This is a genomic window from Streptomyces sp. NBC_01214 (assembly GCF_026340975.1).
In the GTDB taxonomy this organism is placed as follows: Bacteria; Actinomycetota; Actinomycetes; order Streptomycetales; family Streptomycetaceae; genus Streptomyces.
In genome coordinates this window covers 2505300-2561436 of record NZ_JAPEOS010000001.1, presented here as the reverse complement: position 1 = coordinate 2561436, position 56137 = coordinate 2505300, and the positions used below count along the sequence as shown (strand labels likewise).

The window sequence follows — 56137 nt, the reverse complement described above, 5'->3', positions numbered from 1 at the left end:
GGGCCCGCCGGGGCGGTGCTGGAGCTGCCGGGCGGGCACCGCCTCACCCTGGAGGAGCCCCTGGCGGCGGGCGCGGACCGGCTGTGGTGGGCGCGCCCCTCCCCCGCGCCGGACGGGGTGCCGGGGCTGCTGCGGACGTACGGGCGGCCGATCCGGTACGCGTACACGGAGCGGGACCAGCCGATCTCGGCCTATCAGACGGTGTTCGCGGTGCCGGCCGCCGACGGGGCGGGCTCGGCAGAGATGCCGAGCGCGGGCCGGCCCTTCACGGCGGAGCTGGTGGCGCGGCTGGTGAGCCGGGGGGTGCAGTTCGCCCCGCTGGTCCTGCACACGGGGGTGGCCTCGCAGGAGGCGCACGAGCCCCCGTATCCGGAGCGGTACGAGGTGTCCGCCACGACGGCGGGGCTGGTGAACGCCGCCGGGGCCGCAGGAGGGAGGGTCATCGCGGTGGGGACCACGGCGGTACGGGCCCTGGAATCGGCCGCGGACGCATCGGGGCGGGTGCGCCCGGCCGCCGGGTGGACCGATCTGGTGGTGACTCCTGAGCGCGGGGTACGGGTCGTGGACGGGCTGCTGACCGGGCTGCACGAGCCCGAGGCGTCCCATCTGCTGATGCTGGAGGCGGTCGCGGGGCGGGCCGCCGTACGGCTCGGGTATGCCGAGGCACTGGCCCGGCTCTGCCTCTGGCACGAGTTCGGGGACGTCCATCTGCTACTCAAGGACGAGAACCGTGACCATATGCATTGCGACAGCAACGTACGGTGAAATCGCCACGCACCCCATGTGACCCCGCACATAGGACCCACATCACTTACGAAGCCGCCTAGTGGACGAATAAAGACCCTGTCAGTGCTGTCCCACCTAGCGCCGAGGCCCGGGATCGGGCCTCGGCGCCCGCGCGTGATCCACTAAGCGGGATCGTACGTCACACCTTTGCCACAGGATTTTGCCGCCGCTAAGAATTGCTCCCGTCGCACAGCACCGCGGATCCCCGGATCCACAAAGCGCCTTCCTGCGACTCCCGCTATTCGAAGAGGTTGCCCCGCCATGTCTGCTTCCCGCACCCCCGGTCACAGTCGTCTGACGAAGGCACACAAGCTGTCCATCGCCGGTGTCGCCACGCTGAGCGCCGCCGCCGTCGCCTTCTCCCTCATCCCGGCCGACGCCGCCGAGGCCGAGACCATCAACGCCGCCCCCGTCGCCTGGACCCAGGCCGTCAACGGCGCGCAGACGAAGGCGCTGCACGGAAACCTCTCCGCCCAGCAGGTCATCGCCCAGGCGAACGCGAAGGCCGCGGCCAAGATCAAGGCCGACGCCGACGCCAAGGCCAAGGCCGAGGCCGCCGCGAAGAAGGCGCGCGAGGCGAAGACGGCCGCGAGCCGTTCCGCCGCCCGCACCCCGGTCTTCGCGAACAACCTCGACGGCTGGATCAAGGAAGCCCTCTTCATCATGAAGAAGGAGGGCATTCCGGGTACCTACGCCGGCATCCACAAGAACATCATGCGCGAGTCCAGCGGTAACCCGATGGCGATCAACAACTGGGACATCAACGCCCAGAACGGCATCCCCAGCAAGGGTCTGCTCCAGGTCATCCTCCCGACCTTCAAGGCGTACCACGTCAAGGGCACCAAGTTCGACCAGTACGACCCGGTCGCCAACATCGTCGCCGCCTGCAACTACGCGGCCGACCGCTACGGCTCCATGGACAACGTCAACAGCGCCTACTAGGCCTCGACGCACCCAAGCCCCATGCGCCTCAGGGCGGCACCCGGACTTCCGGATGCCGCCCTGAGGCGTTTGTCGTGCGCGCGCACGTGCGTGCGCGATACGTGCGTGCGGTCGTCCCGCCCGCGTCCTACTTGCCCGCGCGCATGACCTCGGGCTCGTGGCGGCGCAGCAGGCGCTGCACCGCGAAGCCGCAGGCGACGCCGATGAGCAGCAGGATGGTGATGTTCAGGCTCCACTGGCCGACCGTGGCGTCCCAGAGCGGGTCGGTGTTGGTCGGGTTCTCCGCGTCCCACGGCGGCATGAGCTTGCCGAGGTTCAGCGTGGTGCCGGCGGCGGCGATGGCCCAGCGGGACGGCATCAGCCAGGCGAACTGCTCCAGGCCCGGGGAGTCGTAGACCTGGAAGAGGATGCCGGTGAAGACGACCTGGACGATCGCGAACATGACCAGCAGGGGCATGGTCTTCTCGGCGGTCTTCACCAGCGAGGAGATCACCAGGCCGAACATCATCGAGGTGAAGCCGAGCGCGATGACCGACAGGCAGATCTCGACGGCCGGCGGCATGATCAGGCCCTCGGCGGGCAAGTCGCGCGGGAAGAAGCCGATCGCGCAGATGATCACGCCCTGGATGGCCGTGATGACGCCGAGGACGATCACCTTCGACATGAGGTACGCGGACCGGTACAGGCCGGTCGCGCGTTCCCGCTCGTAGATGACCCGTTCCTTGATCAGCTCACGGACCGAGTTGGCGGCACCCGAGAAGCACATGCCGACCGCGAGGATCAGCATGATCGTGCCGGCGTCGCCGTTGAAGCGGGACGGCGCGACGGGGGGCGCGAGGCCGAACTTCGCGGGGATCACCGTGGAGACCACGCCCAGGACGGCGGGCAGGAGCACCATCAGGGCCAGGAAGCCCACGTCCGAGGCGATCACCGAGACGTAGCGGCGGATCAGCGTCCACAGCTGCGAGCCCCAGCCCTGCGGCTTGGTCGGGTGCATCTGCTGGACCGGGGGCATCGCGACGGACTGCGGGGCGACCGCGTCGATGTCGGCGGCGTAGAGCTGGTAGTGCTGGGAGCCCTTCCATCGGCCGGCCCAGTCGTAGTCGCGGTAGTTCTCGAAGGCCGAGAACACGTCCGCCCACGTGGTGTAGCCGAAGAAGTTCAGCGCCTCGTCCGGCGGACCGAAGTACGCGACCGACCCGCCCGGGGCCATGACCAGCAGCTTGTCGCAGATGGCCAGCTCGGCGACCGAGTGGGTGACGACGAGGACCGTGCGGCCGTCGTCGGCGAGGCCGCGCAGCAGCTGCATGACGTCGCGGTCCATGCCCGGGTCGAGGCCGGAGGTCGGCTCGTCCAGGAAGATCAGCGAGGGCTTGGTGAGCAGCTCCAGGGCCACGGACACGCGCTTGCGCTGACCGCCCGAGAGCGCGGTGATCTTCTTGTCCTTGTGGATGTCGAGCTTGAGCTCGCGCAGCACCTCGTCGATGCGGGCGGCGCGCTCGGACTCGGCGGTGTCGCCCGGGAAGCGGAGCTTGGCCGCGTACTTCAGGGCGGTGCGGACGGTCAGTTCCTTGTGCAGGATGTCGTCCTGCGGGACCAGGCCGATGCGCTGGCGGAGCTCCGCGAACTGCTTGTACAGGTTGCGGTTGTCGTAGAGGACGTCGCCCTGGTCGGCGGGCCGGTAGCCGGTCAGCGCCTTGAGCAGGGTGGACTTGCCGGAGCCCGAGGGTCCGATGACGCCGATCAGCGACTTCTCCGGGACGCCGAAGGTGACGTCCTTGAGGATCTGCTTGCCGCCGTCGACCGTGACCGTGAGGTGGCGGGCCGAGAAGGAGACCTCGCCGGTGTCGACGAACTCCTCGAGGCGGTCACCGACGATCCGGAACGTCGAGTGGCCGACGCCGACGATGTCGTTCGGGCCCAGCAGAGCGGTGCCGGACTTCGCCAGCGGCTGACCGTTGACGTAGGTGCCGTTGTGGCTGCCGAGGTCGCGGATCTCGAAGCGGCCGCCGGGCATCGAGCGGAACTCGGCGTGGTGGCGGGATACCTGGAGGTCGGAGACCACGAGCTCGTTCTCCAGCGCACGGCCGATCCGCATGACGTGGCCCAGCGAGAGCTGGTGGAACGTCGTCGGGCTGCGGTCTCCGTAGGCCGGGGCCCCGCCCTGCGCCGGGCGGGGAGCGGAGGCGCCCTGCTGGTGCGGGAGGTGGGCCTGCGGCTGCTGCGCGTGCTGCTGTGGTGCGTGCTGCTGTTGCTGTTCCCAGGCCTGGTGCTGGGGCTGCTGCTGCGGGGCCTGGTAGGCCGGGGCCTGCGGCTGGGCGTACGCCTGGGCCGGGGCCTGCTGTGCCACGGCCGGCTGCGGCGCGGCGGCGGCGCTCAGATTCAGCCGCGGGCCGTCCGTCGCGTTGCCCAGGTGGACCGGCGTGCCGGGCACGAGCTCGGTCTGCTGGACCCTGGCCCCGTGCACGTAGGTGCCGTTGGTGCTGCCGTGGTCCTCGATGCCCCAACCCCGGCCGTTCCAGGTGATGGTGGCGTGCCGCCACGACACCCGGGCATCGTCGATCACCACGTCTCCCTGGGGGTCACGCCCCAACGAGTACGACCTGGACGGATCGAGCGTCCAGGTCCTTCCATTCAATTCCAGTACGAGTTCCGGCACTCCAGCCCCACTTAAGTCCCCCGAGAATCCCCCATGACGTCAGGGAGTCTAGGGATGGCGAACATCCGGGGGAACTATTTCAGGCCTACAGCCGTATGTGGAATCCGGGCCTTGCCGGGGCGTCTACGCCTGCCCGTTGACGGGGGCGAAAGTCACCCGGAGAGTGAGATACGGGACTTCTCGCCCGGTGGTCCCGTCGCGTACCGCTCGGTAGGCATCGGGGGTTCACCGTATGCGCCGCATTCATTGGGGGGACGTGCTGCTGTCCGCCGTCGCCACCGTGGGCTGGTCCCTGATCGCGATGGCGGGGGTGGCCGGACTCGGGCTGCACCTGCTGGGCGCCGACGCCTCCGACGCCTCGGGGGGCTCGCTCGGCCCGATGACGGCGGCCACGGTGGTCCTCGCGGTCGGTGGAACCGTGACCCCCTCGGGTGACGTCTCGGTCTTCGGCGTCACCGGTGCGGGCGCCGAAACCTCCCTGGACGGCATGCCCTTGGGGGTGTCGCTGGCCGGGGCGCTGGTCCTGTCGGCGTTGTTCCTGCGTTCCCTCCGGGCCGGGGCGGGGCACGGGGAGACGGCGGCCAGGGTGGCGGTCCTCGGGGCGCTGTTCGTCGCGACGGCGGGCGCTCTGGCGTGGGCCGGGCACGACGTGGTCACCCTCGACGGGACGCTGCCGCTGCCGAAGACCCCCGCGAAGGTCGAGATCCCGGGGATCGGGGACATCGGCGGGCTGCTCCCGGACCGCATCGGGGACCTGATCGAGACCCGGACCCGGGTGGGGTTCTCGGTGGAGCCCGGGCCGACCCTGCTGGGTGCGGGGGTGTGGGTGCTCGCCGTACTGGCGCTCGCGCTGCTGGTCTCGCGGCGCGGGCCGGCCGCGCTGGCCCGGCTGCGCCCGGCCGCCTCGGCGGTGGTGGCGATGACGCTGGTCGCGGTGGCGGCCGGATGGGCCGCGGCCGTGTGGGCGGCGCTGGACGACGACCAGCCGCGGCGGGTGCTGGGCGGAGCGCTGCTGGCGGCGCCGAACGGGAGCTGGCTGGGGGTGCTGCTGGGGCTGTTCGTACCGGTGCGCGGCCGGGTCACGGGGGCTCCGGCCCGGCTGCTGCCCGATCCGTTGGACGACCTGCTGGCGGTGTCCGCACGGGAGCCGGTGACGGTGGCTCGTCTCGGGGAGTACGACGAGCGGGTCTGGCTGCTGGTCGCAGGGGCGGCCCTGCTGCTGCTCTACGCGGGCGTGCTGGCGGCCGTACGGACGCCGGGGCGCGGGATCCTGGGGTGCGCGGCGCGACTGTCGGCCTCCACCGGGGTGGCCCTGGCGGTGCTGGTGCGGTTGACGGGGTTCTCGGCGGACGCATCCCTCGCGGTACTGGGTGTGAACGCGGTGGACGCGGGGGTGGAGCTGCGGGGGGACGTGCCGTACGCGCTGCTGCTGGGCGCGCTCTGGGGGGCGGTGGCCGGTGCGGCGGGTGCCCTGCTGACCCGTCGGCGTCGGGCGGCCCTGCCGGACCGGGCCGGCGCGGCGGGGCCCGCGCCGGGGTGGCCCGACCCCCGGGCAGCGACGGCCGCGTACCCCGGCGCCGTACCGTACGGCGGACCCGCGCGCGGTCCGCGGCCCGGAGCGGGCGGGGAGGTGGACGGCTCCTGGGACGTGACCGTGACGGGCGTCCCGCCCTGGTCACCCATGCCGCCGAAGCCGCCCCGCCGGGCGCCCTTCACTCCCCCGCCCCCGCCGGGAGCCCCGCCCCCGCCGAAGCCGCCGGGGCCGCCGGGGCCGCCGGGGCCGCCGCGGTGAGGCGGGCTGGGGGCCGCTGCGCGGAGCCGTCCCCCACCCGCCCTTCCACCGTTCCCCGGGGCTCCGCCTCAAACCCCGCGCCGGGGTCGCCGGCGAGGCCGAATTCCTCGCCGCCTTCTGGGGCGCGACCGTTCAAGACGTGGGACGGGGGTCCTGGGGCCCCGGTCGGGAAGATACGGTGAGGGCACCATGAGCGCATCGCAGACCTCCGACGTCCCCACCCTCCTCGTCAAGATCTTCGGCAAGGACCGTCCCGGGATCACCGCCGGGCTGTTCGACACCCTCGCCGCCTACTCCGTCGACGTCGTCGACATCGAGCAGGTCGTCACCCGTGGCCGCATCGTCCTGTGCGCCCTCGTCACCAAGCCCGCCGGCGGAGCCGAGGGTGACCTGCGGGCCACCGTCCACGGCTGGGCCGAATCCCTCAAGATGCAGGCCGAGATCCTCTCCGGTACCGGTGACAACAGGCCGCGCGGCAGCGGCCGCTCGCACGTCACCGTGCTCGGGCACCCGCTCACCGCCGAGTCCACGGCCGCGATCGCCGCCCGGATCACCGAGACCGGCGGCAACATCGACCGCATCTTCCGGCTCGCCAAGTACCCGGTGACGGCGGTGGAATTCGCCGTCTCCGGTGTCGAGACGGAGCCGCTGCGCACCGCCCTGGCCACCGCCTCCGCGCACATCGGCGTGGACGTGGCCGTCGTCTCGGCCGGACTGCACCGCCGGGCCCAGCGCCTGGTCGTCATGGACGTGGACTCGACCCTCATCCAGGACGAGGTCATCGAGCTGTTCGCGGCGCACGCCGGGTGCGAGGCCGAGGTCGCCGAGGTCACCGAGCGGGCCATGCGCGGTGAGCTGGACTTCGAGCAGTCGCTGCACGCCCGGGTGGCGCTGCTCGCGGGGCTGGACGCGTCCGTCGTGGACAAGGTCCGCGCCGAGGTGCAGCTGACCCCGGGCGCGCGGACCCTGATCCGCACCCTCAAGCGGCTCGGCTACCAGGTGGGCGTGGTCTCCGGCGGCTTCACCCAGGTGACGGACGATCTGCGGGAGCGGCTGGGGCTGGACTTCGCCTCCGCCAACACCCTGGAGATCGTCGACGGGAAGCTGACGGGCAAGGTCACCGGCGAGATCGTGGACCGGGCGGGCAAGGCCCGGCTCTTGCGCCGCTTCGCCGCGGAGGCCGACGTACCGCTGTCCCAGACGGTGGCCATCGGCGACGGCGCCAACGACCTGGACATGCTGAACGCGGCCGGGCTGGGCGTGGCCTTCAACGCCAAGCCGGTGGTCCGCGAGGCGGCGCACACCGCGGTGAACGTGCCCTTCCTCGACGCGGTGCTGTACCTGCTCGGGATCACCCGTGAGGAGATCGAGGCCGCCGACCTGGCCTGACCCCGACGCACGCGAACGGGCCCCGGCAGCCGATGTGGTTGCCGGGGCCTTCGCCGTCCTGGGGCCGCAGGTCAGAGGCCCTTGGGGGTCCAGTAGTCGAGCAGTGTGCCCACGCCGTGTTCCACGGACTTCCACGATCCGGTGAAGGAGACCACGGCCAGGGCCGCGGTCGGGAAGCCCGTACGGGTCATGCGCGTCAGGGTTTCGCCCTCCGCGCGCCCCGAGAGGGCGTCGGCGAGGGCGTGCATGCCGGGGTTGTGCCCGATGACGAGGAGGTCGGAGACCTCGTCGGAGGTCTCGTTGAGCAGGGCGATGAGCTCGCCCAGCGAGGCGTCGTAGAGCCGCTCCTCGTAGTGGGTCTTCGGCCGGTGCGGCATCTCCTGGACGGCGAGCTTCCAAGTCTCACGCGTGCGGGCGGCGGTGGAGCACAGGGCCAGGTCGAAGACGATGCCGGTTTCGGCGAGCTTCAGACCGACGGCCGGCGCGTCCTTGCGGCCTCGTTCCGCGAGCGGGCGATCGTGGTCGGACACCTCGGGCCAGTCGGCCTTGGCGTGCCGGAGGAGGGCGATCCTGCGGGGTGTGTCGGCGCTCATGACTCCCAGCTTCGCATGAAACGGGGCGCGGGGCGCAGGGCGTTGGGGGGGCTCACGCCCGGGTGAGGGGCGCGCGGGAGGTCAGGCGACGCCGCGCAGCAGCTGCTCGACGATCTGGACGAGGCCCGAGACCTCGCCGGTGGCCGCGTGGGCCTCGCCGGACCCGGCGAGGAGCAGCAGCAGGAGCCCGAAGGCGAGGGTGGGCAGGGCCAGTGCCCACCAGTGCAGCCGGGTGCTCGCGGCCGTGGCGCGGCCCCGGGGCCGGGTGGGGCCCGGCGGGAGGGGGCTGATGTGCGTGGGGGCCGACATGGCCGCCTCCGTGGGTGTGGACCGGACTGACTCGCTGCCTACGAATCTATGGATCCGGGGCGCCGGTTCCCATCGGGGGCACACCCCACTTCACCCTGAGCCTGACCCCCTAGGGGTAGTGGGGTTAGCCCCACCCTCCCCCTGGGGGAGAGGCTCACGGGGAGGCGATCGTGGCGATGACGGAGATGATCACGGTGACGGCGAGGAACGCGCCGAGCACGAGGCCGAGCTTCTTGCGGCCGTTCTGCGGGTTCGGTTCAAGTACGGGCGTCATGCCGGTCAGTCTCCCATGCCGCATTCGTCCTCGATCGTGCGGTCCCGTCCGGCGAGGACGCCCAGCGCGATCTGCGGTACGAGGAGTCCGGCCATCAGGGCGAGCGGCAGGTCCCAGCCTCCGCTGTGCTGGTAGAGCGCGCCGATGAGGAGGGGGCCGGGGATGGAGATGAGGTAGCCGGTGCTCTGGGCGAAGGCGGAGAGCTTGACCACGCCGGCCGGGGACTTGGCGCGCAGCCCGATGAGGGTGATGACGAGGGGGAAGGCGCAGTTGGAGATGCCGAGCAGGAGCGCCCAGGCCCAGGCTCCGGCGGCGGGGGCGAAGTAGAGGCCGAGGTAGCCGGTGAGGCCGAAGGCGCCGAGGGTGACGGCGATGGCGCCCTGGTTCTTCATCCGGGCGGCGAGGCCGGGGATGACGAAGGCGAGGGGGACGCCCATGACCATGGTGACGGCGAGGAGCACTCCGGCCGTGGAGGCGGAGACCCCGGCGTCGCGGAAGATCTGCGGGAGCCAGCCCATGGTGATGTAGGCGCCGGTGGCTTGGAGGCCGAAGTAGCAGGCCAGGGCCCAGGCGGTGCGGCTGCGGGCGACCCGCGGGCCGGCCCCGGAGCCGACGGTCCCGGCGGTGGCCCCGGCCCGGTCGGCGCGCCGGGAGGCGCGGGCGACGGGCAGCCAGGGCAGTACGGCGAGCAGGGCGAGCACGGCCCAGACCAGTAGGCCGGTGCGCCAGCTGCCGCCGAGGGCGTCGGTCAGCGGGACGGTCGCGGCGGCGGCGAGCGAGGTGCCGGCGGCCAGGGACATGGAGTACAGGCCGATCATGGTGCCGACCTTGTCCGGGAAGTAGCGCTTGACGATCACCGGGAGCAGCACGTTGGTGAGGGCTATGCCGGCCAGCGACAGGGCGCTGGCGGCGAGGAAGCCGACGGCGCCGGTCGCGAACGGGCGGATGAGCAGGCCGGTGGCGACCGCGGCCATGCCGGCGCAGACGACGGCGGCCGGGCCGAAGCGGCGGGAGAGCCGGGGCGCGGTGACGCCGAAGACGGCGAAGCAGAGGGCGGGGACGGAGGTGATCAGTCCGGCGACGGTGCCGCTCATGCCGAGACCGGTGCGGGTCTCCTCGAACAGGGCGCCGAGGCTGGTGATGGCGGGCCGCAGGTTGAGGGCGGCCAGCACGATTCCGACGATGAGCACCGGGCCGAGCCAGGTCGGGGCGGCCTGGGCGGGGGCGGGGAGGTGCTGTTCAGGGGCGGTGCGCACGACCGGCGGGCGGTTCATGGTCCGGATTTCTTCGTCGGGCATTCAACCATCATAGAATCATGGGATGATTGGTTGTCCAGTCGCTCGTGAAGTCGCCCCCGAGAGGAACCCATGCCGCTGACCTCGCCCCGGCGCTCCGCGCTCGTCGATCAGGTGATCGCCCAGCTGCGGAACCAGATCACCTCCGGCGAGTGGCCGGTCGGCGCCCGTATCCCGACCGAGCCGGAGCTCGTCGAGCTGCTGGGCGTCGCGCGCAACACGGTGCGCGAGGCCGTGCGGGCGCTGGCGCACAACGGCCTCCTCGACATCCGGCAGGGCTCGGGGACGTACGTCATCGCCACCAGCGAGCTGGCCGGCGTGATGCACCGCCGCTTCGCCGGGGCCGAGCCGCGGCACATCGCCGAGCTGCGTTCGACGCTGGAGTCCTCGGCGGCCCGGCTGGCGGCGGAGCGGCGCACCGAGCGGGACCTCGTACAGCTGGACGCCTTGCTGGCGCGCCGCGAGGAGGCCTGGGCGGGCGGCGATGCGGAGGTCTTCGTGGCGGCGGACGTGAGTCTGCACATGGCGGTGGTGACCGCCTCGCACAACGACGTGCTGATCGAGCTGTACGCGGACCTCGGCGACCTGGTGGCCGACTGGCTGCGGGCGGACGTGGGGACCGAACTGCTCCCTTCCGCCCACCTGGACCACGCCCGGCTGATCGAGGCGATCCGGCGGGGCGACGGGGACGCGGCGGCCTCGGAGGCTGCGGGTTACCCCTTCGCCTGCCTCGGCAAGAACGCGCAGGACGCCCCGGGCGAGAACGCGCAGGACGCCCCGCTCACGGGCGCCGGTGGCTGACCCAGGCCGAGCGGACCTCTTTCCAGCAGCGGCCGACGAGCTCGGTCCGGCCGGCCGGGCCGACGGCCACGGCGACGCCGTCGCCGTCCACGTCCCACCAGCGGTCGCACTCGACGTGCAGCCGTACGAGGTCGGTCTCCGGATAGGCGTTGTGGCAGTACGCCGACACCTGCGAGCCGTGGATCACGGTGTCGCAGTCGGCGCCGAAGAGCTCGCCCCCGGCGGGCCGTGCGGGCTGTGCGGGGGGTTCGGCGGGGATGTCGGCGAGCTCCACGACGGCCGAGCTCACCACTTCGGGGCCGGGTACGGGCTCCTCCCCCACGGGCTGCGCGGCGGCTCCGGGGACCAGGAGTCCGGTCAGGATCACTGTGGTGACCAGCACGGAAACAGCTCGGCTCGGCCTCGCGCGCACTCCTACCTCCTCCCCGCAGGAGCCGAGAAGATCCCGGCTCGGTCAGTTTGCAGGCATTCGTCCCGGTTTTCGACTCGGGAAGATCCGGTCGGCCGGTGAACATCCGATCGAACGCACCCCCCACGGAGTGCGCGAACGGCGACGGCCGCGCCTCCCGGAAGGGAAGCGCGGCCGTCGCCGTACGGACGGGGAGAGCCGATCGAGGATCAGGCGCCCATCGCGTGCAGGCCGCCGTCCACGTGGACGATCTCGCCGGTGGTCTTCGGGAACCAGTCCGACAGCAGGGCCACGACGCCCTTGCCGGTCGGCTCCGGGTCGCTCATGTCCCACTCCAGCATGGAACGGGAGTTCCAGACCTCGGCCAGCTCGCCGAACCCCGGGATGGACTTCGCGGCCATGGAGCCGATCGGACCGGCCGAGACCAGGTTGCAGCGGATGTTCTCCTTGCCCAGGTCGCGGGCGAGGTAACGGCTGGTGGCCTCCAGGGCGGCCTTGGCCGGGCCCATCCAGTCGTACTGCGGCCAGGCGAACTGCGCGTCGAAGGTGAGGCCGACGACGGCCGCGCCCTCCGCCGGGAAGAGCGGCTTGCAGGCCATGGTCAGCGACTTCAGCGAGAACGCCGAGACGTGCATGGCGGTGGCAACCGACTCGAACGGGGTGTTCAGGAAGTTGCCGCCGAGGGCGTCCTGCGGCGCGAAGCCGATGGAGTGGACGACGCCGTCGAGGCCGCCGAGCTCGTCGCGGACGAGGCCCTCCAGGCGGGCCAGGTGCTCGTCGTTGGTGACGTCGAGCTCGATCACCTTGACCGGCTTCGGCAGCTTCTTCGCGATGCGCTCGGTCAGCGACGGGCGCGGCCACGCGGTGAGGATGACCTCGGCGCCCTGCTCCTGAGCCAGCCGGGCCGTGTGGAAGGCGATGGACGACTCCATCAGCACACCCGTGATGAGGATGCGCTTGCCCTCGAGAATTCCGCTCATGGTGATCAGTGACCCATGCCCAATCCGCCGTCAACGGGAATGACGGCTCCGGTGATGTACGCGGCGTCATCGGACGCCAGGAAGCGAACGGCTGCCGCGATCTCCTCGGGCTGCGCGTAACGGCCGAGCGGCACCTGGCCCACGATGCCCGCGCGCTGCTCGTCGGTGAGCACCTTCGTCATGTCGGTGTCCACGAAACCGGGGGCGACGACGTTGAAGGTGATGTTGCGGGAACCCAGCTCGCGGGCCAGGGAGCGGGCGAAGCCCACCAGCGCGGCCTTGGAGGCCGCGTAGTTGGCCTGGCCGGCCGAGCCCAGGAGCCCGACGACCGAGGAGATCAGGACGACGCGGCCCTTCTTGGCCCGGAGCATGCCCCGGTTCGCGCGCTTGACCACCCGGAACGTGCCGGTGAGGTTGGTGTCGAGGACGGACGTGAAGTCCTCCTCGGACATGCGCATCAGCAGCGTGTCCTTGGTGATGCCGGCATTGGCCACGAGGACCTCGACCGCGCCGTGCGCGTCCTCGATCTCCTTGTAGGCCTGCTCCACCTGCTCGGAGTCGGTGATGTCGCACCGCACCGCCAGGACACCGAGGGAGGTGAGCGCCTCCGGCGGCTCACCCGACCGGTACGTGATCGCGACCTTGTCGCCGGCCTCCGCGAAGGCTTGGGCGATGGCGAGGCCGATGCCCCGGTTTCCTCCGGTGACGAGAACCGAGCGGCTCAACGGATCACCCTTTCGCTAGCGGTCTGAATACCAAAAACCTATAGGTCGCGCCGCTCGTACGGAGAATCGACCCCCGACAGGGCCTTGCGACCGGCTCTGTCGAATCCCTACAGAAAGATGTAGGCACGAAGGCCCCGATCGCGACATGATCGGGGCGACCGGCCCCGACCACGGGAGGACTTCCGTGCCCCATTCCATCGACGCGGCCTTCACCGCGCTGCCCCTGCGGGCGCTCGCCGACGCGGCGCTCGCCCGGGCCCGCGCGCTGGGCGCCGAGCATGCCGACTTCCGGCTGGAGCGGATCCGCAGCGCCTCCTGGCGCCTGCGGGACGCCAAGCCCTCCGGCGGCTCCGACAGCACCGATCTCGGGTACGCGGTCCGGGTCGTGCACGGGGGCAGCTGGGGATTCGCCTCCGGTGTGGACCTGACCATGGACGCCGCCGCCAAGGTGGCCTCGCAGGCCGTGGCCATGGCGAAGCTGTCCGCCCAGGTGATCAAGGCCGCCGGTTCGGACGAACGGGTGGAGCTCGCCGACGAGCCGGTGCACACCGACCGGACGTGGATCTCCGCGTACGACGTGGACCCCTTCGAGGTGCCGGACGCCGAGAAGGCCGCGCTGCTGGCCGACTGGAGCTCGCGCCTGCTGGCGGCCGACGGGGTGGCCCACGTGGACGCCTCGCTGCTCGCCGTCCACGAGAACAAGTTCTACGCCGACACCGCGGGCACCTCGACCACGCAGCAGCGGGTCCGGATCCACCCGCAGCTCACCGCGGTCGCCGTGAACGGCGCGACCGGCGAGTTCGACTCGATGCGCACCATCGCCCCGCCCGCCGGCCGCGGCTGGGAGTACCTCACCGGCACCGGCTGGGACTGGAACTCCGAACTGGAGCAGATCCCCGGCCTGCTCGCCGAGAAGATGCGGGCGCCGAGCGTCGAGGCCGGCCGGTACGACCTGGTGGTCGACCCGTCCAACCTGTGGCTCACCATCCACGAGTCCATCGGCCACGCCACCGAGCTGGACCGGGCGCTGGGCTACGAGGCGGCGTACGCGGGGACCTCCTTCGCCACCTTCGACCAGCTGGGCAAGCTCAAGTACGGCTCCTCGATCATGAACGTGACGGGTGACCGCACCGCCGAGCACGGTCTGGCCACCGTCGGCTTCGACGACGAGGGCGTCCAGGCGCAGAGCTGGGACCTGGTCAAGGACGGCACCCTGGTCGGCTACCAGCTGGACCGGCGGATCGCGAAGCTGACCGGGCTCGGGCGCTCCAACGGCTGCGCCTTCGCCGATTCCCCCGGGCACGTGCCCGTCCAGCGGATGGCGAACGTCTCCCTCCAGCCGGATCCGGGCGGGCTCTCGACCGAGGACCTGATCGGCGGGGTGGAGCGCGGGATCTACGTGGTCGGCGACCGCTCGTGGTCGATCGACATGCAGCGCTACAACTTCCAGTTCACCGGGCAGCGGTTCTTCCGGATCGAGAACGGCAAGCTGGCGGGGCAGCTGCGCGACGTCGCGTACCAGGCCACCACCACCGATTTCTGGGGCTCGATGGAGAAGGTCGGCGGCCCGCAGACCTATGTCCTGGGCGGCGCCTTCAACTGCGGCAAGGCCCAGCCGGGCCAGGTGGCGGCGGTCTCGCACGGCTGCCCGTCCGCGCTGTTCCGCGACGTGAACATCCTGAACACCACGCAGGAGGCCGGGCGATGAGCTCGTCGATTCGCATCACCAAGCCCCACGAGGTCGTCGAGCGGGCCCTGGAGCTGTCCACCGCCGACGGCTGCGTCGTCATCGCGGACGAGGGGTCGAGCGCCAATCTGCGCTGGGCGGGCAACGCCCTGACGACGAACGGCGTGACCCGCGGCCGGACCCTGACGGTCATCGCCACGGTCGACGGCAAGGAGGGGACGGCCTCGGGGGTCGTCTCGCGCTCCGCCGTGACCGCGGACGACCTGGAGCCGCTGGTCCGGGCCGCCGAGGCGGCCGCCCGCGGGGCGGGCCCGGCCGAGGACGCCCAGCAGCTGGTCACCGGGATCCCGGCCTCGCCGGACTTCACCGACGCCCCGGCCGAGACGAGCTCGGCGGTCTTCGCGGACTTCGCCCCGGCCCTCGGCGAGGCCTTCGCCCGGGCCCGCGAGGGCGGTCGGGAGCTGTACGGCTTCGCCCACCACGAGCTGGTCTCCACGTACGTCGGCACCTCGACGGGCCTGCGGCTGCGCCACGACCAGCCGAAGGGCACCCTGGAGCTCAACGCGAAGTCCCCGGACCGGCAGCGCTCCGCCTGGGCGGGCCGCTCCACTCGGGACTTCAAGGACGTGGACCCGACCGTGCTGGACGCGGAGCTCGCCGTGCGCCTCGGCTGGGCGGAGCGGAAGATCGACCTGCCCGCGGGCCGGTACGAGACGCTGCTGCCGCCGACCGCCGTGGCCGACCTGCTGATCTACCAGATGTGGTCGGCGGCGGCCCGGGACGCGGTGGAGGGCCGTACGGTCTTCTCCAAGCCCGGTGGCGGCACCCGGCTCGGCGAGAAGCTGTCCGGGCTGCCGCTCTCCCTGCGCAGCGACCCGAACGCGCCGGGACTGGAGTCCGCGCCGTTCGTGATCGCGCACAGCTCCGGCGACGACGCCTCGGTGTTCGACAACGGCCTGCCGGTCCCGGCGACCGAGTGGATCGCGGACGGTCACCTGAACCGGCTGAGCACGACCCGGCACACGGCGGGCCTGACCGGGATGCAGCTGTCCCCCGGCTTCGGGAACCTGATCCTGGACGCGGGCGGCGAGAAGTCGCTGGAGGAGATGGTCGCGGCCACCGAGCGGGGTCTGCTGCTGACCTGCCTCTGGTACATCCGCGAGGTGGACCCGGCGACGCTGCTGCTCACGGGCCTGACCCGGGACGGCGTCTACCTGGTGGAGAACGGGCAGGTGGTCGGCGAGGTCAACAACTTCCGGTTCAACGAGTCACCGGTGGACCTGCTGTCGCGGGCCTCGGAGGCCGGCCGGACCGAGAAGACCCTGCCGCGCGAGTGGAGCGACTGGTTCACCCGTGCCGCGATGCCGGCGCTGCGCATCCCGGACTTCAACATGAGTTCGGTGAGCAAGGGCGTCTGACCACCTAGAATGTGCGGGTAGACCCCTCATCCACGTCCCTACTCACTCCATCTCTCAAGGAGAGTCACGACCGTGACTGACATCGTCGACGAACTGAAGTGGCGCGGGCTCTTCGCCCAGTCCACCGACGAAGAAGCGCTGCGCAAGGCCTTCGCGGACGGTCCGGTCACCTTCTATTGCGGCTTCGACCCGACCGCGGCCTCGCTGCACGTGGGGCACCTGGTCCAGGTGCTCACCGTGCGCCGGCTCCAGCAGGCCGGTAACCGGCCGCTGGCGCTGGTCGGCGGGGCCACGGGGCAGATCGGCGACCCGCGACCGACGGCCGAGCGGACCCTGAACGACCCGGAGACCGTGGCGAACTGGGTGACGCGGCTGCGCACCCAGATCGAACCGTTCCTGTCCTTCGAGGGCGAGAACGCGGCGCTCATGGTGAACAACCTGGACTGGACGGCGGGCATGTCCGCCATCGAGTTCCTGCGGGACATCGGCAAGCACTTCCGCGTCAACAAGATGCTGACGAAGGACTCGGTCGCCAAGCGGCTCGACTCCGACCAGGGCATCAGCTACACGGAGTTCAGCTACCAGCTGCTCCAGGGCATGGACTTCCTGGAGCTGTACCGGCGCTACGGCTGCGTGCTCCAGCAGGGCGGCTCCGACCAGTGGGGCAACCTGACGGCCGGTCTCGACCTGATCCACCGGGTCGAGCCGGGCGCGGTCGTGCACGCACTGGCGACCCCGCTGATGGTCAAGGCGGACGGCACCAAGTTCGGCAAGTCCGAGAGCGGCGCCGTGTGGCTCGACCCGGAGATGACCACGCCGTACGCGTTCTACCAGTTCTGGTTGAACGTGGACGACCGGGACATCTCCACCTACATGCGGATCCTCTCCTTCAAGTCCCGCGAGGAGCTGGAGGAGCTGGAGGCACAGACCGCCGAGCGGCCGCAGGCGCGCGCCGCCCAGCGGGCGCTGGCCGAGGAGCTGACCACGCTCGTGCACGGGGCCGAGCAGTGCGCCGCCGTGATCGCCGCGTCGAAGGCACTGTTCGGCCAGGGCGACCTGGCGGAGCTGGACGAGGCCACGCTGGCCGCGGCCCTGTCCGAGCTGCCGCACGTCCAGGTGGCGGAGCCCGGCCTCGTGGTGGACATGCTCGCGGAGACCGGCCTGGTCGCGAGCAAGTCGGCCGGCCGCCGGACCGTGAAGGAGGGCGGCGCCTACGTGAACAACGCGAAGGTCACCGCCGAGGACGCGGTCCCCGCCAAGGAGGACCTGCTCCACGGACGCTGGCTGGTGCTGCGCCGCGGCAAGAAGAACCTGGCCGCGGTGGAGGTCACCGGCGCCTGACGCGTCCGGCGCGCCGCAGGGCGCGCGTGCGGAGTGAGCACGTCAGAGCACCGCGGAGGGGCCGGTTCGGACCACTGGGTCCGGCCGGCCCCTTCGTCATGCCCCGCGATGGCTCACGTCGTCTGCCGCTTGCCCTTGATCGCTCCGTACATCATCTCGCCGAGCGCGACCACGAGGACCGCTCCGGCGATCTGTAGCAGGTGCCGGGTCCAGTCGATGCCCGCGGTCTCACCCACACCGATCCACGTGGCCACCGCATTGCCGAGGACGGCACCGATGATGCCGAAGAGGGTGGTCAGCCACAGGGGCTGGTGCTGCTTGCCCGGCAGGATGGCCTTGGCTATCAGCCCCAGCACGAAACCGACGATGATCGCCCACAACCACATGTCGAGCCTCCTCCCGGCGCGTTGTGCGCACGTGCGCCCAGTGTCGACCCATCCGGCGTACGGCGCATTTCGGACGGTGCCGCACGGGGGGTCCCCCTCACCTCCCGGCCCGGGGGCGGGCGTACCGTGGGAGGGACCGGGCCGCGAGCGAGTGCCCGGAGGGCGATCGGGTGGTGGAGCGTGGAGCGGACGAAGCGGCAGAAGCGGAACGGGGCCGAGGTCTTCCGGATCACTGGCGCGCGGATGGGTCTCGCCGAGGACGTGCGGGGCCGCCAGCGGCGATACGTGATCTCTATGGCGATCAGGACCCTGTCGGTCATCGCGACCGTGCTGTTGTGGAACGTGCAGCGCCCGGTGGCCATCGTGACGCTCGTGGCCGGAGCCCTGCTCCCCTACGTGGCCGTGGTCATCGCCAACGCCGGGCGCGAATCGACGCCCTCGCTGCCCTCGCACTTCGTCCCGGCCCCCGTGCGACCGGCGCTCGACGCGGGAAACCTCAAGAAAAGCTCAGATCAATCGTGAAGTTCCGGTGCACTCCAGCGGGTCCTGCGTGACATACTGCTCACGCGCTCCGCATCCCCCGTCGGAGCGACGGACCGACGCCGGGCAGCTCCCCCCGTGGCTGCTCGGCGTCGCCATTCCGTTCTAATGTGGGCCTGTGACTTCCTCCAGCGCCTTCGGCCCCGACGAGAACCCCACCTGCTCCGCCAAGGGCTGTCGCGACGCGGCCGTCTGGGTCCTGGCGTGGAACAATCCGACGCTGCACACGCCGGAGCGGCGCAAGACCTGGCTGGCGTGCGAGGAGCACCGCGAACACCTCTCCCAGTTCCTGGGGGTCCGCGGTTTCCTCAAGGACGTCGTGAAGCTGGACGAGTGGGTTCAGCCGGAGGGCTCGGAACGCCCGCGCTGACCCGTCCCGTCCCGGCCTGGCCTGACCTGACCTGACCGACGTGACCTGACGTGCTCTGACCCGGGGCCCGGGTCAGCCGCCGATCGCGGACATCGGGCGGTCGGGCTGTAGGAAGGACGGGTCGTCGAGACCGGACCCGGCCTTCTTGCCCCACATCGCGACCTTCCACAGCCGGGCGATCTCCTCGTCCGGGGCGCCCGAGCGCAGGGCCGCGCGCAGGTCCGACTCCTCGGTCGCGAACAGGCACGTACGCACCTGGCCGTCGGCCGTGAGCCGCGTACGGTCGCAGGCGCTGCAGAACGGGCGGGTGACCGAGGCGATGACGCCGACGGTGGCCGGGCCCCCGTCGACCACCCAGCGCTCGGCCGGGGCGGAACCGCGCTCGGCGGCGCCTTCCTCGGTGAGCGTGAAGCGGGTGCGCAGGGACTCCAGGATGTCGCCGGCGGTGATCATGCCGTCGCGCTTCCAGCCGTGCTGGGCGTCGAGCGGCATCTGCTCGATGAAGCGGAGCTCGTACGCGTTCTCCACGGCCCAGGCCAGCAGGTCGGGGGCCTCGTCGTCGTTGAGGCCGGGCATGAGCACGGCGTTGACCTTGACGGGGGTGAGGCCGGCCTCGCGGGCCGCGGCCATGCCCTCGATGACGTCCTTGTGCCGGTCGCGGCGGGTGAGGGTCTTGAAGACGTCGGGCCGCAGGGTGTCCAGCGAAACGTTCACCCGGTCCAGGCCTGCGGCCTTCAGGGCCTGCGCGGTGCGCTTCAGACCGATGCCGTTGGTGGTCAGGGACATCTTGGGGCGGGGTTCCAGGGCGGCGCACCGTTCGACGATGCCGACCAGGCCGGGCCGCAGCAGCGGCTCGCCGCCGGTGAACCGGACCTCGGTGATCCCCAGCTGCGTGACCGCGATGCGGATCAACCGGACGATCTCGTCATCACTGAGCAGGTCCGACTTGTCGAGCCACTGCAGCCCCTCTTCGGGCATGCAGTAGGTGCAGCGCAGATTGCACCGGTCCGTCAGTGAGACGCGCAGGTCAGTGGCCACGCGGCCGTAGGTATCGAGAAGCACTGTGGGCCCCCTCCCCTGTCCGGAAGTAGAGGTACGCGCGGACATTGGATCTACTTCACGCGTTCTATTTCGAGACTACGTGACGCCTGTGTCATCCAGAGGTGCCCGAACGAACGAGACGTGACGTGGCCGCGTCGTAGGGTTCTACGACGCGGCCACGCTGGGTGTTCGGACGATGTCAGTGCGCCCCTGTTCCGGTGAGGGAGCGCACCTCCAGCTCGGCGAACTTCTGGGGGTCGGCCTCCTCCTTGGAGAGGACGGTTCCCAGCCAGCCCAGCAGGAAGCCGAGGGGGATCGAGATGATCCCCGGGTTCTCCAGCGGGAACCAGAAGAAGTCCGCGTCCTTGAACATGGAGGTGGGCTTTCCGGACACCACCGGGGAGAACAGCACCAGGCCGACTGCCGAGATGAGTCCGCCGTAGATGGACCAGAGCGCGCCCCGGGTGGTGAAGCGCTTCCAGAAGAGGCTGTAGAGGATGGTCGGCAGGTTCGCGGAGGCGGCGACCGCGAAGGCGAGCGCGACCAGGCCGGCCACGTTCAGGTCGCGGGCCAGTGCGCCGAGGCCGATGGCGACGGCTCCGATGACGACGGTGGACCAGCGGGCCGCGCGCATCTCCTCCTTCTCGGTGGCCTTGCCCTTGCGGATCACGTTCACGTACAGGTCGTGCGCGAAGGACGAGGAGGAGGCGAGGGTGAGGCCCGCGACGACGGCCAGGATGGTGGCGAAGGCGACCGCGGAGATCACGGCGAGCAGGATGGCGCCGCCGGTGGAGTCGGGGCCGCCGCCGACGGCCTGGGCGAGCAGGGGTGCGGCGGTGTTGCCGGCCTTGTTCGAGGCCAGGATGTCGGCCCTCTCCAGCAGGGCCGCGGCCCCGAAGCCGAGGGCGATGGTCATCAGGTAGAACGCGCCGATGATGCCGATGGCCCAGTTCACGGACTTGCGGGCGGCTTTGGCGGTGGGCACGGTGTAGAAGCGGATCAGGATGTGCGGGAGCCCCGCGGTGCCGAGGACGAGGGCGAGGCCGAGCGAGAGGAAGTCCAGCTTCGAGGTCGAGTCCTTGCCGTACTTGAGACCGGGTTCGAGGAACTTCACCCCCTGTCCGCTGTTCTCGGCGGCCTTGCCCAGCAGGTCGGAGACGTTGAAGTTGAACTTCAGCAGCACCAGGAAGGTGATCAGCAGGGCGCCCGCGATCAGCAGCACCGCCTTGATCATCTGGACCCAGGTGGTGCCCTTCATTCCGCCGATGGTCACGTAGACGATCATCAGTACGCCGACCAGCGCGACGACGGCCACCTTGCCGCCGTCGCTGGTGATGCCCAGGAGCAGCGAGACGAGCACGCCGGCGCCGGCCATCTGGGCGAGCAGGTAGAAGATCGAAACCACGATGGTGGAGGTGCCGGCGGCGGTACGGACGGGTCGCTGGCGCATCCGGTACGCGAGGACGTCGCCCATCGTGTAGCGGCCGGAGTTGCGCAGCGGCTCGGCGACGAGCAGCAGGGCGACCAGCCAGGCGACGAGGAAGCCGATCGAGTAGAGGAAGCCGTCGTAGCCGAAGAGGGCGATGGCTCCGGCGATGCCGAGGAAGGACGCGGCGGACATGTAGTCGCCGGAGATGGCGAGGCCGTTCTGGAAGCCGGTGAACTGGCGGCCGCCCGCGTAGAAGTCGGCGGCGCCCCGGGTCTGGCGGCCGGCCCAGACGGTGATGATCAGGGTGGCGACGACGAACAGCCCGAACAGGGTGATGATCAGCGGGCGGTGCTCGGAGGCTCCCGCGGCGAGCGTCGTCAGGTGGTGCGCGCCGCTCATTCGGCGGCCTCCATCCGCGCCTTGATGGCCTCGGCCTTGGGGTCGAGCTTCGCGGCGGCGTGCCGTGCGTAGAGCCAGGCGATCAGGAAGGTCGTCGCGAACTGGGCGAGGCCGAGCACGAGGGCGACGTTGATGTTGCCGAAGAGCTTGGTCCCCATGAAGCCGCCCGCGTAGTTGGACAGCAGGACGTAGAGCAGGTACCAGGCGATGAAGGCCACGGTGAGCGGGAAGGCGAAGGAGCGGTAGGAGCTCCGCAGTTCGGCGAACTCCGCGCTCTGCTGGACGCTCGCGTAGTCAGCTGCCGTGGGGGCCGCCGTGGGCGTTCCCGCGCTGCCGGGCGGCGGCGCTGCTTCGGTGGTCACGGGGGGATCTCCTTGTGACGCGGGTGCGGTGGGGACGACGGACAAAACAACCTCCGTGTGGGGGGACGGTGGTGCCGAGCCCCCCTGTCAACGGCACGGACGGCGCGTCGGGACGGTTCAACACCGGTTGATTCTTGGGGAACTGATTTCTCGAACTGATGGCGGAGAGGGGAACGGCGACGCTAGGTTCGCTTGTCATGAACCCGTCCGACGTGACCGCGTCCGGGCGGCTTTTTCGAAGATGACCTGGAGAACCCATGGATCAGCTGGGGTCGCGTGCGCCCAAGAAGCGCAGCCGTGCTCTCGCCGTACCCGTCGGCCTGGCGCTCACCGCCTCGCTCGCCTTCCTGCCCGCGATCTCGGCCTCGGCCGCCCCGCTGGGCGCTGCGGCCGACACGGCGACGACCTCGAAGGCCGATGCCTCCGGCCCCAAGCTGTCGTACGTGGCCAACCTGAACGCGTACGCCACGGTGAAGGCGGCGAAGAAGGCCGTTGAGCGGGCCGGCGGAACGGTGGTGACGGCCTACGAGCAGATCGGGGTCGTGGTCGCACACTCCCAGAACCCGGACTTCGCCCAGCAGCTGCGCGCCCAGCGCGGCCTGTTCGTCTCGGTCGGCGCCACCCGGACGGCCCCGATGTCGGCGGCGCGGACCACCGAGGAGGGAGCGACCCAGCAGCTCGGCCCGGCGGACGCCGCCAAGGCGGCGGCAGCGGCCCAGGAGGGTCAGGAGCCGCTGGAGCCCAACCAGTGGGACCTGCGGACGATCAAGGCCGACAAGGCTCACGAGATCAACGATGGCAGTCGGAACGTCACGGTGGGCATCATCGACACGGGAGTGGACGACACCCACCCCGATCTCGCCCCGAACTTCTCCAAGGGCCAGTCGGCCAACTGCGTGGGCGGCGTCGCCGACACCACCGAGGGCGCCTGGCGCCCGTACCCCGACGGCAGCGACCACGGCACGCACGTGGCCGGCACCATCGGAGCCGCGCGCAACGGCATCGGCATCAGCGGTGTCGCGCCGGGCGTGAAGATCGCCGCGATCAAGGTGAGCGAGCCCGGGACCAGCCTCTTCTACACCGAGGCGGTCGTCTGCGGCTTCATGTTCGCCGCCGAGAAGGGGATCGAGGTGACCAACAACAGCTACTACGTCGACCCGTGGCTCTTCAACTGCAAGTCCGACGACGACCAGAAGGCGCTGGTGGAGGCCATCGGCCGGGCCACCAAGTACGCCGAGCGCAAGGGCACGCTCCACATCGCGTCGGCCGGCAACTCCAACCAGGACCTGGCCGCGGCCTCCCTGGAGGACACGACCAGCCCGAACGACACCACCCCGGTGCCGCGCACCATCGACCCGAAGGTCTGCCTGGACCTGCCCACGCAGCTGCCGGGCGTGGTCACGGTCTCCGCGACCGGCGACAAGGGCCTGCGTTCGTACTACTCCAGCTACGGCCTCGGGGTCGTGGACGTCGCCGCCCCCGGCGGCGACAAGTGGCAGGTCCCGGACACCCCGGACGCCAACGGACGCGTACTGTCGACCGTCCCGGGCGGGGGCTACGGCTACAAGCAGGGCACCTCGATGGCCGCCCCGCACGTCGCGGGCGTCGCGGCGCTCCTCAAGAGCGCCCACCCGTCGGCCACGCCCTCGCAGCTCCAGGCGATGCTGAAGGCCCAGGCCACGAAGGCGGCCTGCCCGACGCAGATATACGACGCCGCGGGCACCCTGATCGACGCCACCACGTGCACGAGCAAGTGGGGCCAGACGGGCTACTACGGTTACGGCGTGATCGACGCCCTCAAGGCCGTGAAGTAACTCCCGTCGGGGCGGGGCGGACGGGCCGGGCGGGGATCACCCACCCGGCCCGTCCTCCCGTCCGTCCGTCTGTCCGGCCGGCCGTCCGGCAGGTCAGGGCTTGATCATCACCTTGAGCGCACTGCGGTCGTCCATCGCCCGGTAGCCGTCCGGGACCTCGTCCAGGGACACGGCCCGGTCGAAGACGGGCGCCGGGTCGATCGCGCCGCTGAGCACGTCCTCCAGCAGCTCCGGAATGTACGCGCGGACCGGGGCCACACCGCCGCGCAGGGTGATGTTGCGGTCGAACATGACGCCGAGGTCGAGGCCGGTGCCGCTGCCGTGCGGGACGCCGACGTAGCCGATGGCCCCGCCGTCGCGGGTGATGTTCACGGCGGTGCGCATCGACTGCTCGGTGCCGACCGCCTCGATGACCGCGTGCGCGCCCCGGCCGCCGAGGAGCTCGCGCACGGCCGCCTCGGCGGCCTCGCCGCGCTCGGCGACGACGTCGGTGGCCCCGAAGAGCTTGGCGATGTCCGTACGTACGGTGTGGCGGCCCAGGGCGATGATCCGCTCGGCGCCCAGGCGCTTGGCGGCGAGGACGCCGCACAGGCCGACCGCGCCGTCGCCGACGACGGCGACCGTGGAGCCCTCGCGCACGCCCGCGCCCAGCGCGGCGTGGTGGCCGGTGCCCATGACGTCGGACAGCGCGAGCAGCCCGGTCAGCAGGTGGTCGTCGGAAACGGCCTCGGCGGGCAGCTTCACCAGGGTGCCGTCGGCGTGCGGGACGCGGACGGCCTCGCCCTGGCCCCCGTCGTGGCCGACCGAGCCCCAGAAGCCGCCGTGCTCGCAGGAGGTGAAGAGGCCCTCGGAGCAGTACTCACAGGTGCCGTCCGACCACATGAAGGGCGCGACGACGAGGTCGCCGGCCCGCAGGCCGGACACGGCGGAGCCGGTCTCCTCGACGACGCCCAGGAACTCGTGGCCGATGCGCTGACCGGGCTGACGCGCGGCCTCGCCGCGGTAGGCCCACAGGTCGCTGCCGCAGATACAGGCACGCAGGACGCGGACGACGGCGTCCTCGGGGCGCTGGATCGCAGCGTCGGGCACCTCCTCCACGCGTATGTCGTGCGGGGCGTGGATGACGGTGGCGCGCATGGTGGTGCAGTCCTCCGGTTCGGAATCGTTCAGTCTTGTACGACTGTGGAACCGTCCTACCGTACGCCTGCTTCCCGGGAGGTCGTGCCAGTGGCCAACAGGTACTGGGCGGCCAGGTACGTGGCCATGATCCAGAAGTCCGGGCGGGGCAGCTGGGGCCATGCGGCGACGCCGGTGGCGATGAGCGTGTCGGAGAGCAGGAACAGCCCGCCGCCGATCCCCGCCCGCAGGCCGAGGGCGCTGGAGCGGAACGCCATGGCGGTGAGCAGCAGGCTGTAGCCGGCCACGGGGATCCGCAGGTCGGTCGGCAGATCGGACCACAGCAGGGCGACGGCGCCGAGGAGGGCGAGCGCGTACGCGCCCCCGAGGAGCGCGTTCGCGGGCCGCTTGCCGAAGAGGACGAGGTAGCAGACGTGCCCGACGGCGAAGGAGCCCATGCCGACGAGGAAGGCGGGCTCGGCGTCGAAGAGCAGCGCCAGGTCCCCGCCCCAGCCGAACAGCAGGGCGGCCAGCAGCAGTCGGGGCGCGCCCCGGGTGGCCATGTGGGTCACGAGCAGCGGCATCAGCAGGGGCTTGGCGATGACGTGCCCGAGGTGCCAGCCGGCGAGCAGCGAGCCGAGGTCGACGGCGGCGGCCACGGCGAAGGCCAGGAGGGCGATGCGGCCGAGGCGCGACCGGCCGGCGGGCGCCTGGTCCGCCGCCCAGGCGGGGGCGGGTCGGCCCGGGTACTCGGCGGTGCTCACGCGGTGGTCTCCTGTACGGCCGGGGCGGCGGGGTCGGCTGCGGCACCGGTGGCCGGAGCGGGCGCGGATGCGGGTGCGGGTACGACTGCGGGCGCGGGTACGACGGCGGGCGCGGGCTGCCAGCCGGGGCCGCGGAAGACGTGTCCGGCCCGCTGGCGCCAACTCCCAGCGGCGCGCACGTCCCGGGCGATGGCCGCGTACTCGTGGGTGGCCACGCGCAGCGGGTTGTGGGTGCCGATGTTCTTGGTGAGCCCGTAGACGGGCTTGTCCGTCTCCCCCACCCAGGATCCGAACATCCGGTCCCAGACGATCAGGATGCCGCCGAAGTTGCGGTCCAGGTAGCCGCCCTGCGAGGCGTGGTGGACCCGGTGGTGGGAGGGGGTGTTGAAGACGTACTCGTAGGGCCGCGGCAGCTTTCCGATGCGCTCGGTGTGGACCCAGAACTGGTAGAGCAGGTTGATCCCGTAGCAGAAGGGGATCGCCGCCGGGTGCACTCCGAGGGCCACCATCGGCAGGTAGAACCACCAAGTGGTGGCGCTGGTCCAGGGCTGGCGCAGGGCGGTGGTGAGGTTGAACCGCCGGCTGCTGTGGTGGACCACGTGGCAGGCCCACAGGATGCGGATGACGTGGTGGAGCCGGTGCTGCCAGTAGTAGAGGAAGTCCTGTGCGAGCAGCATCAGCAGGGCGGTCCACCACAGGAACGGCACGCGCAGCGGGGTCAGTTCGTAGACCGCGGTGAAGACGGCGACGACCGGGATCTTCCAGAGCAGGTCGAAGCCGATGCTGCCGAGCCCCATGGTGATGCTCGTGGCGGCGTCCTTGGTGTCGTAGCCGGCGGCGTCCTCGTCGGGATGGAGCCGGTAGCTCACCACCTCGATGACGGTGAGCAGCACGAAGGCAGGTATGGACCACAGCACGACATCGGGCAGGTTCGGCATGTCCCGCACGATAGAGGCGCTCTCGGGGGTGCCGCTAGGGGTTGTTACCGATCGGTATCCATCGGTGTTACCGGCGGTTCACGGGATGATGTAAGAGCCAGGGGGAGGGCGGGGCACGACGGGCTTGGAGACGGTTCTCTTACGGGTGGCGGGGACGGCGGCGGGGGCGCTGGTGAAGTCCCTCCTGGCCCGGGCTCCGGGGGCGGGCCTGGCGGCCGACCCGGCACGGCCGGCCCCGCGGTGGCGCAAGCCTCCGGCGGAACTCGGCGACGGCGAGATGCGCCGCCTGGCCGAAGCCCTGGCGGAGCGCCTCGGCCCGGAGTGAGTGCGCGGCGCTGCCGGAGCACGAGCGCCTGGCGGCACTGGACGCGGCCGGGGGACGCCTTCGCGGCGGACCTCGACCCGTCGGCCCTGGCGGCGGCCCTCCCCGGACCCCCGACGGGCCTGAGCCCGGCCGCGGAGACCCTGTACGGACGGCTGGTCCGGCTGTGCTGCGCGCACGAGGCGGAGTACGTGACGACCCTGCCGGGCTTCGGGGCCCGGGCGGATGTGGAACCGGTCCGGCGGACGGGCGAACTGGCGCGAGCGGTGGACCGTCTGGGCGCCACCGGGGCCGGGACGGCATACGCCTTCGAGGAGCGCTACGCGCAGGAGCAGGTCTTCACCCACCTGCTGATCCGCAGCGGTGTGCTCCTGGAACCGGTGCCGGGCTCGGTGGTCTTCGTCCCCCGCACCTTCCAGGACTACCTGGGCGCCAAGGCGGCGGTGGAGTCGCGGGACTTCGGCATGCTGGTGAAGAACGCGCAGGACGATTCCCGGGACGACGTGATCCGCATGGCGGTGGGCCACGCCCGACCTGCCCGACCTGCGCATCGTCACGTCGGGACGCACCCGGTTGACCGGCACGGAGGGGTTCCCGCCGGAGCGGCTCACGATGTACGGCACCTGAGCCGCCCGGGCGGGGACGGGGTCACCAGACGCGGACCGAGCTTCCCCGGGCGAACGCCGGGCTGGTGGCACCCGGCGGGATCTCCGTCAGGGGCTGCGCGATCTCAGAGACCAGGGGGCCGTGCTTGGCGGCGACCGCGTCCAGCAGGGCGAGGTCGAAGCCGTACACGCGGGCCGCGTTGCCGCCGACCATCGCGGCGACCTCCTCGCGCGGGAGGCCCGCGTAGGCGATGCGGAGGCCTTCGCGGGAGAAGGGGGTGGTGCCCTCGTCGTGGGGGTAGTCACTGCCCCACATGATCTTGTCGAGCCCGATCCGCTCCCGCAGCGGGACCTCGTGGGGACGCATGAAGCTCGCTCCCACGAAGCAGTTGTCCCGCCAGACCTCGCTCGGGCCCCGGCCCATCGACTCCGCGAGGCCCGCCCCGAACTTGGACTCGGCCGTGGCCGATGCCGCGACCAAGCGGCCGTGGTAGTAGTCCAGCATCTCCAGCACCCCGGGGATCCACCCGGAGCCCTGCTCCGTCAGGACCAGCTTGAGGCCCGGGTGGCGGCGGAAGGCCCCGCCGAAGACGAGGTGCCACAGCGCGCGGTGCGAGAACCAGGTCGTCTCGACCATGAAGACGGCCCGGGCCGCCGGTTCGTCGCCGAGCGGCGGTGAGGCCGAGCCGCCGTGGTGGTTGACGGGGACGTCCAGCTCGTCGCACACCGCCCAGATCGGGTCGTACGCGGCGGAGTACAGCTCGGGGACGGTGGAGCCGGGCGGGACGCCCGGCAGCAGGATGCCGCCCGTCAGACCGGCCGCCTTCGTGCGGCGGATCTCCTGCACCGCCGCGTCGACGTCGTTCAGCAGGATCTGCGCGACGCCCGCCCGCCGGCCCGGGGCGTCCGCGCAGAAGTCCGCCAGCCAGCGGTTGTGGGCCTGCAGCCCCGCCCAGCGCAGCTCGTACTCGGCGGCGGTCGGGGGCTGGGCCATCAGGGAGGCCTTGGGGAAGAACGGCGGGACGGTGTTCGGGAAGAGGACTTCCGCGACGATGCCGTCCGCCTCCAGCTCCGCCAGGCGCCGCGCCGAGTTCCAGTTGCGGTCGGCGGTGTCGGCGAGGAGGTCCTCGTACGGGTTCACGTACGTGGCGGCCCAGGCGTCGAAGTCCTCGCGGTGGCGCTTGGCCAGGTACGGCTTGTAGTCCAGCAGGTCGGCGCCCGCGTGGCAGTCCGCCGAGATCACCGTGTAGCGGTCCTCGGACGTCACGGGTTCACCCCCAGGACCGGGAAGTCGTGGTCGGTGAGCCAATGGCGGCCCACCTCGCGGGAGCGGGCCCAGGAGGACTCCACCGCCGCCTGGTCCGGGGACTGCCCCAGTTCCGCCGGGGTGGGGCCGATCCGGCGGGCGATCGGGGCCAGCTTCGCGGTGTCGAAGCCGAAGACCTCGGCCGCCGCGAGCCCGAGCATCCGGCGGGTCTCGGCGACCGGGATGTCGTGGAAGGTGTTCTTCAACCAGGCCCGGGTGTTCGGCCAGGTGCCCTCGGGGTGCGGGAAGTCCGAGCCCCACAGGATGTTGTCCACGCCGATCTCGTAGCGCTGCGCGAGCTCCCGGCGCTTGGTGTTCGTCGCGCAGATGAACACCTGGCGGTCCAGGTACTCGCTGGGCGGCCGCTTCAGCTCCTCGAACGGCGAGAGCTTCTTGCCGCCGTGCGCGCCGAGGTAGAGCCGGTCCATGAACCACAGTTGGTTCGGCAGCCACCAGCAGCCCGCCTCGGCGACGCCGAACTTCAGGCCCGGGTGGCGTTCGAAGACCCCCGACCAGAGCAGGAACCACAGCGGGCGGGCCGGCCACCAGGTGACCTCGGAGACGAAGATGCCCAGGTGGTCGCCGTACTCGTGGCGCGGCGAGGACCCTGAGTGGGTGACGATCGGCATCTGCGCCTCGGCGGCCGCCGCCCATACGGGGTCGTAGCGGCGGTCGTGGTAGGGCGCCTTGTCCACCCACATCGCGGGGATCATCAGCGCGCCCAGCCCGGACTCCTTGGCGCGGTGGATCTCGGCGACGACCTTCTTCGGCTCGCCCGTGACGGGGAGCAGGGCGACTCCGCAGTGCCGCTCCGGGTGCTGCCCGACGAACTCCGCGAGCCAGCGGTTGTGCGCCTGCGCGCCCGCCATGCCGAGCTCGGGGTCCTGGTCCCCGGAGAGGCCGAGGCCGACGCCGAAGGGGGCGGCGGTCTGGCTGTCGACGGCGTCCGCGTCGGGGAAGACGACTTCGGCGGCCACGCCGTCGCCGTCGAGTTCCTTCAGCCGCTGCCCGGTGTCCCAGCCGCCCTTGAGGCCTTCCTCGTGGTCGTGGAACCACTTCTCGGCGAAGGCCTCGTTGCGGACGCCGAGGCGGGTGGCCTCCGCCCGGCGGGCGTCGCGTTCGCCGAGGAACTCGTCGAACTGGGGGTGGAAGCGGGAGTCGAGGTAGGGCCGGTACTGCTCGGTGGGCAGGCCCGCGTGGCAGTCGGAGGAGATGATCAGGTACGGGTCTTCGGTCCGGTCTTCGATCCGGTCTTCGGTCGGGTTTCCGGGCCGGTCTTCGTTCGTACTCACCACAGACGCCCCTCAGTCGAGGATGAAGCTTTCCAGGTAGCCGGGGTTGGTCCGGTCGAGCATCGACTGCGACCGGGCACGGATCTGCCGGTCGCTGTGCTCGCCGGCCGGGAGCATCCAGAAGCGGTCGGCTCGGATGCCGTCGACGACGTGCTCGGCGACCTCCTCGACCGGGGTGAACCGCACCTCGTGGCCGGCCTTCCGCATCGCCGCTTCGTACTGGTCGAGGCTGCGGTACGGAGCCTTGCGCGGGCGTTCCTTCGCGTACCGCTCGGGCCGGTTGCGGTGCGACTCCCACAACCCGGTGCGCAGCATGTGCGGTCCGGGGAAGAGGACGGAGGCCCCGACGGGGGCGCCCTCCGCCTTGAGGTGGGCGTAGAGCGACTCGGTCATGGTGACCACGGCCGCCTTGGTGACGGCGTACACGGACGCGGTGGGCAGCGGGGCGATGCCGCCGTCGCCGGAGGAGGTGTTGACGACGTGTCCGGGGCCGCCGGCGGCGATCATGCGGGGGACGAAGGCCTGGATGCCGTGGAAGACTCCCCACACGTTGACGGAGAAGGCCCATTTCCAGTCGTTGGGCTCGTGCTCCCACATCCGGCCCTCGGCGCCGGAGCCGACGCCCGCGTTGTTGCAGAGCACGTGCACGGCGCCGAAGGCCTCGTAGGCGGCGTCGGCCAGCGCGATCACGGAGTCGCGGTCGCTGACGTCGACCACCCGGGCGAGCACCTGGGCCCCGTCCGCGACGAGTTCGTCGGCGGCCTTGCGCAGGGCGCCCTCCTCGACGTCGGCGAGGACCACCTTCAGTCCCTCGGCGGCGAAGCGGCGGGCCATGGCGAGGCCGATGCCGCTGGCGGCTCCGGTGACCACGGCCACCTGTCCTGGTTCGAGTCGCATGTCAGCCCCTCCCCCCTGACGATCCCTCCGGGGGCGCGTCGAGGATCTGCATGGGGTCGTCGTAGCGCTGGTGGACGTACGGGAGCAGGGCCTGGGCGCTGACCCGCTCGACGACCCGGCCCTTCTGGTCGGTGGTCTTCTCGCCGATGGTGATCTCCACGAGCCGGCGGACGGGAAGGTCGGCGACCGGATCGAACATCGACTCGCGCAGCACGACGTCTCCGGTGATGTGCTCCAGCTTGCGGACCTTCTCGTTGCGCGTGCAGTGCACGAGCACCGGGTCCACGTCGAATCCCGAACCGTCCACGGCGGGCAGGAACTTGAAGTAGAAGTCGGTCTTCTGGGAGGGCTCGGGCAGCGGCAGCGCGCGGTCCACCGCCCCGCGCACCTCGACGAAGGCGATCCCGTGCCGGGCGAGAGCGGCCCGTACGACGAGGCCGTCGCGCTCCACGGTGACCTCGCCGAGCTTCTTCGGCTCGCCGAAGACCTCGCGGCCGCCGGTCAGGGCGCGCTCCAGGGTCATCGGCATGACCAGCGGGTACCAGCCCTCGACCCCGCCGTGCTGGGCGGCGACGGCCACCGAGCCGGCGCCGAGCGGGTAGCCGGGCAGGTCGACCTTGCTGATGTTGGCCCGTACCAGGGGTCGGTCGGCCGGTTTGAGCGGCGGCGGCAGGACCGCCGCGACCACGTCGGGGTCGCTCTCCCAGACGGCCACGACGCCGGTGGACCAGATGTCGGGGAGCTTGGAACTCTTCTCGCGCGACGCCGCGATCTCGGCCTCGGTCCGCGCTCCGTACCGTACGCGTGCCATGTCTCGCACCATCCCTCGGCTCGGGGGGAGTCGGTTCTGTAACACAGTTACACCGCCACCGATGAAGGGTAAAGACCCCTGCACGGACCAGAATTGACGATCCGACAGATTGGTGGTGGACGCCGTGGCCAGAACCACGCTCACCCGCGACGAGGTGCTGGACGCCGCCGCGTCCCTGGTCATGCAGCACGGTCCGGCCGCGCTCACCATGCGGGGGCTCGCCGCCGAGCTGGGCACCGCCGTGACGTCCATCTACTGGCACGTCGGCAACCGCGAATCGCTGCTCGACGCCCTCGTCGAGCGGACCGTGGAGGAGATGGGCGCGATCCGGCCCACCGGCCGCACCCCCGCCGACCGGATCCTGGCCGTGGCCCGGATCCTGCGCCGCGAACTGCGGATCCGTCCCCACCTGATCGCGATGGTCCACGAACGCGGGCTCACCGAGCGGATGTTCCTGCCCGCCCAGCAGGCGCTCGTCCACGAGGTGCACGCCGCCGGGCTGCGCGGCGCCCGGGCGGCGGACGCGGTCCGAGCCGTGCAGTTCCAGGTGGTCGGGTACCTGCTCGTCGAGCGCAACCGCGAACGCTCCCCCGCGCAGTCCCCGGCCGAGAGCGAGCTCTGGGACCCGGCCGCGGCCCCCCACGACCCGGCCCTCGCCCGCGCCCTGGCCCGTCCGGCGGACCCGGACCGGCTGTTCCTGCTGTCCGTACGGGCCCTGGTGCACGCCCTGCTCCCGCCGGACCCGGCGGCCGGCGCGGCCCCGCCGGGATGAATCGCCCCGCGCGCTCCCGGGCCCGTCCGCCGGGGCTCGGGCGAGGACACCGAAGTCTTCGCGGCCCGGCTGGTCGGCCCGCGCGATCCGGACGGACGTGCTGGCCTCCACGGCGGTCGGCGCCCCGGGTTGGCGGCCGGGAAGCGCCGGCGCGGCCACGGGTGTCAGTCGGGGCCGATATCCTCTGTGACCATGCTCGACGACCGTACGACCGCAGACACGATGTGGCCGACCGCGTACCCACAGGGGTACGCGGTCGTCGACGTGGAGACCACCGGGCTCGCGCGCGACGACCGGATAGTCTCCGCCGCCGTCTACCGGCTCGACGCCCAGGGCAACGTGGAGGACCACTGGTACACGCTGGTCAATCCGCGGCGGGACCCGGGACCGGTGTGGATCCACGGGCTGACGAGCGCGATGCTCGCCGACGCCCCGCTCTTCGAGGACATCGCGGGCGAGTTCGCGGACCGGCTCGCGGACCGGGTACTGGTCGCGCACAACGCGATCTTCGACTGGCAGATGATCGCCCGGGAGTACGCGCGGGCCGCCGCGACCGCTCCGGTCCGTCAGCGGCTGTGCACCATCGCCCTGTCGAAGGAACTGGACCTTCCGCTGCCCAACCACAAGCTGGAGTCGCTCGCCGCGCACTTCGGCGTGGTCCAGCAGCGCGCCCACCACGCGCTCGACGACGCCCGGGTGCTCGCGGAGGCGTTCCGCCCCTCGCTGCACGCGGCCGCGCAGGGCGGCGTACGGCTGCCCCTGCTGGAATGCCGGCCGCTGACGGAGTGGTCGGACTCCGCCGTCACCCCTCGGGTCGGGTACCAGGCCTCCTACCGGGGCGGCAGCTGGCGGCCCTCGCGCAAGCGGCCGCCGTGCCCGCACCCCAATCCGGGGCGCTTCGAGGACGGCAAGCCGCTGAAGCAGGGCATGCGGATCGCCTTCTCCGGTGACACCTCGGTGGAGCGGGAGCTGCTGGAGGACCGCGCGGTCGAGGCGGGCCTGCACATCGCGACGAGCGTGTCGCGGCTCACCAGCCTGCTGGTGACCAACGACCCCGATTCGGCGACCTCCAAGACGGTCAAGGCGAAGAGCTTCGGCACGCCGGTCGTCGACGAGGCGGCCTTCACCCAGCTGCTGCGGGACGTGGCCCCGGCCGCGTCCTGAACCGGGAGGCCGGCCGTTGCGCCGGCCGGGTGCAGGCGCGGCGACTCACCCCGCTGGATCTTGTTCCGCTCCTTCCCCGTGCGCAGCATTCGGCCCATGGCACGTTGTGAGGTCTGCGGAAACGATTACGGCATGTCCTTCGAGGTGCACGCGCAGGGCGCCGTGCACGTCTTCGACTGCTTCTCCTGCGCCATCCACCGCATGGCGCCCGTCTGTGAGCACTGCCGGGTCTCGATCATCGGCCAGGGCGTCGAGGTCGCGGGCCAGTGGTTCTGCGGGGCGCACTGCGCCCGGGCCGAGGGGAAGGTGGGCATCGTCGACCGCGTCTGACTCCCCCGCGTCGCGACCCCGTCCCGACAACCCCGTCCCGACAACCCCGTCCCGACGCCCCGTCCCGACCGCCCGTCCCGACCGCCCGTCGCGACGCCCCGTCCCGACACCCCGTTCCGTACGCCATGACCCCGGACGGCCACCCGGCCGCCGGGGTCCTCCGCGCTGCGGGTACCGTCGTGGGCGTGTACCGCTTTGTGCTGACCCGGCAGTGGGTGTTCCTCACCCTGATGGCCCTCGCCCTCATCCCCGCGATGATCAAGCTGGGCTTCTGGCAGTACCACCGCCACGAGCACCGGGTCACGCAGAACCAGCTGATCGAGGCGAACCTGCGGGCGGAGCCGGTCCCCGTGACCGAGCTCACCTCCCCCGGACACCGGGTCCCCCGCGCGGACTTCTGGCGCAGCGTCACCGCGACCGGTACGTACGACTCCGCGCACGAGGTCGTCGTCCGGATGCGCACCGACAGCGACGACAAGGTCGGCTTCCACGTCCTGACCCCGCTGGTCCTCTCCGACGGCCGGGTGGTCCTGGTCAACCGGGGCTGGGTGCCGGGCGGCGACGACCCGCGCGCGTACCCGCCGGTGCCGGCCGCGCCCACGAGCGAGGTCACGGTCACCGGCCGGCTGAAGGCCGACGAGACCAGCGGCGGGAGCGGCATCAAGGACCGCAAGGGCCTGCCGGACCGCCAGGTGATGCTGATCAACAGCGCGCAGCAGGCGGAGTACCTGGGCCGGACGGTCCTCGGCGGATACCTGGAGCTCACCGGTCCCGCCCCGGCGGACGGCACCCCGGAGACCATCCCCGACCCCGACCACGACTCGATCGGCCCCCACATGGCGTACGCCGTCCAGTGGTGGCTGTTCACCGGCGCGGTTCCGGTGGGCTGGGTGGTCCTCGTACGGCGGGAGAAGCGCGAGCGCGAGGAAGAGGCCGCCCGGGCGGAAGCCTCCCGGCAGGAGCCGGCGACGGCGTAGCGTGTCGGCATGGATCTTGGACTGAAAGACCGTGTCTACATCGTCACCGGGGCCACGCGCGGCCTGGGCCTCGCCTCGGCCCGGGAACTGGTCGCCGACGGCGCGAAGGTGCTCCTGACGGGCCGGGACGAGAAGCGGGCGGCCGACGCCGCCGCCGGGCTCGGGCCGAACGCGGCCGGTGCGGCGGCCGACAACTCCGACCCGGAGGCGGCCGCGCGGCTCGTCGCCACCGCGCGGGAGCGCTTCGGCCGCCTCGACGGCATCCTCATCAGCGTGGGCGGCCCGGCGCCGGGCTTCGCGGCGGACAACACCGACGCGCAGTGGGCGGCGGCCTTCGAGTCGGTCTTCCTGGGCGCGGTCCGCCTCGCCCGGGCGGCCGCCGCCGAACTGGGCGAGGGCGGGGTCATCGGCTTCGTCCTGTCGGGCTCGGTCCACGAGCCGATCCCCGGCCTGACCATCTCCAACGGCCTGCGCCCCGGCCTCGCCGGCTTCGCGAAGTCCCTCTCGCTGGAGCTCGGCCCGCGCGGGATCCGGGTGGTCGGCCTGCTTCCGGCCCGCATCGACACCGACCGCGTGCGCGAGCTCGATGCGCTGTCCGGTGACGCGGAGGCCGCGCGGGCCGGGCACGAGTCCCGCATCCCACTGCGCCGGTACGGCGCCCCGGAGGAGTTCGGCCGCACGGCGGCCTTCCTCCTCTCCCCGGCGGCGTCGTACCTGACGGGTGTCATGCTCCCGGTCGACGGCGGCTCCCGGCACGGCTTCTGACCCGCGGCGAGCCCCGCCGCGATCGGCAGGACGTCCGCTACGTCACGCGCTGGGCCCGGTGGGACGTGACCTTGAGGCGGGCTTCCGCGGGGAGTTCCGGGAGGCCCGCCGAGGTCCGGGCGTGGGTCAGGACCGGGCCGGCCACGGCGGCCAGGGCGTCGGCGGGGACCGCGTGGGGTTCCAGTTCCAGCGCGACCCGCAGCGCGGGCGACCCGCGCCGCCCGCGCAGGGCGACCCGGCAGCCGGCAACCCCTTCCAGGGCGCCGGCCTCCGCGGCCACCGCCTCCTCCAGCGCGCGCCCGCGCAGCATGGCGAAGGCCCCGTCCCCGGTGTCCACCACCACCGCCTGTAGTCGCGGGCGCCTGAGCTGGCACAACAGCCACCACAGCGCGAGCAGGACGCCCACCGCGAGGGCGGCGAGCACCACCCACCACCACCAGCCGTCGGCGTGCCAGTACCGGTTCCTGGTCTGCTCGCTCAGCAGCGGAGCCTGCCGGCCGTGCAGCGGCCACCAGCCCGTCAGCACCACGGTGCCGGCCGCCACCAGGACCGCTCCGACCACCGCCAGCAGGATCCGGTTCACCGTTGGGAGCATGGCTTCACCTCCTGACCCGTACGCGCGGCTGCGGCGGGCGCGCGAGGCCCAGTTCCTCGATGCCGACGGCGAGCACCGCGTCGAGGTCGGCCCGTACGTCGTCCAGTTCGCGGAAGTGCGAGGTGGCCCGCACCCCGACGTGGGACCGGCGCACCTTGACCCGGACGGACCGCACTCCGGACACCTCCATGGCCCGGTCCCGCAGGATCTGCGCGGCGGCCTTGCGGCCGAGCCCGGCCCGGACGCCCGGCCGCTGGTCCGGGGTGCGCATCGGCAGGATCCCGCGCAGGCCGGGGGTCAGTGCCAGCACCAGGAGCACCAGCCCGACCAGGACCAGGGCCCCTGCGATCAGCTGCACCTCCAGGTCCGCGGGGGTGTGCGTCGCCAGCTGGTCGGCGAGGTCGCGGCGCCAGCTCATCCCGGGCCGGTCGGCCCGTACGGCGGCCAGGTCGTACAGGAACAGGGCCGCCACCCCGAGCACGACCAGGGCGGTGAGCGCGGCGGGCACCCGCCGGGCGGAGCGGAACCGGCGGGCCCGGCCGGAGCCGGAGCCGTTGGCCGTCACCGCAGCCGCCGGTCCCGCCCGGAGGCGGTCCGGGAGTGGCCGGAGTGCAGGTGTTCGATGTCGATGTCCACCTCGGGCACCGACATCGACGCGCACTCCTCGACCCGGAGGGCCACCTGACGGCGTACGGCCGCGCACTGGGCGGCCAGGTCGGACGGGTAGTCCAGCTCCAGGCTGACCCGGACCCGGGCGATGTCGTGGTGCACGGTGACGGTGGCGTGCGGGGGCGTGCCCGGGGGCGTGGCGAGCGCCTCCCGGGCGGCCTGGGCCGCGATCTTCGCGACGACCCGGTCGGCGATGCGGGTGGAACCGCGCTCGGCGGCGGCCACCCGGGGCGGGGCGGAGCGCGGCGGGCTGCTCATCGGCGCCTCACCCGCGCCGGTCGTCACGGCGGCGGAACAGGTCACCCGGTTCCAGGTCCCCGTCGAGGAACCGACCGGCGACGAAACCGATGGCGCCGAGGGCGGCCACCAGCAGGAAGGCCCCGAAACCGCCGAAATAGCCGGCGAACGCCAGGGCCATGCCGGCGAACAGTCCGGCGATCGCCATGCTCATGCGGACTCCTCTCGGCTACTGGAGACGGGATTCCGGCTCCTCGTCGGGCTCATCGGGCAACTTGACGTCGCTCACCGCGATGTTGACCTCGACGACCTCCAGGCCGGTCATCCGTTCGACCGCCGAGATGACGTTCTCCCGGACCGCCCGTGCCACGTCGCGGATCGAGACGCCGTAGTCCACGACGATCTCCAGGTCGAGGGCCGTCTGGGTCTCGCCGACCTCTGCCTTGACCCCGCGGCTGACGGAGGCCTTGCCGCCACCGGGCACCCGGTCGCGGACGGCGCCGAAGGTGCGGGAGAGGCCGCTGCCGCTGCCCATGGCGTGCACGCCGACCACCTCGCGGGCGGCCAGCCCGGCGATCTTCTCGACCACGCCGTCGGCGATGCTCGTGCGTCCCCGGTCTCCGGGTTCCTTGCCCTTGCCGGAGCCCACTGCTGCGGATTCGGTCATCGCGTGTCCCTTCGCGTGCGTGACGGACTCACTCCGCACCACGTTAGGCGCCCGGACGCGCGGGCGCCCCGGGAGTACGCCGGTCGGCTGGCCGGCTTTCCCCGGGGCTCCGGTGTCGCGGCGGCCCTCAGTCGGAGAGACCGGCCAGGTCGCGCAGGCGGCGGGCCTGGGCCGCACGCTCGGCGGCGCGCTGCTCGTCGTAGGGGCGGGCCTGGGCGGAGCGCAGCAGTGTCTTCGTCTCGATCACGGCGTCCCGCGGCGGGGCGAGCAGGGCCGTGGTGAGGTCCTGGACGGCGGCGTCGAGCTCGTCCGCGGGGACGACGAGGTTGGCGAGGCCGACCCGCTCCGCCTCCTCGGCGTGCACGAAGCGGCCCGTCGCGCAGATCTCCAGCGCGCGGGCGTAGCCGACCAGGGAGGTCAGGGGCTGGGTACCGGCCAGGTCGGGGACCAGGCCCAGGCTGGTCTCGCGCATGGCGAACTGCACGTCGTCCGCGACCACGCGCAGGTCGCACGCGAGTGCGAGCTGGAAGCCGGCGCCGATCGCGTGCCCCTGCACGGCGGCGACGGAAATGATGTCGTTACGCCTCCACCAGGTGAATGCCTCCTGGTACTCGGCGATCGTGGAGTCGAGCAGTTCGTCCGAACCGCGCGCCAGATCGAGGAAGGACGGCTCGCCCTCGAAACCTTCGGGGGTGAACGCCTGCCGGTCGAGCCCTGCGGAGAAGGACCGGCCCTCACCGCGCAGCACGACGATCCGGACGGTGCCCGGCAACAGCCTCCCGGCCTCGGCCAAAGCCCGCCAGAGCGCGGGGGATTGGGCATTTCGCTTGGCCGGATTGGTCAGTGTCACCGTGGCGACCGTGTCGTCGACGGTAAGTCGTACGCCGTCCTTGTCGAGCAGAGCCATCTCTCGTGCCTCCGGTGTGCAGTCGGCCGCAAGCTCGGCCTAAGTGACTGCACAGTAACCACCCGGCCGACCGGAAGCCGACCGGGGGTCACCGAAGGAACCGTCGGATCATGATGGACCTTGAAGCCGTTGGAGCGTTGGAACCGATGGGACCGGGGTCAGGCCGTAGCGGCCTTCTTGCCGCGCGTCGCGCCTCCGCGACCACGCAGCGACACCCCGGACTCACTGAGCATCCGATGGACGAATCCGTAGGACCGGCCGGTCTCTTCGGCCAGCGCCCGGATACTCGCACCGGAGTCGTACTTCTTCTTCAGGTCTGCCGCGAGCTTGTCGCGCGCGGCGCCGGTTACCCGGCTGCCCTTCTTCAGAGTCTCGGCCACCCGTGCCTCCTCGTGGGAAGTGCGCTCTGGACTTCTCATGATCACCCCTCCCACGCTTCCTGGCCACCCATTCAGCAAGGTCGGTACGACGGCATTTCCCGACCGGTGGACACACGAGCAGAACGGAATCTCCTCTTCCGCTGCATGACTTCCGTCACACCCCGCCGCCCCCGCCGGGAATCGCCAGGTCAGGGGCGCGGAAGCGGAAAACGAACGGCCCCGGTCGCACACCTTGGGGGGTGCGACCGGGGCCGTGTCACGACGCGCAACGGTACGAGACCGTCTCACTCAGATGATGGATCACCCGTGAGCCGAATGATCCATAAGGAATTGGATCAGAAGCGGAACCGGAACCGGAACCCGATCAGGCGAGGGCCACCAGGTCCCGGTAGTCCGGTCCCCACAGGTCCTCGACGCCGTCCGGGAGCAGGATGATCCGCTCCGGCTCCAGCGCCTCGACGGCGCCCTCGTCGTGCGTGACGAGGATGACCGCGCCCTTGTACGTGCGCAGCGCGCCCAGGATCTCCTCGCGGCTGGCCGGGTCGAGGTTGTTCGTGGGCTCGTCGAGGAGCAGCACGTTCGCCGAGGAGACGACCAGCGTGGCCAGGGCCAGCCGGGTCTTCTCGCCACCGGAGAGCACCCCGGCGGGCTTGTCCACGTCGTCCCCGGAGAAGAGGAAGGAGCCGAGGGTCTTGCGCACCGCGACCAGGTCCAGGTCGGGGGCCGAGGAGCGCATGTTCTCCAGGACCGTGCGCTCCGGGTCCAGGGTCTCGTGCTCCTGGGCGTAGTAGCCGAGCTTGAGGCCGTGGCCGGGGACGACCGTGCCGGTGTCCGGCTTCTCGGTACCGGAGAGCAGGCGCAGCAGGGTGGTCTTGCCGGCGCCGTTGAGGCCGAGGATGACGACGCGGGAGCCCTTGTCGATGGCCAGGTCGACGTCGGTGAAGATCTCCAGGGAGCCGTACGACTTCGAGAGGCCCTCGGCCGTCAGCGGGGTCTTGCCGCAGGGCGCCGGGTCCGGGAAGCGGAGCTTGGCGACCTTGTCGTTGACGCGGACGGCCTCCAGGCCTGCGAGCAGCCGGTCGGCGCGCTTGGCCATGTTCTGCGCGGCGACGGTCTTGGTGGCCTTGGCGCGCATCTTGTCGGCCTGCGAGTTCAGGGCCGCGGCCTTCTTCTCGGCGTTCTGGCGCTCGCGCTTGCGGCGCTTCTCGTCGGCCTCGCGCTGCTGCTGGTAGAGCTTCCAGCCCATGTTGTAGACGTCGATCTGGGAGCGGTTGGCGTCCAGGTAGAAGACCTTGTTGACGACGGTCTCGACGAGGTCGACGTCGTGGGAGATGACGATGAAGCCACCGCGGTAGGTCTTCAGGTAGTCGCGCAGCCAGACGATGGAGTCGGCGTCGAGGTGGTTGGTGGGCTCGTCGAGGAGCAGGGTGTCGGCGTCCGAGAAGAGGATTCGGGCCAGCTCGACGCGGCGGCGCTGGCCACCGGAGAGGGTGTGCAGCGGCTGGCCGAGCACCCGGTCGGGCAGGCCCAGGGCGGCCGAGATGGTCGCGGCTTCCGCCTCGGCGGCGTACCCGCCCTTGGTCAGGAACTCCGTCTCCTGGCGCTCGTACTGCTTCATCGCCTTGTCGCGGGTGCCGCCGGTGCCGGTGGCGATGCGCTCCTCGTTGGCGCGCATCTTCTTGATCAGCACGTCGAGGCCGCGTGCGGACAGGATCCGGTCGCGGGCCAGTACGTCGAGGTCGCCGGTGCGCGGGTCCTGCGGGAGGTAGCCGACCTCGCCCGAGCGGGCGATGGAGCCGGCGGCGGGCTGGCCCTCGCCCGCGAGGCACTTGGTGAGGGTGGTCTTGCCCGCTCCGTTGCGGCCGACCAGGCCGATGCGGTCGCCCTTGGCGACGCGGAAGGAGGCGGACTCGATAAGGACGCGGGCGCCGGCGCGCAGCTCGATGCCGGTGGCGGTGATCACGGAAATACTCCAGGGCGGGTCGGGACGGCGGAAGGGGGGCAGGACGCGAAGCTTCGACGCCGCTAATCCGCGAGGAGATTTGCCATGAGAGACATTCTACCGGGGGTGTGCAACTGGTTTCCGGGCGCGGGCCCGGCCGTCCGGCCTGCGGGATCCGCTCCCCCGTGCCCCCCGTCCGGCCCTGTGGCCCCACGGGGCGGCCGAGGCGCAGATCAGGACGATTGGGTTGATACTCGCCGCATGGGCGGAGACGCGACCGCACCTGTTCGACGCATGGAGGGCGGTGCGGGATGCAGTTCGACGACGACGCCAGGCTCGACGGCTCCGAAGTCGAGGACAGGCGCGGCGGCGGCCGCATCCCGGGCGGGAAGGCCACCGTCGGCGGCGGCATCGTCGGTCTCATCGCGCTGGTCATCGGCCTGCTGTTCGGGGTGGGGCCGGAGCAGCTGGGGCTCTCCACCGGGGAGCAGGAGCCGGCGCCGGCCTCCTCGTCGCTCACCGAGGTGCAGCAGGCCTGTAAGTCCGGGCGGGACGCGAACACGCGGGAGGACTGCCGGCTGCTGGCGGTCACCCGCAGCACCCAGGCCTTCTGGAAGCAGGAGTTCGCCGGGCGCGGCGGCCAGTACAGCCCGGCGACGACCGTGTTCTTCGAGGACCGGGTGAACACCGCGTGCGGGACCGCCAGCTCGGCGGTGGGCCCCTTCTACTGCCCTGCGGACCGGAAGGTCTATCTGGACCTGGGCTTCTTCGACGAACTGCGGACGAAGTTCGGCGCGACCGGCGGCCCCTTCGCCCAGGCCTACGTCGTCGCCCACGAGTACGGGCACCACGTCCAGAACCTGACCGGAACCCTCCAGCGGGCCCAGGACGGACGGCAGGGGCCGAACAGCAACGCGGTCAAGGTCGAGCTGCAGGCCGACTGCTACGCCGGGGTGTGGGCGCACAACGCGACGAACGTCGCGGACGCCTCCACCGGGCGGCCGCTGATCAAGATCCTGACCGAGGCGGACATCAAGGACGGGCTGGACGCGGCGGCCGCGGTCGGCGACGACCGGATCCAGGAGAAGTTCCAGGGCCGGGTGTCCCCGGAGTCCTGGACCCACGGCTCGGCCCAGCAGCGGCAGCAGTGGTTCTACCAGGGCTACCGGACCGGCGACATGGCCCAGTGCAACACCTTCCGCTGACTGTCGGTGACGCCTGCCATGCTGGTGTGACGCGGGTCACCGTCACGAGAGGGAGTGATCGTCATGGCAGGCGTTCCGTCCATCTGTCCCACGCTGGTCTACCGCGACGCGAAGGCGGCCATCAGGCTGCTGACCGAGGCCTTCGGCTTCAGCCAGGTCGCCGTCTACGAGGGTGAGGACGGCTCGGTGACGCACGCCGAGCTGGCGTACGGCAACGGCATGGTGATGCTGGGCAGTTCGGGCAAGGGCGGGGTCTTCGACAAGGCCATGGAGGGCGCCGGCCCCTCGGGGGTCTACGTCGTGGTCGACGACGTGGACGCCCACCACCGGCGGGCGGTGGAGCACGGCGCGGAGATCGTGATGGAGCCCACCGACCAGGACTACGGCTCCCGCGACTACATGGCACGCGACGCCGAGGGCAACGTCTGGAGCTTCGGGACGTACGCGCCGCAGGTCTGACCCCGCCGACACGCCCGCCCCAGCCCGCGTTCTCCTACGGAGCCACTCCGCTACGGGGTCACTCGCCGCCGGTGTGGACCTGGAAGGCGGCCCGGCGGACCGCCTTGGCCAGCGTCGGGTCGGGGTGCGCCGCGGCGAGCGCGACCAGCACCTGCACCGTGCGCGGATGGCCGACCGCACGGACCTCGTCCAGCAGCCGGGGAACGGTGGTCCGGACGGCGGAGTCGAGGTGGCGGGCCAGCAGCTCGGCCTCGCCGTGGTCGGCGATGGCGGCGGCGGTGTCCACCCAGAGCCAGGTCGACTCCTCGGCGGTGAGGACGTCCTGCGCCTCGTCGGGGTCGATCCCGTCGTGCTCGGCGAGCCAGAGCAGGGCGTAGGGGCGCAGGGCGGGCTCGCGCGCGGTGGCGCGCACCTCGGGCTCGGCCGGGGCGCCGACCACGCGCAGCGCCTCGAAGGCGAGGCCGCGCAGCAGGGCGTCCTCGCCCCGGGCGGCCTGCAGCAGCTCGGTCACGGCGTGGCCGACGGGCCGGGCGGCGAGCCAGGCCTGGTACTCGGCGCGGGCGGGACCGGGGGTGAGCCGCGCGCAGCCGTGCAGCATGGCTGCGGCGGACTGCTCGATGTTCCCGGCGGGGCTCTGCGCCGCGACGCAGATCTGTTCCAGCTTGACCCAGACGGCCCAGCTGCCGAGCGGGGTGAGCGTGGCCCGGGCGGGGCCGAGGGTGACTGCGTCCACGGCGGCGAGGCCGCCGAGTGCCCAGCGCAGCAGCCGGGCGAGCGGGACGGGGCGGGTCTCGGTGGAGCCGGCGGACGTCAGCGCCACCGCGGGCTCGGCCTCGTACGGGATCTCGCACCGTTCGTCGCGCAGTTCGGTGACGCGCTGCCCGAGCAGATCGAGCAGGTCCGGGACGGTCACCGGGCCGGCGGACAGCTGGAGCAGGGAGAGGAGTTGGGGCATCGCCTCGACGACCTCGGCGACGGCCGAGGGGGCGATGTCGGCGGGTGCGGGATGGACCAGCGACCAGGCGTCGAAGAGGGCGACCCAGCCGCGCAGTACGGCGGTGTCGTCGCGGTCCCAGGCGCGCAGCCGCCAGCCGGGCCGGGCGTGGCCGCCGTGCACCTCGACCAGTCCGGCGAGCCGGGCGCGGTCCCAGCCGACCTGGATCTGGCCGTGCGTCAGGCCCAGTTCCACGGCGGCGCGTTCGACGTCGGCCGCGGGCAGGGCGCCCGTGGGGGCGGGCCGGCCGCCGTCTCCGGCGCCGAGGTTGCGCTCGGCCCAGCGGGTCAGGCGTACGGCGTCGGCGAGCGAGGCCCGGGCCCGGTTCGCGAGGTCGGCCGTGGCGGGCGTACCCGCCGGGGGCCTGGGCGCGGGCCGGGTGCGTCGGTCGGTCACCGCCTTGCGGGCCGCGGCGACGGAACGCGGCGAGACGAGTCGGAGTCTGGAGTCGCGAGCCAACTGCTCATCAGGCTTTCGGGACGTCACGGAAGCAGTCTCGCCCGTCACTGGCCGAAAGCCCAAACGGAATCGTTCGTTGCCGCCGTTCACCCGCAGTGCAGACCGGGACAAGCCGCCCGTGGGGCCCTGTCCGTCACAGGCCCTTCACACGACCGCCCTGTACACGGCCCTGCACACGGCCCTCCGCCCGGCACGTCACACGGCCCTCCGCACGGCTCTTCGTGCAGCCCTCCGCGCGGCCCGTGGCGCACGGGCCCTCACATGAGGGGGGTGAGGAAGCGGCGCAGGGCTTCCTCATAGCCGGCCGGGTCGGCGTTCCACATCGCGCCGTGCCCGGCCCCGCTCACGGTGTGCAGCGTGAAGAGGTCGGGGCGGGCGGCGGCGAGCCTGCGCGAGGGCCCCCAGGGGGCGAGCGCGTCGTCCGGGCCGTGGAAGACCAGGACGGGGACGCGCAGCGCGCCGGGGTCGGACCCGGCGGGCCGGCGATCGGCGCGCAGGCCCGTGAGGCCTTCGGCGGCCCGAACGGCCAGCGGCAGCACCACGCCCGGGACGCCGCGCGCCGCGGCGAGCCCGCGCAGGGTGGCGTGCCAGTCGAGTACCGGGGAGTCCAGGACCAGCCCGGAGATCCGGTGGGCGAGCGGCGAGCGCTCGTAGGCGTGCAGGGCCATGGTGGCGCCGATGGACCAGCCGTACAGGACCAGGCGGCGGGCTCCGTAGCGCAGGGCGTAGCGGATGGCGGCGTCCAGGTCGCGCCATTCCGATTCACCGAGGTGGCCGAGGCCGTCCGGGGAGGCGGGGGCGCCCAGGTCGCCCCGGTAGCCGAGGTCCAGGACGGGCAGCTGGTGGCGGTTCAGGAAGGGCATGACCACCATCGGGTGCTCCCGGCTGCTGCCGAGCCCGTGCACGGCGATCACCCAGGTGTCCCGGGCGGCGGGCACGAACCAGGCGGGCAGCGCACCGAGCTCCCCGGGGACGTCCACGTCGGCGTGGTCGAGCCCGAGGGCGGTGCGCGGGTTGCCGACGTACACCTGGGGGGTGAGGGAGACCCGGGTGCCGGGGTCGAGGGTGCCGTGGGTGACGGAGACGAGCTGCCGCACGACGGCGTCCGGGCCGGGGTCGGCGTCCGGGAGCACGGGCCCGACGACGGCGTGCACGCCGGGTGCGACCAGGCCGTACGTGCCGGGCCGCAGGGAGGCGAGCGAGCGGGTCAGCGTGATCCGGCCGTCGGCGGTGGAGTGGACGCTGAGCTTCGGCCCGCCGGGAAGCGGGCGGCCCGGTTCGGGCCGCAGGGCCGCGTCGGCGGCGTGCCGGGCGACGGCGACGGCGGCCGCGCCGGCACCGAGGAGGGTCGTCGTGACGGCCGCAGCCGTCGCTGTCGCGGTACGCACTGCTCCAGTGTCGGGTCGGGGTCTCGGGCGGGCCACCGGAGCGGATCCCTCCGCGACGGGCACAGGACGGGCGCAGCGCAAGTGATCTAGGTCTCATTCGCGGGCCGGGGGGTGGGATCGCGTGCACGGCGAACCCCCTGCGGAGGGGTTCATTCACCCGGCTTTGACGTGCATTAATGGTGCTATCACCGTAAGAATCAGGACGAATGACCCGATCACACCCCGGGCCAGTACACCGCTCCGCCCAAGTCAGTTCATCTTCCGTTCACCCAGGTTGCCTACGGTCGCCGAGCCACTGACGTCAAACAGAAGCCTGGGTAAATGGAGCACATAACGCTTCTCCTCGGGATCGTGATCATTACCGCTCTCGTGTTCGACTTCACGAACGGTTTCCACGACACAGCCAACGCGATGGCCACCACCATCTCGACCGGCGCCCTCAAGCCCAAGACGGCGGTGGCCATGTCCGCCGTGCTCAACCTCGTCGGCGCGTTCATGTCCGTGGAGGTCGCCAAGACGATCTCCAAGGGGCTCGTCAACGAGGAGGGCATCCAGCCAGAGGTGATCTTCGCCGCCCTGGTCGGAGCGATCCTCTGGAACCTCGTCACCTGGCTGGTCGGCCTTCCCTCCAGCTCCTCGCACGCCCTGATGGGTGGCCTCATCGGTGCCGCGGTCGCCTCCGCCGGCATCGGCGCGGTCAACGGCAGCGTCGTCATCACCAAGGTCCTCATTCCCGCGATCGCCGCCCCGCTGGTGGCCGGCATCGCCGCTTACCTGGCCGCCAAGGTCACGTACAAGCTGGGGAACAAGGTCGGCGAGAAGACCTCCGCCAAGGGGTACCGCGCCGGCCAGATCGCCTCGGCCGGTCTCGTCTCCCTCGCGCACGGCACCAACGACGCGCAGAAGACGATGGGCATCATCACCCTGGCCCTCATCGCCGGTGGTGCGATCGCGCCCGACGCGAACCCGCCGGTCTGGGTCATCGTCTCCGCCGGTCTGGCCATCGCGATGGGCACCTACCTGGGCGGCTGGCGCATCATCCGCACCATGGGCAGCGGCCTGACCGACCTGCACCCGCAGCAGGGCTTCGCCGCCCAGACCTCGGCCGCGTCCGTCATCCTCGCCTCCTCGAACCTGGGCTTCTCGCTCTCCACCACCCACTCGTGCTCCGGTGCGGTCATGGGTGCGGGCCTGGGCCGCAAGGGCGGTGTGGTCCGCTGGTCCACCGCGACCCGCATGTTCGTCGCCTGGGGCCTGACCCTGCCGGCCGCCGCGCTGGTCTCGGCCGGTGCCGAGCTGGTCATGCGCATCGGTGACGTCGGCATCGCCGCGGTCACGGTCTTCCTGATCGGCTCCTGCCTGGCCATCTGGCTCATCTCGCGCCGCCAGGTCGTCGACCACAACAACGTCAACGAGGTGGAGCCGGCCCGCGCCGAGGAGCCGGGTGTCGTCACCACGGCGATCGCCGCGGTCACCGTCCCGCCGACCGTCGCCGCCGCCGGCACCACTGCCGCGGCGACGACCGCCGAGGTCACGGACGAAGCCCTCAAGGCCACCATCCCGGCCGCGACGCAGGCTCCGGCGGCTCCGGCCGCCGCAGTCTGACCGAGACAGAGCACAGAGACCCGGACCATTCAGAAAGCGGCAGTATGAAGATCGACTGGGAAGCGCTCGGCTCCGTCTTCGGGGTCAGCCTCTTCGCCACCGTCGCCCTCGTGGCCCTCTTCACCCTGGGCCTGGTGGGCCTGTCCAAGCACGAGACCGCTACCGAGCAGGGCGGCACCGCCACCCTCGCCCGCAGCGGCGCGTACGCCTGCTTCGCCGTCATCACGGCGGCCGTGGGCTACGGGATCTACCTGATCGTCGCCTGATCCGCCGCCCCGCGGCCGACCGGGCGTGAAGGCTCCCTCCGGGTTTGTCCCGGAGGGAGCTTTTCGCATCCCGCGTCCCTGCCGCGCCGCAGGTCAACGGCGAGTTGACGGGCCTTCGACGTGCGTGGTGGACTGCCGGAGCCAATACGGCGGCATGGAGAGGAAGTCCGGTGCGAATCCGGCGCGGTCCCGCCACTGTCACCGGAACCGCACGCCGCGCGTGCGTCCCGGGAGCCAGGAACTCTCGCCGCCGGACACGTCGAACCAGGGCGCGGACCCTGAGTGAGGACATACCTGCCACCATGCGTGCCGATCGCGTCTTCGCGTACGGCGCCACGGCGGGCCTGATCGGCGACCGGATCCTCGGGGATCCGCGCCGAGGGCACCCCGTGGCCGCCTTCGGACGGGCCGCCGCCGCCGTCGAACGCTCCCTGTGGCGCGACGACCGCGGCCGGGGCCTCCTGCACACCCTGGTGTGCGCCGGGGGCGCGGCCGCCGTCGGAGCGCTGGGCGCCCGCGCCGTGCGCTCCCGGCCCGCGGCCGCCCGTATCGCCCTGACCGCCGCCGCCACCTGGGCCGTCGTGGGCGGCACCTCCCTGGGCCGCGAGGCCCGCGCCATCGGCTGCGCGCTCGCCGCCGGGGACGTCGAGGTGGCCCGGGAGCGGCTGCCCCACCTGTGCGGACGCGACCCGCAGGCCCTGGACGGGCAGCAGATGGCCCGCGCCGTCGTGGAGTCCGTCGCCGAGAACACCTCCGACGCGGTGGTCGGTGCCCTCGTGTGGGGCGCCGTCGCCGGAGTCCCCGGACTGCTGGCCTTCCGCGCCGTGAACACCCTGGACGCGATGGTCGGCCACAAGTCCCCCCGCTACCTGCGCTACGGCTGGGCCTCCGCCCGGCTCGACGACCTGGCCGGCTGGCCGGGAGCCCGGCTGACGGCGGTCGCCGCCGTGCTGGCCGGCCCCGACCGGCGGGGCGCTGTACGGGCCTGGCGCGCGGACGCCGCCGCGCACCCGAGCCCGAACGCCGGACCCGTCGAGGCCTCCTTCGCCGGGGCGCTGGGCGTCAGACTGGGCGGGACCCTCGCCTACGGCGGCCGGGTCGAGCACCGGGCCGTACTGAACGGCGGGGCGGGGCGACCGGTGGAGGTCGCGGACATCGAGCGGGCGGTACGGCTGTCGCGGCAGGTGACCTGGCTGGCCCTGGGCGCCTGCGTGGCCGCCCGGCTGCTGGTCTCCCGTACGACACAGAGGGGGCGGCGCGGATGAGCGGCGCGAAGCGCGGTGGCGGTCTGCTGGTCGCGGGCACCACGTCGGACGCGGGCAAGAGCGTGGTCACGGCGGGCATCTGCCGCTGGCTGGCCCGACAGGGCGTGAAGGTCGCGCCCTTCAAGGCGCAGAACATGTCGCTGAACTCCTTCGTCACGCTGGAGGGCGCCGAGATCGGGCGCGCCCAGGCGATGCAGGCCCAGGCGGCCCGCGTGGAGCCGACCGCGCTGATGAACCCGGTGCTGCTCAAGCCGGGCAGTGACCGCAGCAGCCAGGTGGTGCTGTTGGGCAAGCCGGTGGGCGAGATGAGCGCCCGCGGGTTCTTCGGGGGGTCTGGGGAGTCTGGGGGGTCGTCCCCCGGAAAGGCGCTGCACGGCGGGCGCCAGGAGCAGCTGCTCGGCATCGTCACGGACTGCTTGGAGCAGCTGCGGGGCACGTATGACGCCGTGATCTGCGAGGGGGCGGGAAGTCCGGCCGAGATCAACCTGCGCCGGACCGACATCGTGAACATGGGGATCGCGCGGGCCGCACGGTTCCCGGTGGTCGTGGTCGGGGACATCGACCGCGGCGGGGTCTTCGCGTCCTTCTTCGGGACGACGGCGCTGCTCTCCCCCGAGGACCAGTCCCTGATCGCGGGATACGTGGTCAACAAGTTCCGCGGCGACGTGTCGCTGCTGGAGCCGGGCATGGAGATGCTCCGCGGCCTGACGGGCCGGGCCACGTACGGGGTGCTGCCGTTCCAGCACGGCCTGGGCATCGACGAGGAGGACGGCCTGCGGGTCTCCCTGCGCGGGGCGGTGCGCGAGTCCGTGGTCGCGCCTCCGGTGGGCGAGGACGTGCTGCGGGTCGCCGTCTGCGCGGTGCCGCTGATGTCGAACTTCACGGACGTCGACGCGCTCGCGGCCGAGCCGGGGGTCGTGGTGCGGTTCGTGGACCGGGCCGAGGAACTGGCCGACGCGGACCTGGTCGTCGTACCCGGCACCCGGGGCACGGTGAAGGCCCTCCAGTGGCTGCGCGAGCGCGGGCTCGCGGACGCGCTACTGCGGCGGGCCGCCGAGGGGCGGCCGGTGCTGGGCATCTGCGGCGGCTTCCAGGCGCTGGGCGAGCGGATCTCGGACGAGGTCGAATCGAAGGCGGGCGAGGTCGACGGCCTCGGCCTGCTCCCCGTGCGGGTCCGCTTCGAGCGGGAGAAGACCCTGGCGCGGCCTTCCGGGACGGCTCTCGGCGAGGAGGTCGCGGGCTACGAGATCCACCACGGCGTGGCCGAGGTGCTGGGCGGCGAGGCCTTCCTGGACGGCTGCCGGGTCGGGTCGGTGTGGGGCACCCACTGGCACGGATCGCTGGAGTCGGACGGCTTCCGCCGGGCCTTCCTGCGGGAGGTGGCCGCGGCCGCCGGCCGCCGCTTCGTCCCCGCGCCGGACACCTCGTTCGGCACGCTGCGGGAAGAGCAGCTGGACCTGCTCGGCGACTTGATCGAAGAACACGCCGATACGCGTGCGCTGCTGAAGCTGATCGAGGACGGCGCCCCGGCCGGCCTCCCGTTCCTCCCACCGGGCGCCCCGTGACGGGCCGGGCCCTGCGGGGCTGTCCCCCGCCCCGCCCCTTCCCGAAACCGGGCTCCGCCCAGACCCGCGCCTCACACTCCCCCGGCTACCGCTGGGAGGGGCCCCCGGGCGGGGCTGAAATTGCCCTGCGGGCAATCCAGCCGCACCGGGCGCACGGCACCTGCCAAATCAAGCCCCGCCGGCGCTTGGGGCGCGGGGTCCGGGGCGGAGCCCCGGCAGCGGCGCCGCACACGGCAACGGTCCACACCTTCCAAGGAGTGAGCAACACATGAGCACCCCGTATCCGTTCACCGCAGTGGTCGGCCAGACCGACCTGCGGCTGGCGCTCCTGCTCAACGCCGTGAGCCCAGCGGTCGGCGGGGTGCTCGTGCGCGGTGAGAAGGGGACCGCCAAGTCCACCGCCGTTCGCGCGCTGTCCGCACTGCTGCCGCAGGTCGACGTCGTGTCGGGCTGTCGGTTCAGCTGCGCGCCCACCGCGCCGGACCCGGCCTGCCCGGACGGCCCGCACGAGCCCGGCCCCGGCGGCCTGCGGCCCGCCCGCATGGTGGAGCTGCCCGTCGGCGCCTCCGAGGACCGCCTCGTCGGCGCCCTCGACATCGAACGGGCCCTCGCCGAGGGCGTGAAGGCCTTCGAGCCCGGGCTGCTCGCCGACGCCCACCGCGGGATCCTCTACGTCGACGAGGTCAACCTCCTCCACGACCACCTGATCGACCTGCTGTTGGACGCCGCCGCAATGGGCGCCTCCTACGTCGAGCGCGAGGGCGTCTCCGTCCGGCACGCCGCCCGCTTCCTGCTCGTCGGCACGATGAACCCCGAGGAGGGTGAGCTGCGGCCGCAGCTCCTCGACCGGTTCGGACTCACCGTCGAGGTGGCCGCCTCCCGCGAGCCCGCCCAGCGCGTCGAGGTGGTCCGCCGCCGGCTCGCCTACGAGGACGACCCGGCGGGCTTCGCGACCCGCTGGGCCGGGGACGAGCACGAGGTCCGCGCCCGGGTGGTGGCCGCACGGGCGCTGCTCCCGAAGGTCTCGCTCGGCGACACCGCTCTCCTGCAGATCGCGGCGACCTGCGCCGGGTTCGAGGTCGACGGGATGCGCGCCGACATCGTGATGGCCCGGACCGCGACCGCGCTGGCCGCCTGGGCCGGGCGGACCGACGTGTGCAAGGAGGACGTCCGGCAGGCCGCCCTGCTGGCGCTCCCCCACCGGCGGCGCCGCAACCCGTTCGACGCGCCGGGGCTGGACGAGGACATGCTCGACCGCATCCTGGACCAGTTCCCCGACGAGGAGCCGGAGCCCGAGCCGGAGCCCGAGGGCCCCGACGACGGCGGACCCGGGGACGGCGGACCCGACGGCGGCCCGGGCGGCACGCCCCCGCAGGAGGACGGACCCCAGGACCCGGGCCCCTCGGCCGAGACCCCCGAGGCCCCCGAAGGCGGCGAGGCGCCCGCGGATGCCCCCGAGGCCCCACAGCCCGCCGCCCAGGAGAGCACCGGGCCCGAGCAGGCCGCGGTCGGTGCCGCCGAGCCGTTCCGGACCAAGATGCTCAGCGTCCCCGGCCTCGGCGAGGGCGCGTCCGGCCGCCGCTCCCGCGCCCGTACCGCCCACGGCCGCACCACCGGCGCCCAGCGCCCGCGCGGACACCTGACGAAACTGCACCTGACCGCCACCATCCAGGCCGCCGCCCCGCACCAGAAGGCGCGCGGCCGCGACGGGCGCGGCCTCGTGATCCGCAAGGACGACCTGCGCCAGGCCACGCGGGAGGGGCGCGAGGGCAACCTCGTCCTCTTCGTCGTCGACGCCTCCGGTTCCATGGCCGCCCGGCAGCGCATGAGCGCGGTCAAGGGCGCCGTGCTCTCCCTGCTCCTGGACGCCTACCAGCGCCGGGACAAGGTCGGTCTGATCACCTTCCGGGGGGCCACGGCCGACCTGGCGCTGCCGCCGACCTCCTCGGTGGACGCGGCCGCCGCCCGGCTGGAGCAGCTGCCGACGGGCGGCCGCACCCCGCTGGCCGCCGGGCTGCTGAAGGCCCACGAGGTGCTGCGGATCGAGCGGCTGCGGGATCCCTCGCGCCGGCCGCTGCTCGTGGTCGTCACCGACGGGCGGGCCACCTCGGCCGGGAACCTCGGGGGCCGTACGGACAGCAGCCCGCGGGAGCTCGCGGGGCACAGTGCGCGGCTGCTACAGGCCGGGGGCGTCGCCTCGGTGGTCGTGGACTGCGAGTCCGGGCCGGTCCGGCTGGGGCTGGCCGGCGTACTGGCCCGTGACCTCGGCGGGCCCGCCGTCACGCTCGACGGGCTGCGGGCCGACTCGCTGGCCGGGCTCGTGAAGAACGTACGTACCGCAGTGACATCCACCGCTTCACCCCACAGCAGCAACAACAGGAGGGCCGCGTAATGCCTCAGGGACAGCCGTCCGTCGTTCCGGACGACGGGCTCACGACGCGCCAGCGCCGCAACCGTCCGCTGGTCTTCGTCCACACCGGCCCCGGCAAGGGCAAGTCCACGGCGGCCTTCGGGCTGGCGCTGCGCGCCTGGAACCAGGGCTGGCCGATCGGGGTGTTCCAGTTCGTCAAGTCGGCGAAGTGGAAGGTCGGCGAGGAGAACGCGCTGAAGGTGCTCGGGGCCTCCGGCGAGGGCGGCTCCGTCGTCTGGCACAAGATGGGCGAGGGCTGGTCCTGGGTCCAGCGGGACGCGCAGCTCGACAACGAGCAGGCGGCCAAGGAGGGCTGGGAGCAGGTCAAGCGCGATCTGGCGGCCGAGACGCACAAGCTGTACGTGCTCGACGAGTTCGCCTACCCGATGCACTGGGGCTGGATCGACGTCGACGAGGTCATCGAGGTGCTGCGGGGCCGTCCCGGCACGCAGCACGTGGTGATCACGGGCCGCAACGCGCCGGAGAAGCTGGTGGAGTTCGCGGACCTCGTCACCGAGATGACCAAGGTCAAGCACCCGATGGACACGGGACAGAAGGGTCAGAAGGGCATCGAGTGGTGACTTCGTACCCGTTCAACGTGCCTCGGCTGGTCATTGCCGCTCCGTCGTCCGGCAGCGGCAAGACCACCGTGGCCACGGGCCTGATGGCGGCCTTCTCGGAGCGCGGCCTCGCCGTGTCCCCGCACAAGGCCGGGCCCGACTACATCGACCCCGGCTACCACGCGCTGGCCACCGGCCGGCCGGGGCGCAACCTCGACGCCTTCATGTGCGGGCCGGAGCTGGTCGCTCCGCTGTTCGCGCACGGGGCGGCCGGGTGCGATCTGGCCGTCGTCGAGGGCGTCATGGGGCTCTACGACGGCGCCGCGGGCCGGGGCGAACTGGCTTCTACGGCGCAGGTCGCGAAGTTGCTGCGGGCGCCGGTGGTGCTCGTGGTCGACGCCTCCTCGCAGTCGCGGTCGGTGGCGGCGCTGGTGCACGGCTTCGCGTCCTTCGACCCGCAGGTGCGGCTGGGGGGCGTGATCTTGAACAAGGTCGGCTCCGACCGGCACGAAGTGATGCTGCGGGAGGCCCTGGAGGAGGCGGGGATGCCGGTCCTCGGTGTCCTGCGGCGGGCTCCGCAGGTGGCCACGCCCTCGCGCCACCTGGGGCTGGTCCCGGTGGCCGAGCGGCACACCGATGCGCTGGCCTCGGTGGCGGCGCTGGCCGCGCAGGTCCGGGCGGGCTGCGACCTGGACGCCCTGATGGCCCTGGCCCGCACGGCCCCGCCCCTGGACTGCGAGGCGTGGTCGCCGGCTGCTGCGTTGACGCGCAGCCGGGGCGGCACTTCAGCCTCGCCGGCGTTTGAGGCGCGGGATTCCGGGGGCAGCGCCCCCGGCAACGGCGCCGCACCGGCAGACCTCAGCGGAGCCCCCGGCAGGCGGCCGGTGGTCGCCGTCGCCGGCGGCGCCGCGTTCACCTTCTCGTACGCCGAGCACACGGAGCTGCTCACCGCCGCCGGAGCGGAGGTCGTCACCTTCGACCCGCTCCGGGACGAGGCGCTCCCGCCCGGCACCAGTGGCCTGGTGATAGGCGGCGGCTTCCCGGAGGTGTACGCGCCCGAGCTGTCCGCCAACGAGCCGCTGCGGGCGGCCGTCGCCGCCTTCGCCGCGGCCGGCGGCCCGGTCGCCGCCGAGTGCGCCGGGCTGCTGTACCTCGGCCGGTCGCTGGACGGGAAGCCCATGTGCGGGGTGCTCGACGCCGACGCACGAATGTCGGAGCGCCTCACCCTCGGCTACCGCGAGGCGGTGGCGGTGTCCGACAGCGCGCTCGCGCAGGCCGGGACCCGGCTGCGCGGGCACGAGTTCCACCGGACGGTGATCGAGCCGGGTGCGGGGGCGGCCCCGGCGTGGGGGTTCACGCACCCCGAGCGCCGGGTCGAGGGCTTCGTGCAGCAGGGTGTGCACGCGAGCTACCTGCACACGCACTGGGCGGCGGAGCCGTCCGTGGCGCGCCGTTTCGCGGAAGCCGCGGCAGCACGGCGGTGACCTCCGCCCCCGGCCGGCGCTCAGTCCGCGATGCCCACCACCAGCCAGATCCCGGCCACCCCGCCCACCGTGCACATCAGCGTGGACAGGGCGGGGTGCTTGTGGTGCGCCTCGGGCAGGATCTCGGCGGCCGCGAGGTACAGCAGGACGCCTCCGAAGAAGCCGAGGTACGCGCCGAGGGGTTCCTCCGGAAGGGTGAACAGCAAGGTGGACGCCGCGCCCACGACCGGGGCGACGGCGTCCGCGAGGAGCATCATCAGGGCCTTGCGGCGGTCGTTCCCGTAGAGGCTGGTGAGGGTGTACGTGTTGAACCCGTCGGCGAAGTCGTGGGTGATGACGGCCAGCGCCACGGCCACGCCCATCCCCCCGCCGACCTGGAAGGCCGCGCCGAGGGCCACCCCGTCGGCGAGGCTGTGGCCCACCATGGCCGCGGCCGCGGTGAGCCCGACCTGGGGAACGCGGGCGCCGTCCTCGGCGCCGTGCGCGGCCTGGCGGACCGCCAGCAGCCGTTCCACGACGTGCGCGACCAAGAACCCGGCCACGAAGAGCAGCAGGGCGAGCGGGACGCCGAACACCTCCTCGCCCGCTGCGTGGAGGGCCTCCGGGAGCAGGTCGAGGCCCACGACGCCGAGCATCAGCCCGCCGGCCAGGCCCAGCACGAGGTGGCGGCGGTCGGTGACGCGCTGCGCCGCCCATCCGCCCGCCAGGGTCATCAGGAACGCGCCCAACGCCACGATCACGGCCATGCGCCCCTGAATACAGACTCCTCGCCCCGAGTGCACGTCTGCGCGCAGGTGGCGGGCGGCGGAGTGTTGACGGCCGACCGGCCGGGCATGTGCCGGTGATGGTGACGGTGACTACGGAGGGACGGCCCCCGGTGGGCGAGTACGCGACGCAGGTGGTGGTCGGGGTCGGCGGACGCGCGGGGGTTTCCGTCGCGGAGGTCTGCGCCCTGGTCGAGGAGACGCTGCGGGGGGCCGGGCTGACCGTGGGGGCGGTCACGGCGCTGGCCACGGTGGAGTCCAAGGCGGGCGAGGCCGGGATCACGGGCGCGGCGGAACGTTTCGGCGTGCCGCTGGTGAGCTACCCCGCCGCCCGGCTGGCCGCCATCGCCGTGCCGCACCCCTCGGAGGCGGCGCGCACCGCCACCGGGACCCCCTCGGTGGCGGAGGCCGCCGCCCTCGCGGGCGGCGGGGAACTCCTCGTGCCCAAGCGGCGGTCGGTGGCGGCGACCTGCGCCGTGGCCACGGCCGCCGCGCACGACCTGCGCCACCACGGGG

At 72.3% G+C, this 56137-nt stretch carries 57 protein-coding genes and 1 riboswitch (2 of these 58 only partly in view); of the genes, 27 read left to right on the top strand and 30 right to left on the bottom strand.

Annotated elements, in window-relative coordinates:
- Both OG594_RS12280 and OG594_RS12275 read left to right on the top strand, forming a co-directional pair.
- Positions 1-765, top strand: partial view of an S-adenosylmethionine:tRNA ribosyltransferase-isomerase gene (locus tag OG594_RS12280; RefSeq protein ID WP_323185202.1) — the 3' portion only. The gene continues 387 nt to the left of window position 1, outside the view; the window shows 765 of its 1152 coding nt (coding positions 388-1152); its start codon lies beyond the left edge, outside the window; its stop codon occupies positions 763-765.
- A 282-nt stretch (positions 766-1047) separates the two neighbouring features.
- Positions 1048-1728, top strand: coding sequence for a transglycosylase SLT domain-containing protein (locus OG594_RS12275; RefSeq protein ID WP_266598088.1), 681 nt, complete (start codon positions 1048-1050; stop codon positions 1726-1728).
- A 127-nt stretch (positions 1729-1855) separates the two neighbouring features.
- Here OG594_RS12275 and OG594_RS12270 read toward each other — a convergent pair whose 3' ends face one another.
- Positions 1856-4366 carry an FHA domain-containing protein gene (locus OG594_RS12270; protein ID WP_266602849.1) on the bottom strand — a complete coding sequence of 837 codons (2511 nt, stop codon included), beginning with the start codon at positions 4364-4366 and terminating at the stop codon, positions 1856-1858.
- Positions 4367-4619: 253 nt separating this feature from the next.
- On the opposite strand from OG594_RS12270, the gene OG594_RS12265 reads away from it, so the two are divergent.
- Together OG594_RS12265 and serB are read left to right on the top strand one after the other, a co-directional pair.
- Positions 4620-6179, top strand: coding sequence for a streptophobe family protein (locus tag OG594_RS12265; RefSeq protein WP_323185200.1), 1560 nt, complete (start codon positions 4620-4622; stop codon positions 6177-6179).
- A 189-nt stretch (positions 6180-6368) separates the two neighbouring features.
- On the top strand, positions 6369-7568 hold the full coding sequence (gene serB, locus OG594_RS12260; RefSeq protein ID WP_266598086.1) for a phosphoserine phosphatase SerB: 1200 nt from the start codon (positions 6369-6371) through the stop codon (positions 7566-7568).
- A 71-nt stretch (positions 7569-7639) separates the two neighbouring features.
- On the opposite strand, the gene OG594_RS12255 is transcribed toward serB, so the two are convergent.
- From OG594_RS12255 to OG594_RS12240, 4 genes are all read right to left on the bottom strand, one after another.
- Positions 7640-8161 carry a histidine phosphatase family protein gene (locus tag OG594_RS12255; protein ID WP_030012236.1) on the bottom strand — a complete coding sequence of 174 codons (522 nt, stop codon included), beginning with the start codon at positions 8159-8161 and terminating at the stop codon, positions 7640-7642.
- 81 nt (positions 8162-8242) lie between these two features.
- Positions 8243-8470, bottom strand: a complete 228-nt coding sequence (locus tag OG594_RS12250) for a hypothetical protein (RefSeq protein ID WP_266598084.1) — start codon at positions 8468-8470, stop codon at positions 8243-8245.
- 154 nt (positions 8471-8624) lie between these two features.
- A complete protein-coding gene (locus OG594_RS12245; RefSeq protein WP_266598082.1) occupies positions 8625-8744 on the bottom strand; it encodes an SGM_5486 family transporter-associated protein in 120 nt (39 codons plus the stop codon).
- 5 nt (positions 8745-8749) lie between these two features.
- Complete coding sequence (locus tag OG594_RS12240; protein WP_266598080.1) at positions 8750-10042, bottom strand: MFS transporter; 1293 nt, start codon at positions 10040-10042, stop codon at positions 8750-8752.
- A 69-nt stretch (positions 10043-10111) separates the two neighbouring features.
- On the opposite strand from OG594_RS12240, the gene OG594_RS12235 reads away from it, so the two are divergent.
- Complete coding sequence (locus tag OG594_RS12235) at positions 10112-10840, top strand: FadR/GntR family transcriptional regulator (protein ID WP_266598078.1); 729 nt, start codon at positions 10112-10114, stop codon at positions 10838-10840.
- On the opposite strand, the gene OG594_RS12230 is transcribed toward OG594_RS12235, so the two are convergent.
- The 3 genes from OG594_RS12230 to fabG all read right to left on the bottom strand — a co-directional run bounded on the left by OG594_RS12230 (position 10821) and on the right by fabG (position 12954).
- Positions 10821-11222 (bottom strand): hypothetical protein, encoded by a 402-nt coding sequence (locus OG594_RS12230; protein ID WP_323185199.1) that lies wholly within the window; start codon positions 11220-11222, stop codon positions 10821-10823. The two genes, OG594_RS12235 and OG594_RS12230, sit on opposite strands and share 20 nt — an antisense overlap.
- A gap of 236 nt (positions 11223-11458) precedes the next feature.
- Entirely contained in the window at positions 11459-12229 is a 771-nt protein-coding gene (gene fabI / locus OG594_RS12225) for an enoyl-ACP reductase FabI (protein ID WP_030016880.1), read from the bottom strand.
- Between the two features lie 5 nt (positions 12230-12234).
- Positions 12235-12954, bottom strand: coding sequence for a 3-oxoacyl-[acyl-carrier-protein] reductase (gene fabG, locus OG594_RS12220; RefSeq protein WP_030016879.1), 720 nt, complete (start codon positions 12952-12954; stop codon positions 12235-12237).
- A gap of 184 nt (positions 12955-13138) precedes the next feature.
- On the opposite strand from fabG, the gene OG594_RS12215 reads away from it, so the two are divergent.
- From OG594_RS12215 to tyrS, 3 genes are all read left to right on the top strand, one after another.
- On the top strand, positions 13139-14662 hold the full coding sequence (locus OG594_RS12215; protein ID WP_266598075.1) for a TldD/PmbA family protein: 1524 nt from the start codon (positions 13139-13141) through the stop codon (positions 14660-14662).
- The gene (locus OG594_RS12210) at positions 14659-16059 is read left to right on the top strand and encodes a metallopeptidase TldD-related protein (protein ID WP_266598073.1); all 1401 of its coding nucleotides are present in this window, start codon (positions 14659-14661) and stop codon (positions 16057-16059) included. Before OG594_RS12215 ends, OG594_RS12210 begins: the two co-directional genes overlap by 4 nt.
- A 72-nt stretch (positions 16060-16131) precedes the next feature.
- Positions 16132-17400: a tyrosine--tRNA ligase gene (gene tyrS / locus OG594_RS12205; protein WP_266598071.1), complete on the top strand. Its 1269-nt coding sequence runs from the start codon at positions 16132-16134 to the stop codon at positions 17398-17400.
- A gap of 113 nt (positions 17401-17513) precedes the next feature.
- Here the strand turns inward: tyrS and OG594_RS12200 are convergent, their stop codons facing one another.
- Positions 17514-17786 (bottom strand): GlsB/YeaQ/YmgE family stress response membrane protein, encoded by a 273-nt coding sequence (locus tag OG594_RS12200; protein WP_266598069.1) that lies wholly within the window; start codon positions 17784-17786, stop codon positions 17514-17516.
- Between the two features lie 243 nt (positions 17787-18029).
- Here OG594_RS12200 and OG594_RS12195 point away from each other — a divergent pair, with 243 nt between their 5' ends.
- Both OG594_RS12195 and OG594_RS12190 read left to right on the top strand, forming a co-directional pair.
- Entirely contained in the window at positions 18030-18308 is a 279-nt protein-coding gene (locus OG594_RS12195; protein WP_051779274.1) for a DUF3099 domain-containing protein, read from the top strand.
- Between the two features lie 136 nt (positions 18309-18444).
- Complete coding sequence (locus OG594_RS12190; RefSeq protein ID WP_266598067.1) at positions 18445-18696, top strand: hypothetical protein; 252 nt, start codon at positions 18445-18447, stop codon at positions 18694-18696.
- Between the two features lie 72 nt (positions 18697-18768).
- Here the strand turns inward: OG594_RS12190 and moaA are convergent, their stop codons facing one another.
- From moaA to OG594_RS12175, 3 genes are all read right to left on the bottom strand, one after another.
- Entirely contained in the window at positions 18769-19758 is a 990-nt protein-coding gene (gene moaA, locus OG594_RS12185; RefSeq protein WP_266598065.1) for a GTP 3',8-cyclase MoaA, read from the bottom strand.
- A gap of 178 nt (positions 19759-19936) precedes the next feature.
- Positions 19937-21565 (bottom strand): cation acetate symporter, encoded by a 1629-nt coding sequence (locus tag OG594_RS12180; RefSeq protein ID WP_266598063.1) that lies wholly within the window; start codon positions 21563-21565, stop codon positions 19937-19939.
- Positions 21562-21927 (bottom strand): DUF485 domain-containing protein, encoded by a 366-nt coding sequence (locus OG594_RS12175; protein WP_030010462.1) that lies wholly within the window; start codon positions 21925-21927, stop codon positions 21562-21564. Before OG594_RS12175 ends, OG594_RS12180 begins: the two co-directional genes overlap by 4 nt.
- A gap of 257 nt (positions 21928-22184) precedes the next feature.
- On the opposite strand from OG594_RS12175, the gene OG594_RS12170 reads away from it, so the two are divergent.
- Positions 22185-23741 carry a S8 family serine peptidase gene (locus OG594_RS12170; protein WP_266598061.1) on the top strand — a complete coding sequence of 519 codons (1557 nt, stop codon included), beginning with the start codon at positions 22185-22187 and terminating at the stop codon, positions 23739-23741.
- Between the two features lie 93 nt (positions 23742-23834).
- Here the strand turns inward: OG594_RS12170 and OG594_RS12165 are convergent, their stop codons facing one another.
- From OG594_RS12165 to OG594_RS12155, 3 genes are all read right to left on the bottom strand, one after another.
- A complete protein-coding gene (locus OG594_RS12165) occupies positions 23835-24878 on the bottom strand; it encodes a zinc-dependent alcohol dehydrogenase family protein (RefSeq protein ID WP_266598059.1) in 1044 nt (347 codons plus the stop codon).
- Positions 24879-24934: 56 nt separating this feature from the next.
- Positions 24935-25537, bottom strand: coding sequence for a lysoplasmalogenase (locus OG594_RS12160; protein ID WP_266602844.1), 603 nt, complete (start codon positions 25535-25537; stop codon positions 24935-24937).
- An 80-nt stretch (positions 25538-25617) separates the two neighbouring features.
- Entirely contained in the window at positions 25618-26559 is a 942-nt protein-coding gene (locus OG594_RS12155) for a sterol desaturase family protein (protein ID WP_266598057.1), read from the bottom strand.
- 124 nt (positions 26560-26683) lie between these two features.
- Between OG594_RS12155 and OG594_RS12150 the strand changes: the two genes are divergently transcribed.
- Positions 26684-26884: a hypothetical protein gene (locus tag OG594_RS12150; protein WP_266598055.1), complete on the top strand. Its 201-nt coding sequence runs from the start codon at positions 26684-26686 to the stop codon at positions 26882-26884.
- 645 nt (positions 26885-27529) lie between these two features.
- On the opposite strand, the gene OG594_RS12140 is transcribed toward OG594_RS12150, so the two are convergent.
- From OG594_RS12140 to OG594_RS12125, 4 genes are read right to left on the bottom strand one after another with little or no spacing between them, the layout of a single operon-like run.
- Positions 27530-28753 carry an amidohydrolase family protein gene (locus OG594_RS12140; protein WP_266598053.1) on the bottom strand — a complete coding sequence of 408 codons (1224 nt, stop codon included), beginning with the start codon at positions 28751-28753 and terminating at the stop codon, positions 27530-27532.
- The gene (locus OG594_RS12135) at positions 28750-30039 is read right to left on the bottom strand and encodes an amidohydrolase family protein (RefSeq protein WP_266602842.1); all 1290 of its coding nucleotides are present in this window, start codon (positions 30037-30039) and stop codon (positions 28750-28752) included. The genes OG594_RS12140 and OG594_RS12135 overlap by 4 nt, the downstream gene beginning before the upstream one ends.
- 57 nt (positions 30040-30096) lie before the next feature.
- On the bottom strand, positions 30097-30981 hold the full coding sequence (locus OG594_RS12130) for an SDR family NAD(P)-dependent oxidoreductase (RefSeq protein ID WP_266598051.1): 885 nt from the start codon (positions 30979-30981) through the stop codon (positions 30097-30099).
- A gap of 1 nt (position 30982) precedes the next feature.
- On the bottom strand, positions 30983-31792 hold the full coding sequence (locus tag OG594_RS12125; RefSeq protein ID WP_266598049.1) for an acetoacetate decarboxylase family protein: 810 nt from the start codon (positions 31790-31792) through the stop codon (positions 30983-30985).
- Positions 31793-31916: 124 nt separating this feature from the next.
- Here OG594_RS12125 and OG594_RS12120 point away from each other — a divergent pair, with 124 nt between their 5' ends.
- From OG594_RS12120 to OG594_RS12100, 5 genes are all read left to right on the top strand, one after another.
- Entirely contained in the window at positions 31917-32564 is a 648-nt protein-coding gene (locus OG594_RS12120) for a TetR/AcrR family transcriptional regulator (protein WP_266598047.1), read from the top strand.
- A 186-nt stretch (positions 32565-32750) separates the two neighbouring features.
- Positions 32751-33728: a DEDDh family exonuclease gene (locus tag OG594_RS12115; protein ID WP_266598045.1), complete on the top strand. Its 978-nt coding sequence runs from the start codon at positions 32751-32753 to the stop codon at positions 33726-33728.
- A 96-nt stretch (positions 33729-33824) separates the two neighbouring features.
- On the top strand, positions 33825-34058 hold the full coding sequence (locus OG594_RS12110) for a hypothetical protein (RefSeq protein WP_030009585.1): 234 nt from the start codon (positions 33825-33827) through the stop codon (positions 34056-34058).
- Positions 34059-34243: 185 nt separating this feature from the next.
- Positions 34244-35035, top strand: coding sequence for an SURF1 family protein (locus OG594_RS12105; RefSeq protein ID WP_266598043.1), 792 nt, complete (start codon positions 34244-34246; stop codon positions 35033-35035).
- Between the two features lie 9 nt (positions 35036-35044).
- Complete coding sequence (locus OG594_RS12100) at positions 35045-35800, top strand: SDR family oxidoreductase (RefSeq protein WP_266598041.1); 756 nt, start codon at positions 35045-35047, stop codon at positions 35798-35800.
- 37 nt (positions 35801-35837) lie between these two features.
- On the opposite strand, the gene amaP is transcribed toward OG594_RS12100, so the two are convergent.
- From amaP to OG594_RS12060, 8 genes are all read right to left on the bottom strand, one after another.
- The gene (gene amaP / locus OG594_RS12095; RefSeq protein ID WP_266598039.1) at positions 35838-36395 is read right to left on the bottom strand and encodes an alkaline shock response membrane anchor protein AmaP; all 558 of its coding nucleotides are present in this window, start codon (positions 36393-36395) and stop codon (positions 35838-35840) included.
- Between the two features lie 4 nt (positions 36396-36399).
- Positions 36400-36960 carry a DUF6286 domain-containing protein gene (locus OG594_RS12090; RefSeq protein WP_266598037.1) on the bottom strand — a complete coding sequence of 187 codons (561 nt, stop codon included), beginning with the start codon at positions 36958-36960 and terminating at the stop codon, positions 36400-36402.
- A complete protein-coding gene (locus OG594_RS12085; protein ID WP_266598035.1) occupies positions 36957-37322 on the bottom strand; it encodes a hypothetical protein in 366 nt (121 codons plus the stop codon). Before OG594_RS12085 ends, OG594_RS12090 begins: the two co-directional genes overlap by 4 nt.
- A gap of 7 nt (positions 37323-37329) precedes the next feature.
- A complete protein-coding gene (locus OG594_RS12080) occupies positions 37330-37515 on the bottom strand; it encodes a hypothetical protein (protein WP_030010792.1) in 186 nt (61 codons plus the stop codon).
- A 15-nt stretch (positions 37516-37530) separates the two neighbouring features.
- Positions 37531-37968: an Asp23/Gls24 family envelope stress response protein gene (locus OG594_RS12075; RefSeq protein WP_266598032.1), complete on the bottom strand. Its 438-nt coding sequence runs from the start codon at positions 37966-37968 to the stop codon at positions 37531-37533.
- 127 nt (positions 37969-38095) lie between these two features.
- On the bottom strand, positions 38096-38875 hold the full coding sequence (locus OG594_RS12070; RefSeq protein WP_266598030.1) for an enoyl-CoA hydratase/isomerase family protein: 780 nt from the start codon (positions 38873-38875) through the stop codon (positions 38096-38098).
- A gap of 158 nt (positions 38876-39033) precedes the next feature.
- Complete coding sequence (locus tag OG594_RS12065) at positions 39034-39255, bottom strand: helix-turn-helix domain-containing protein (RefSeq protein ID WP_030010789.1); 222 nt, start codon at positions 39253-39255, stop codon at positions 39034-39036.
- Between the two features lie 364 nt (positions 39256-39619).
- Complete coding sequence (locus OG594_RS12060; RefSeq protein WP_030010788.1) at positions 39620-41218, bottom strand: ABC-F family ATP-binding cassette domain-containing protein; 1599 nt, start codon at positions 41216-41218, stop codon at positions 39620-39622.
- A gap of 290 nt (positions 41219-41508) precedes the next feature.
- Between OG594_RS12060 and OG594_RS12055 the strand changes: the two genes are divergently transcribed.
- Positions 41509-42402, top strand: a complete 894-nt coding sequence (locus tag OG594_RS12055; RefSeq protein WP_266598027.1) for a neutral zinc metallopeptidase — start codon at positions 41509-41511, stop codon at positions 42400-42402.
- 63 nt (positions 42403-42465) lie between these two features.
- A complete protein-coding gene (locus OG594_RS12050; RefSeq protein WP_030010786.1) occupies positions 42466-42861 on the top strand; it encodes a VOC family protein in 396 nt (131 codons plus the stop codon).
- Positions 42862-42919: 58 nt separating this feature from the next.
- Here the strand turns inward: OG594_RS12050 and OG594_RS12045 are convergent, their stop codons facing one another.
- A complete protein-coding gene (locus OG594_RS12045; protein ID WP_266602840.1) occupies positions 42920-44251 on the bottom strand; it encodes a hypothetical protein in 1332 nt (443 codons plus the stop codon).
- Between the two features lie 320 nt (positions 44252-44571).
- On the bottom strand, positions 44572-45702 hold the full coding sequence (locus OG594_RS12040; protein ID WP_266598024.1) for an alpha/beta hydrolase: 1131 nt from the start codon (positions 45700-45702) through the stop codon (positions 44572-44574).
- A 321-nt stretch (positions 45703-46023) separates the two neighbouring features.
- Between OG594_RS12040 and OG594_RS12035 the strand changes: the two genes are divergently transcribed.
- The 7 genes from OG594_RS12035 (at position 46024) to OG594_RS12005 (ending at position 54857) form a co-directional block, all read left to right on the top strand.
- Complete coding sequence (locus OG594_RS12035; RefSeq protein WP_266598022.1) at positions 46024-47307, top strand: inorganic phosphate transporter; 1284 nt, start codon at positions 46024-46026, stop codon at positions 47305-47307.
- Positions 47308-47351: 44 nt separating this feature from the next.
- Positions 47352-47573 carry a hypothetical protein gene (locus OG594_RS12030; RefSeq protein WP_266598020.1) on the top strand — a complete coding sequence of 74 codons (222 nt, stop codon included), beginning with the start codon at positions 47352-47354 and terminating at the stop codon, positions 47571-47573.
- Between the two features lie 158 nt (positions 47574-47731).
- A riboswitch (cobalamin riboswitch) is annotated at positions 47732-47817 on the top strand.
- A gap of 58 nt (positions 47818-47875) precedes the next feature.
- A complete protein-coding gene (locus OG594_RS12025) occupies positions 47876-48838 on the top strand; it encodes a cobalamin biosynthesis protein (protein ID WP_266598018.1) in 963 nt (320 codons plus the stop codon).
- Entirely contained in the window at positions 48835-50403 is a 1569-nt protein-coding gene (locus OG594_RS12020; RefSeq protein WP_266598016.1) for a cobyric acid synthase, read from the top strand. The genes OG594_RS12025 and OG594_RS12020 overlap by 4 nt, the downstream gene beginning before the upstream one ends.
- Positions 50404-50671: 268 nt before the next feature.
- Positions 50672-52795: a putative cobaltochelatase gene (locus tag OG594_RS12015; RefSeq protein WP_266598014.1), complete on the top strand. Its 2124-nt coding sequence runs from the start codon at positions 50672-50674 to the stop codon at positions 52793-52795.
- Entirely contained in the window at positions 52795-53394 is a 600-nt protein-coding gene (gene cobO / locus OG594_RS12010) for a cob(I)yrinic acid a,c-diamide adenosyltransferase (RefSeq protein ID WP_030386572.1), read from the top strand. The genes OG594_RS12015 and cobO overlap by 1 nt, the downstream gene beginning before the upstream one ends.
- Positions 53388-54857, top strand: coding sequence for a cobyrinate a,c-diamide synthase (locus OG594_RS12005; protein WP_266598012.1), 1470 nt, complete (start codon positions 53388-53390; stop codon positions 54855-54857). Before cobO ends, OG594_RS12005 begins: the two co-directional genes overlap by 7 nt.
- Before the next feature lie 20 nt (positions 54858-54877).
- Here the strand turns inward: OG594_RS12005 and OG594_RS12000 are convergent, their stop codons facing one another.
- Entirely contained in the window at positions 54878-55603 is a 726-nt protein-coding gene (locus OG594_RS12000; protein ID WP_266598010.1) for a ZIP family metal transporter, read from the bottom strand.
- A 131-nt stretch (positions 55604-55734) separates the two neighbouring features.
- On the opposite strand from OG594_RS12000, the gene cobC reads away from it, so the two are divergent.
- On the top strand, positions 55735-56137 hold the 5' portion of the coding sequence (gene cobC / locus OG594_RS11995) for an Rv2231c family pyridoxal phosphate-dependent protein CobC (protein WP_266598008.1). 1019 nt of this gene lie beyond the right edge of the window; only the first 403 of its 1422 coding nucleotides appear in the window; the start codon lies at positions 55735-55737; its stop codon lies off the right edge, out of view.

Bases quoted from the DNA above. Each gene is read 5' to 3' on its own strand.
- OG594_RS12250 (WP_266598084.1), bottom strand. From the start codon at position 8,470: ATGTCGGCCCCCACGCACATCAGCCCCCTCCCGCCGGGCCCCACCCGG.
- cobO (WP_030386572.1), top strand. From the start codon at position 52,795: ATGCCTCAGGGACAGCCGTCCGTCGTTCCGGACGACGGGCTCACGACG.
- OG594_RS12070 (WP_266598030.1), bottom strand. From the start codon at position 38,875: ATGGCTCTGCTCGACAAGGACGGCGTACGACTTACCGTCGACGACACG.
- OG594_RS12020 (WP_266598016.1), top strand. From the start codon at position 48,835: ATGAGCGGCGCGAAGCGCGGTGGCGGTCTGCTGGTCGCGGGCACCACG.
- OG594_RS12015 (WP_266598014.1), top strand. From the start codon at position 50,672: ATGAGCACCCCGTATCCGTTCACCGCAGTGGTCGGCCAGACCGACCTG.
- OG594_RS12025 (WP_266598018.1), top strand. From the start codon at position 47,876: ATGCGTGCCGATCGCGTCTTCGCGTACGGCGCCACGGCGGGCCTGATC.
- OG594_RS12055 (WP_266598027.1), top strand. From the start codon at position 41,509: ATGCAGTTCGACGACGACGCCAGGCTCGACGGCTCCGAAGTCGAGGAC.
- fabI (WP_030016880.1), bottom strand. From the start codon at position 12,229: ATGAGCGGAATTCTCGAGGGCAAGCGCATCCTCATCACGGGTGTGCTG.
- serB (WP_266598086.1), top strand. From the start codon at position 6,369: ATGAGCGCATCGCAGACCTCCGACGTCCCCACCCTCCTCGTCAAGATC.
- OG594_RS12130 (WP_266598051.1), bottom strand. From the start codon at position 30,981: ATGCGACTCGAACCAGGACAGGTGGCCGTGGTCACCGGAGCCGCCAGC.
- OG594_RS12245 (WP_266598082.1), bottom strand. From the start codon at position 8,744: ATGACGCCCGTACTTGAACCGAACCCGCAGAACGGCCGCAAGAAGCTC.
- OG594_RS12255 (WP_030012236.1), bottom strand. From the start codon at position 8,161: ATGAGCGCCGACACACCCCGCAGGATCGCCCTCCTCCGGCACGCCAAG.
- OG594_RS12195 (WP_051779274.1), top strand. From the start codon at position 18,030: ATGGGTCTCGCCGAGGACGTGCGGGGCCGCCAGCGGCGATACGTGATC.
- OG594_RS12110 (WP_030009585.1), top strand. From the start codon at position 33,825: ATGGCACGTTGTGAGGTCTGCGGAAACGATTACGGCATGTCCTTCGAG.
- OG594_RS12265 (WP_323185200.1), top strand. From the start codon at position 4,620: ATGCGCCGCATTCATTGGGGGGACGTGCTGCTGTCCGCCGTCGCCACC.
- OG594_RS12125 (WP_266598049.1), bottom strand. From the start codon at position 31,792: ATGGCACGCGTACGGTACGGAGCGCGGACCGAGGCCGAGATCGCGGCG.
- OG594_RS12210 (WP_266598073.1), top strand. From the start codon at position 14,659: ATGAGCTCGTCGATTCGCATCACCAAGCCCCACGAGGTCGTCGAGCGG.
- OG594_RS12165 (WP_266598059.1), bottom strand. From the start codon at position 24,878: ATGCGCGCCACCGTCATCCACGCCCCGCACGACATACGCGTGGAGGAG.
- OG594_RS12180 (WP_266598063.1), bottom strand. From the start codon at position 21,565: ATGAGCGGCGCGCACCACCTGACGACGCTCGCCGCGGGAGCCTCCGAG.
- OG594_RS12085 (WP_266598035.1), bottom strand. From the start codon at position 37,322: ATGAGCAGCCCGCCGCGCTCCGCCCCGCCCCGGGTGGCCGCCGCCGAG.
- OG594_RS12200 (WP_266598069.1), bottom strand. From the start codon at position 17,786: ATGTGGTTGTGGGCGATCATCGTCGGTTTCGTGCTGGGGCTGATAGCC.
- OG594_RS12275 (WP_266598088.1), top strand. From the start codon at position 1,048: ATGTCTGCTTCCCGCACCCCCGGTCACAGTCGTCTGACGAAGGCACAC.
- OG594_RS12075 (WP_266598032.1), bottom strand. From the start codon at position 37,968: ATGACCGAATCCGCAGCAGTGGGCTCCGGCAAGGGCAAGGAACCCGGA.
- OG594_RS12235 (WP_266598078.1), top strand. From the start codon at position 10,112: ATGCCGCTGACCTCGCCCCGGCGCTCCGCGCTCGTCGATCAGGTGATC.
- OG594_RS12100 (WP_266598041.1), top strand. From the start codon at position 35,045: ATGGATCTTGGACTGAAAGACCGTGTCTACATCGTCACCGGGGCCACG.
- OG594_RS12035 (WP_266598022.1), top strand. From the start codon at position 46,024: ATGGAGCACATAACGCTTCTCCTCGGGATCGTGATCATTACCGCTCTC.
- OG594_RS12050 (WP_030010786.1), top strand. From the start codon at position 42,466: ATGGCAGGCGTTCCGTCCATCTGTCCCACGCTGGTCTACCGCGACGCG.
- OG594_RS12240 (WP_266598080.1), bottom strand. From the start codon at position 10,042: ATGCCCGACGAAGAAATCCGGACCATGAACCGCCCGCCGGTCGTGCGC.
- OG594_RS12000 (WP_266598010.1), bottom strand. From the start codon at position 55,603: ATGGCCGTGATCGTGGCGTTGGGCGCGTTCCTGATGACCCTGGCGGGC.
- OG594_RS12080 (WP_030010792.1), bottom strand. From the start codon at position 37,515: ATGAGCATGGCGATCGCCGGACTGTTCGCCGGCATGGCCCTGGCGTTC.
- OG594_RS12155 (WP_266598057.1), bottom strand. From the start codon at position 26,559: ATGCCGAACCTGCCCGATGTCGTGCTGTGGTCCATACCTGCCTTCGTG.
- amaP (WP_266598039.1), bottom strand. From the start codon at position 36,395: ATGCTCCCAACGGTGAACCGGATCCTGCTGGCGGTGGTCGGAGCGGTC.
- OG594_RS12030 (WP_266598020.1), top strand. From the start codon at position 47,352: ATGAAGATCGACTGGGAAGCGCTCGGCTCCGTCTTCGGGGTCAGCCTC.
- OG594_RS12170 (WP_266598061.1), top strand. From the start codon at position 22,185: ATGGATCAGCTGGGGTCGCGTGCGCCCAAGAAGCGCAGCCGTGCTCTC.